General features: G+C 72.0%; 46 protein-coding genes and 2 pseudogenes (1 of these 48 running past the window's edge). 18 read left to right on the top strand and 30 right to left on the bottom strand.

Annotation, left to right across the window (positions count from 1 at the left end; translation table 11 throughout):
• The first annotated feature begins 146 nt into the window (after positions 1-146).
• A complete protein-coding gene (locus ACZ5NH_RS24700; RefSeq protein ID WP_468778184.1) occupies positions 147-1,211 on the top strand; it encodes a C40 family peptidase in 1,065 nt (354 codons plus the stop codon).
• A 17-nt stretch (positions 1,212-1,228) separates the two neighbouring features.
• Here the strand turns inward: ACZ5NH_RS24700 and ACZ5NH_RS24695 are convergent, their stop codons facing one another.
• Together ACZ5NH_RS24695 and ACZ5NH_RS24690 are read right to left on the bottom strand one after the other, a co-directional pair.
• Positions 1,229-1,972, bottom strand: a complete 744-nt coding sequence (locus ACZ5NH_RS24695) for a LuxR C-terminal-related transcriptional regulator (RefSeq protein ID WP_450984288.1) — start codon at positions 1,970-1,972, stop codon at positions 1,229-1,231.
• Positions 1,969-3,261 carry an ATP-binding protein gene (locus ACZ5NH_RS24690; protein ID WP_468778120.1) on the bottom strand — a complete coding sequence of 431 codons (1,293 nt, stop codon included), beginning with the start codon at positions 3,259-3,261 and terminating at the stop codon, positions 1,969-1,971. The genes ACZ5NH_RS24695 and ACZ5NH_RS24690 overlap by 4 nt, the downstream gene beginning before the upstream one ends.
• A gap of 211 nt (positions 3,262-3,472) precedes the next feature.
• Between ACZ5NH_RS24690 and ACZ5NH_RS24685 the strand changes: the two genes are divergently transcribed.
• Positions 3,473-4,933, top strand: a complete 1,461-nt coding sequence (locus ACZ5NH_RS24685) for a PspC domain-containing protein (RefSeq protein ID WP_468778118.1) — start codon at positions 3,473-3,475, stop codon at positions 4,931-4,933.
• Positions 4,920-5,129, top strand: a complete 210-nt coding sequence (locus ACZ5NH_RS24680; protein WP_388619778.1) for a hypothetical protein — start codon at positions 4,920-4,922, stop codon at positions 5,127-5,129. Before ACZ5NH_RS24685 ends, ACZ5NH_RS24680 begins: the two co-directional genes overlap by 14 nt.
• A gap of 314 nt (positions 5,130-5,443) precedes the next feature.
• Here ACZ5NH_RS24680 and ACZ5NH_RS24675 read toward each other — a convergent pair whose 3' ends face one another.
• The 3 genes from ACZ5NH_RS24675 to ACZ5NH_RS24665 are packed head-to-tail and all read right to left on the bottom strand — an operon-like array spanning position 5,444 to position 7,906.
• A complete protein-coding gene (locus ACZ5NH_RS24675; protein WP_468778116.1) occupies positions 5,444-5,974 on the bottom strand; it encodes a DoxX family membrane protein in 531 nt (176 codons plus the stop codon).
• Complete coding sequence (locus ACZ5NH_RS24670) at positions 5,971-6,606, bottom strand: hypothetical protein (protein ID WP_468778114.1); 636 nt, start codon at positions 6,604-6,606, stop codon at positions 5,971-5,973. The genes ACZ5NH_RS24675 and ACZ5NH_RS24670 overlap by 4 nt, the downstream gene beginning before the upstream one ends.
• Positions 6,607-6,628: 22 nt before the next feature.
• Positions 6,629-7,906 carry a hypothetical protein gene (locus tag ACZ5NH_RS24665; RefSeq protein ID WP_468778112.1) on the bottom strand — a complete coding sequence of 426 codons (1,278 nt, stop codon included), beginning with the start codon at positions 7,904-7,906 and terminating at the stop codon, positions 6,629-6,631.
• 190 nt (positions 7,907-8,096) lie between these two features.
• On the opposite strand from ACZ5NH_RS24665, the gene ACZ5NH_RS24660 reads away from it, so the two are divergent.
• Positions 8,097-8,984: a DUF4429 domain-containing protein gene (locus ACZ5NH_RS24660; protein WP_468778110.1), complete on the top strand. Its 888-nt coding sequence runs from the start codon at positions 8,097-8,099 to the stop codon at positions 8,982-8,984.
• A gap of 15 nt (positions 8,985-8,999) precedes the next feature.
• On the opposite strand, the gene ACZ5NH_RS24655 is transcribed toward ACZ5NH_RS24660, so the two are convergent.
• Entirely contained in the window at positions 9,000-9,794 is a 795-nt protein-coding gene (locus ACZ5NH_RS24655) for a class II aldolase/adducin family protein (RefSeq protein WP_388619767.1), read from the bottom strand.
• A 140-nt stretch (positions 9,795-9,934) separates the two neighbouring features.
• On the opposite strand from ACZ5NH_RS24655, the gene ACZ5NH_RS24650 reads away from it, so the two are divergent.
• Complete coding sequence (locus ACZ5NH_RS24650; protein WP_468778108.1) at positions 9,935-10,408, top strand: pyridoxamine 5'-phosphate oxidase family protein; 474 nt, start codon at positions 9,935-9,937, stop codon at positions 10,406-10,408.
• A 3-nt stretch (positions 10,409-10,411) separates the two neighbouring features.
• Here the strand turns inward: ACZ5NH_RS24650 and guaA are convergent, their stop codons facing one another.
• A complete protein-coding gene (gene guaA / locus ACZ5NH_RS24645) occupies positions 10,412-11,992 on the bottom strand; it encodes a glutamine-hydrolyzing GMP synthase (RefSeq protein ID WP_468778106.1) in 1,581 nt (526 codons plus the stop codon).
• Between the two features lie 285 nt (positions 11,993-12,277).
• Here guaA and ACZ5NH_RS24640 point away from each other — a divergent pair, with 285 nt between their 5' ends.
• Positions 12,278-12,556 carry a chorismate mutase gene (locus ACZ5NH_RS24640; protein ID WP_388619759.1) on the top strand — a complete coding sequence of 93 codons (279 nt, stop codon included), beginning with the start codon at positions 12,278-12,280 and terminating at the stop codon, positions 12,554-12,556.
• A gap of 698 nt (positions 12,557-13,254) precedes the next feature.
• Entirely contained in the window at positions 13,255-14,304 is a 1,050-nt protein-coding gene (locus ACZ5NH_RS24635; protein WP_468778104.1) for an LAETG motif-containing sortase-dependent surface protein, read from the top strand.
• A gap of 66 nt (positions 14,305-14,370) precedes the next feature.
• Here ACZ5NH_RS24635 and ACZ5NH_RS24630 read toward each other — a convergent pair whose 3' ends face one another.
• The 5 genes and pseudogenes from ACZ5NH_RS24630 to ACZ5NH_RS24610 all read right to left on the bottom strand — a co-directional run bounded on the left by ACZ5NH_RS24630 (position 14,371) and on the right by ACZ5NH_RS24610 (position 21,297).
• Entirely contained in the window at positions 14,371-16,176 is a 1,806-nt protein-coding gene (locus ACZ5NH_RS24630; protein WP_468778102.1) for a GMC family oxidoreductase N-terminal domain-containing protein, read from the bottom strand.
• 41 nt (positions 16,177-16,217) lie between these two features.
• Positions 16,218-17,831 (bottom strand): succinic semialdehyde dehydrogenase, encoded by a 1,614-nt coding sequence (locus ACZ5NH_RS24625; protein WP_468778100.1) that lies wholly within the window; start codon positions 17,829-17,831, stop codon positions 16,218-16,220.
• A 136-nt stretch (positions 17,832-17,967) separates the two neighbouring features.
• Entirely contained in the window at positions 17,968-18,837 is an 870-nt protein-coding gene (locus ACZ5NH_RS24620) for a serine/threonine-protein kinase (protein ID WP_468778098.1), read from the bottom strand.
• A gap of 137 nt (positions 18,838-18,974) precedes the next feature.
• A pseudogene (locus tag ACZ5NH_RS24615) lies at positions 18,975-19,532 on the bottom strand (protein kinase domain-containing protein); the annotation flags it as partial.
• Complete coding sequence (locus ACZ5NH_RS24610) at positions 19,519-21,297, bottom strand: serine/threonine-protein kinase (RefSeq protein ID WP_468778096.1); 1,779 nt, start codon at positions 21,295-21,297, stop codon at positions 19,519-19,521. The gene ACZ5NH_RS24610 and the pseudogene ACZ5NH_RS24615, both read right to left, overlap by 14 nt.
• Before the next feature lie 252 nt (positions 21,298-21,549).
• Here ACZ5NH_RS24610 and ACZ5NH_RS24605 point away from each other — a divergent pair, with 252 nt between their 5' ends.
• A complete protein-coding gene (locus tag ACZ5NH_RS24605) occupies positions 21,550-21,963 on the top strand; it encodes a hypothetical protein (protein ID WP_468778094.1) in 414 nt (137 codons plus the stop codon).
• Between the two features lie 80 nt (positions 21,964-22,043).
• Here the strand turns inward: ACZ5NH_RS24605 and ACZ5NH_RS24600 are convergent, their stop codons facing one another.
• The 4 genes from ACZ5NH_RS24600 to ACZ5NH_RS24585 form a co-directional block, all read right to left on the bottom strand.
• Positions 22,044-23,792, bottom strand: a complete 1,749-nt coding sequence (locus tag ACZ5NH_RS24600) for a serine/threonine-protein kinase (protein ID WP_468778092.1) — start codon at positions 23,790-23,792, stop codon at positions 22,044-22,046.
• Positions 23,793-23,941: 149 nt separating this feature from the next.
• Complete coding sequence (locus ACZ5NH_RS24595) at positions 23,942-26,785, bottom strand: protein kinase (RefSeq protein WP_468778090.1); 2,844 nt, start codon at positions 26,783-26,785, stop codon at positions 23,942-23,944.
• A 163-nt stretch (positions 26,786-26,948) separates the two neighbouring features.
• Complete coding sequence (locus tag ACZ5NH_RS24590) at positions 26,949-29,078, bottom strand: protein kinase domain-containing protein (protein WP_468778088.1); 2,130 nt, start codon at positions 29,076-29,078, stop codon at positions 26,949-26,951.
• 197 nt (positions 29,079-29,275) lie between these two features.
• The gene (locus ACZ5NH_RS24585; RefSeq protein ID WP_468778086.1) at positions 29,276-30,985 is read right to left on the bottom strand and encodes a glycerol-3-phosphate dehydrogenase/oxidase; all 1,710 of its coding nucleotides are present in this window, start codon (positions 30,983-30,985) and stop codon (positions 29,276-29,278) included.
• A gap of 284 nt (positions 30,986-31,269) precedes the next feature.
• Between ACZ5NH_RS24585 and ACZ5NH_RS24580 the strand changes: the two genes are divergently transcribed.
• On the top strand, positions 31,270-32,478 hold the full coding sequence (locus ACZ5NH_RS24580; RefSeq protein WP_468778084.1) for a nucleotide sugar dehydrogenase: 1,209 nt from the start codon (positions 31,270-31,272) through the stop codon (positions 32,476-32,478).
• 138 nt (positions 32,479-32,616) lie between these two features.
• Positions 32,617-33,180, top strand: coding sequence for a hypothetical protein (locus tag ACZ5NH_RS24575; RefSeq protein WP_468778082.1), 564 nt, complete (start codon positions 32,617-32,619; stop codon positions 33,178-33,180).
• A gap of 77 nt (positions 33,181-33,257) precedes the next feature.
• Here the strand turns inward: ACZ5NH_RS24575 and ACZ5NH_RS24570 are convergent, their stop codons facing one another.
• The 4 genes from ACZ5NH_RS24570 to ACZ5NH_RS24555 form a co-directional block, all read right to left on the bottom strand.
• Positions 33,258-34,382 carry a GuaB3 family IMP dehydrogenase-related protein gene (locus ACZ5NH_RS24570; RefSeq protein WP_388619735.1) on the bottom strand — a complete coding sequence of 375 codons (1,125 nt, stop codon included), beginning with the start codon at positions 34,380-34,382 and terminating at the stop codon, positions 33,258-33,260.
• Between the two features lie 160 nt (positions 34,383-34,542).
• Positions 34,543-36,051, bottom strand: a complete 1,509-nt coding sequence (gene guaB / locus ACZ5NH_RS24565; RefSeq protein WP_388619732.1) for an IMP dehydrogenase — start codon at positions 36,049-36,051, stop codon at positions 34,543-34,545.
• Between the two features lie 164 nt (positions 36,052-36,215).
• The gene (locus ACZ5NH_RS24560; RefSeq protein WP_030641278.1) at positions 36,216-36,803 is read right to left on the bottom strand and encodes a sigma-70 family RNA polymerase sigma factor; all 588 of its coding nucleotides are present in this window, start codon (positions 36,801-36,803) and stop codon (positions 36,216-36,218) included.
• Positions 36,804-37,807: 1,004 nt separating this feature from the next.
• Positions 37,808-38,419 (bottom strand): response regulator transcription factor, encoded by a 612-nt coding sequence (locus tag ACZ5NH_RS24555; RefSeq protein WP_003948568.1) that lies wholly within the window; start codon positions 38,417-38,419, stop codon positions 37,808-37,810.
• A gap of 380 nt (positions 38,420-38,799) precedes the next feature.
• Between ACZ5NH_RS24555 and ACZ5NH_RS24550 the strand changes: the two genes are divergently transcribed.
• Entirely contained in the window at positions 38,800-39,129 is a 330-nt protein-coding gene (locus tag ACZ5NH_RS24550) for a WhiB family transcriptional regulator (protein ID WP_388619730.1), read from the top strand.
• Positions 39,130-39,306: 177 nt separating this feature from the next.
• On the opposite strand, the gene ACZ5NH_RS24545 is transcribed toward ACZ5NH_RS24550, so the two are convergent.
• Positions 39,307-40,206 (bottom strand): LysR family transcriptional regulator, encoded by a 900-nt coding sequence (locus ACZ5NH_RS24545; protein ID WP_388619727.1) that lies wholly within the window; start codon positions 40,204-40,206, stop codon positions 39,307-39,309.
• An 80-nt stretch (positions 40,207-40,286) separates the two neighbouring features.
• Between ACZ5NH_RS24545 and ACZ5NH_RS24540 the strand changes: the two genes are divergently transcribed.
• The 3 genes from ACZ5NH_RS24540 (at position 40,287) to ACZ5NH_RS24530 (ending at position 43,387) form a co-directional block, all read left to right on the top strand.
• A complete protein-coding gene (locus tag ACZ5NH_RS24540) occupies positions 40,287-40,955 on the top strand; it encodes an MOSC domain-containing protein (RefSeq protein WP_468778079.1) in 669 nt (222 codons plus the stop codon).
• Positions 40,956-41,563: 608 nt separating this feature from the next.
• Positions 41,564-42,337 carry an SDR family NAD(P)-dependent oxidoreductase gene (locus tag ACZ5NH_RS24535; protein ID WP_388619723.1) on the top strand — a complete coding sequence of 258 codons (774 nt, stop codon included), beginning with the start codon at positions 41,564-41,566 and terminating at the stop codon, positions 42,335-42,337.
• A gap of 342 nt (positions 42,338-42,679) precedes the next feature.
• Entirely contained in the window at positions 42,680-43,387 is a 708-nt protein-coding gene (locus tag ACZ5NH_RS24530; protein WP_468778077.1) for an ester cyclase, read from the top strand.
• 225 nt (positions 43,388-43,612) lie between these two features.
• Here ACZ5NH_RS24530 and groL read toward each other — a convergent pair whose 3' ends face one another.
• The 4 genes from groL to ACZ5NH_RS24510 form a co-directional block, all read right to left on the bottom strand.
• Positions 43,613-45,238 carry a chaperonin GroEL gene (groL, locus tag ACZ5NH_RS24525; protein ID WP_468778076.1) on the bottom strand — a complete coding sequence of 542 codons (1,626 nt, stop codon included), beginning with the start codon at positions 45,236-45,238 and terminating at the stop codon, positions 43,613-43,615.
• Between the two features lie 124 nt (positions 45,239-45,362).
• Entirely contained in the window at positions 45,363-45,671 is a 309-nt protein-coding gene (gene groES, locus ACZ5NH_RS24520; RefSeq protein WP_039652762.1) for a co-chaperone GroES, read from the bottom strand.
• A gap of 342 nt (positions 45,672-46,013) precedes the next feature.
• Entirely contained in the window at positions 46,014-46,814 is an 801-nt protein-coding gene (locus ACZ5NH_RS24515; RefSeq protein WP_468778074.1) for a polysaccharide deacetylase family protein, read from the bottom strand.
• A 59-nt stretch (positions 46,815-46,873) separates the two neighbouring features.
• Positions 46,874-47,821 (bottom strand): polysaccharide deacetylase family protein, encoded by a 948-nt coding sequence (locus ACZ5NH_RS24510; protein WP_468778072.1) that lies wholly within the window; start codon positions 47,819-47,821, stop codon positions 46,874-46,876.
• A gap of 90 nt (positions 47,822-47,911) precedes the next feature.
• Between ACZ5NH_RS24510 and ACZ5NH_RS24505 the strand changes: the two genes are divergently transcribed.
• Positions 47,912-49,087 (top strand): THUMP-like domain-containing protein, encoded by a 1,176-nt coding sequence (locus ACZ5NH_RS24505; protein WP_468778070.1) that lies wholly within the window; start codon positions 47,912-47,914, stop codon positions 49,085-49,087.
• On the opposite strand, the gene ACZ5NH_RS24500 is transcribed toward ACZ5NH_RS24505, so the two are convergent.
• The 5 genes from ACZ5NH_RS24500 to ACZ5NH_RS24480 all read right to left on the bottom strand — a co-directional run bounded on the left by ACZ5NH_RS24500 (position 49,071) and on the right by ACZ5NH_RS24480 (position 55,260).
• Positions 49,071-51,071, bottom strand: coding sequence for a cell wall-binding repeat-containing protein (locus ACZ5NH_RS24500; RefSeq protein ID WP_468778069.1), 2,001 nt, complete (start codon positions 51,069-51,071; stop codon positions 49,071-49,073). The two genes, ACZ5NH_RS24505 and ACZ5NH_RS24500, sit on opposite strands and share 17 nt — an antisense overlap.
• 90 nt (positions 51,072-51,161) lie before the next feature.
• On the bottom strand, positions 51,162-52,436 hold the full coding sequence (locus tag ACZ5NH_RS24495; RefSeq protein ID WP_468778067.1) for an RNA polymerase sigma factor: 1,275 nt from the start codon (positions 52,434-52,436) through the stop codon (positions 51,162-51,164).
• Positions 52,437-52,478: 42 nt separating this feature from the next.
• Positions 52,479-52,835: a YciI family protein gene (locus ACZ5NH_RS24490; protein ID WP_388619698.1), complete on the bottom strand. Its 357-nt coding sequence runs from the start codon at positions 52,833-52,835 to the stop codon at positions 52,479-52,481.
• A 149-nt stretch (positions 52,836-52,984) separates the two neighbouring features.
• Complete coding sequence (locus ACZ5NH_RS24485) at positions 52,985-54,028, bottom strand: LCP family protein (protein WP_468778065.1); 1,044 nt, start codon at positions 54,026-54,028, stop codon at positions 52,985-52,987.
• 200 nt (positions 54,029-54,228) lie between these two features.
• On the bottom strand, positions 54,229-55,260 hold the full coding sequence (locus tag ACZ5NH_RS24480) for a LacI family DNA-binding transcriptional regulator (protein ID WP_468778064.1): 1,032 nt from the start codon (positions 55,258-55,260) through the stop codon (positions 54,229-54,231).
• 113 nt (positions 55,261-55,373) lie between these two features.
• On the opposite strand from ACZ5NH_RS24480, the pseudogene ACZ5NH_RS24475 reads away from it, so the two are divergent.
• The 3 genes and pseudogenes from ACZ5NH_RS24475 to ACZ5NH_RS24465 all read left to right on the top strand — a co-directional run.
• Positions 55,374-56,077, top strand: a pseudogene (locus ACZ5NH_RS24475) (glycoside hydrolase family 3 N-terminal domain-containing protein); the annotation flags it as partial.
• Positions 56,031-56,318 (top strand): fibronectin type III-like domain-contianing protein, encoded by a 288-nt coding sequence (locus ACZ5NH_RS24470; protein WP_468778063.1) that lies wholly within the window; start codon positions 56,031-56,033, stop codon positions 56,316-56,318. The pseudogene ACZ5NH_RS24475 and the gene ACZ5NH_RS24470, both read left to right, overlap by 47 nt.
• A gap of 157 nt (positions 56,319-56,475) precedes the next feature.
• Positions 56,476-56,818 carry the 5' end (the start) of a COG4705 family protein gene (locus tag ACZ5NH_RS24465; protein WP_468778061.1) on the top strand. 527 nt of this gene lie beyond the right edge of the window, so 343 of the gene's 870 nt are visible here — the first part of the coding sequence; the start codon lies at positions 56,476-56,478; the stop codon falls past the right edge of the window.

The following is a 56,818-nucleotide window of genomic DNA, read 5'->3' as shown; positions in this document are numbered from 1 at the left end:
CTCCCCACCGCCGCCCGGGCCAGGGGCGGCCGTCGGCCACCACCGCCGAGAAGGGTCCGGCGGTGGCCCGCTTCCCCTGTGCGGGCCGCCGCCGGGCACACGGACTCTCGGTCGTGCGAGTCGTACGGAAGGACGTGACGGTCCAGGTGGCAGCGCACCGCAAGGCCCGGCAACGCTCGATGGGCGGCCATACGGCCCGGACGGCCGCCACGCTCGCCCTGGCGGGCGCGGCCACCGCGACGGGGTTCGACGGGACCGGACACGCCGAGCCACAGCTGACCCCGGCGCAGGTGAAGGCCAAGGTGGACCAGCTCTACCAGGACGCCGAGGCCGCGACCGAGAAGTACGACGGCGCGAAGGAGAAGGCGGACACTGAGCAGCGGCGGCTGAACGCGCTGCGCGACGAGACCGCCCGCAAGCAGCAGAAGCTCAACACCGCCCGGGACGCGCTGGGTTCGTTCGCGGCGGCGCAGTACCGCGAGGGCGGCTTCGCACCGACCTGGCAGCTGGTCCTGTCCGGCGACCCCGACCGGTACCTGGACGACGCCGCGTTCGTGGAGCGGGCCGGTGACCGGCAGGCCGCCGCCGTGTCCGGGGTGCGCGAACAACTGCGGGAGATCGAGCAACTGCGGGGCGCGGCACGCATCGAGCTGCAGTCGCTGCGGTCCCGGCGGGCCGAGCTGCGGCGGCAGAAGAGGACCATCACCGGCAAGCTGGACGAGGCCCGGCGGCTGCTGGCGCGGCTCAGCCCACAGCAGCGGTCCGAGGTCGCCGGTGACGGCAGCGCGCTGGGACGCGCCTCCCGCTCGGCCTCGGATGCCCGGGACTCCCTGGAGCAGGCCGGTACGGCCGCGGCCCCGAACGCGCGCGCCGAGGCGGCCGTCGCGTACGCCTACGCCAAGCTCGGCAGCCCCTATGTGTGGGGCGCGGCAGGACCGAACGCCTTCGACTGCTCGGGCCTGGTCCAGGCCGCCTACCGCTCCGCCGGCATCTCCCTGCCCCGCACCACCTATGCCCAGATCGACGCGGGCCGCCGCGTCTCCCGCTCCGAACTACAGCCCGGGGACCTGGTGTTCTTCTACTCGGGGATCAGCCACGTCGGCATCTACGTGGGCAACGGGCAGATCATCCACGCCCCGAACCCCTCGGCACCGGTCCGGCTGGCCCCGGTCGACCTGATGCCGTTCGCCGGGGCGACCCGGGTGGCGTAGGGGCGAGCCCGCAGGGGTCAGACCAGTCGGCGGGCCGTAGCCCAGCGGGTCAGTTCATGGCGGTTGGACAGCTGGAGCTTGCGCAGGACCGCCGAGACATGGGACTCGACCGTCTTCACCGAGATGTACAGCTGCTTGGCGATCTCCTTGTAGGCGTAACCACGGGCGATCAGGCGCAGCACCTCGCGCTCGCGCTGGGTGAGGCGGTCCAGGTCCTCGTCCACGGGCGGGGCATCGGTGGAGGCGAAGGCGTCCAGGACGAACCCGGCCAGGCGCGGGGAGAAGACGGCGTCGCCCTCCTGGACGCGGAAGATCGAGTCGACCAGGTCGGTGCCGGTGATGGTCTTGGTGACATAGCCGCGGGCACCGCCGCGGATCACACCGATCACGTCCTCCGCCGCGTCCGAGACGGACAGCGCGAGGAAGCGCACGGGCCGCTCGGTGTCCGCCATCAAAGCCGCGCACCGGCGCAGCACTTCGACTCCGCCGCCGCCCGGGAGGTGGACGTCGAGGAGGACCACCTCGGGCCGGGTCGCGGTGATGACCGTGACCGCCTGGTCGACGTCCGCGGCCTCGCCGACCACCTCGACACCGGTCTCGGCGGTCTGCCCGATCTCGGCCTGGACGCCGGTGCGGAACATCCGGTGGTCGTCCACGAGCACCACCCGCACGTGCCGTCCGCCCGCGCCGCCGTCGGCGGCCCCGGACCCGGCCCCCTCGGGGGCGCCCGCCGTGCCGTTCGCCTCGGTCGCGTCGCTCATGACGTCCTCTCCGCCCTCTCCATCTCCAACTCGACCTCCGTGCCGCCGCCCGGCACCGACCGCAGCCGGGCCGTGCCGCCGTTGCGTTCCATGCGGCCGATGATCGATTCTCTAACGCCCATGCGGTCGGCGGGTATCGAGTCGAGGTCGAAGCCGGGACCGCGGTCGCGTACGGACACGAAGACGGTCCTGCCCTCGACTTCGGCGTAGACCTGTACGGCACCGCCCTCGCCACCGTACTTGGCCGCGTTCACCATCGCCTCGCGCGCGGCCTGCATCTGCGCGCCGGTCCTCTCGTCCAGTGGGCAGTCGCCGACGATGACGACCTCGATGGGCACACCGTGCTTGTCCTCCACCTCGGCGGCGTTGCGCCGCACCGCCTCGGCGACCGTGTCCGGCTCGTCGGCCTCGTCCTTGCCGGTGCCCTCCGGCTTGTACAGCCAGGTGCGCAGGTCGCGCTCCTGGGCGCGGGCGAGGCGGCGCACCTCGCCCGCGTTGTCGGCGTTGCGCTGGATCAGGGTGAGGGTGTGCAGCACGGAGTCATGGACGTGGGCGGCGACCTCCGCACGCTCCTGGGCGCGGATGCGCATCAGGCGTTCCTCGGACAGGTCCTGGGTCATGCGGACCAGATACGGACCGGCGAGGAGCGTGATGCCGACGAGGACGGCGAGGGCCGCCTGCAGGACCGCGCCGAGATGGGCGGCCGAGCCCTGCAGCCAGAAGATCGCGGACACACCGGCCGTGACGAGCAGGACACCGCCGGCCGCGCGCAGCAGGGTCAGGGTTCGGCGCCGGCGGCCGACCTCGACCCAGCGGGCCCGGCGGGCGTTGTCCGCCTGGCGCCAGACGAGGGCGACACCGGCCGCGACGAGGACGGCCGGCACCAGATACACCTTGGCGCCGCTGCCCAGATTGACGCTGCTGACGAACACCACGGACACGATGACCATGAGGAGCAGCGCGACGATCTGGCCGCGGTCCGGCTTGCGGCCCACAAGTCTGCGGCGGCCGTCCGGCGCGGTCTCCGTGGCGACGAGCGACGGCTGTCTCTGGTCGCCGACACCGCCGACGCCCAGCGGGACGAAGAACCAGAACGCCGCGTAGAGCAGCGCTCCGAAGCCGTGGGCCATGAACAGGCCGACGAAGGCGAGCCGCACCCAGACGACGGGCAGCCCGAGGTGCCCGGCGAGGCCCCGCGCCACTCCGCCGAGCCAGCGTCCGTCGCTGCTGCGGTAGAGCTTGCGCGGCGGCCGCGGGTCGTCGACTGGCAGGCTTGCGGCTTCCGGCATGCCAACGATGGTCACATGCCCGGCGGGCCCAGGCATCAGGGTCGGCCCCCGAGACGCCCCTGATCTTCCTCGGGGCCGGGTCGGGGAGCGCCGGGCAGGGGTGGTCGCGTGCGGCTCGAACGGTTCCCCGCCTCGTCTCAGGGCCGATTTCAGGGTTCGGCCAGGGTCGTCCCGACTGCCGCGGCGACGGCCGGGCCGTCACCATGGACACATGACGGATCACGAGCACGCCGCGACGGGTCCGGGACCCGGCACCGGCCCGCGCCCGGCCCCGGGCACCGGACCGACGGATGCCGCGCCCGCCGCGACGGAGAAGACGCAAGCGGCCGGCGCCGGCGCCGATACGCACGCCGACGCACAGCAGCAGGATCGGGAGCAGACCGCCGCCGGAGCCCCCGAGCAGCTCCGGCGCGACCGCGGGCACAAAATGATCGCGGGCGTGTGCGCGGGCCTCGGTCGGCACACCGACATGGACCCGGTGATCTTCCGCATCACTCTGGCCGTGCTGTCCGCGACCGGCGGCATCGGCCTCATCTTCTACGGCTTCGCCTGGCTGCTCGTGCCGTACGAGGACGAGGAGGAGAACGAGGTCCGCAAGCTGCTGACGGGCCGGGTAGACGGCCATGCGCTCGCCGCCGTGCTGTTCGCCCTGGTCGGCTGCGGGATCTTCCTGACCATGCTGAGAAACGGCGGGGTGCTGGCCTTCGCCGTGGTGCTCTCCCTGCTGCTGGCGGGCGCCGGGTACTGGTCGCGGCGTCGCGGCGCCCCTGACCCCGATCCGCTCGCCGCCCAGGCCGCCGCCGACGCGCCGCCGGAGGCCCAGGCCCCGCCGGTCGTCACGGTCTATCCGTCGTGGTGGCGGGACCCGATCGTCAAGGACGGCACCCATGTCGGCGGCACCGGCTATCTGTGGGGGCCCGGCGACGCCCGCGACCGGGACCTCACCTCGGTCGTCGACGTCGGTATCGCCACCCCCTGGACGCACCCCGGCCATCCCGGTTCCGTACGGCCGCAGCCCAGTGCGCCCCCGAGACCGCGCGGGCCGCGCTGGATCGGCGGCTGGGTGTTCCTGCTCGCGCTGGTGGCGGGCGGCCTCGGTACCGGGCTGACCTGGGACACGCATCCGCTGGGCACCAGTCTGCAGACCGGTCTGGCGTGCGCGCTGGCGGTCTTCGGTCTGGGTATCACGGTCAGCGCGTTCCTGGGCCGCACGGGAGCCGGGACGGTCTTCCTGGCGATCGTCACAGCGGCGCTGCTCGCCGGGGCGGCGGCCATGCCCAAGGACATCACCACCCACTGGAGAGACACCTCCTGGGCGCCTGCCGCGGCGGCGCAGGTACGGCCTGAGTACGACCTCGGCACCGGGCGCGGCACGCTGGACCTGAGCCGGGTGCATCCGGGCAAGGGGCGGACGGTCGCGACGGACGCCCATGTGGGTGCGGGACAGCTGAAGGTCATCGTGCCGGCGGACGCGACCGTGCGGATGACCATCGAGGTGGGCGTCGGCGACATCCGGTTGCCCGGCGAGAGCAGGAAGGACGTGGACGTGCAGCCACGCAGGCTCAAGAACGTGACGCTCACGCCGGCCAAGGGCGCCAAGGATTCCGGCACTCTGGACCTCTCGCTGAAGGTCGGGGCGGGACAGGTGGAGGTCGACCGTGCTGCGTCATGAGTTCCAGCCCGGGAGGCTGGTCGCGGGGCTCTTCCTCACTGCCACCGGCGTGGTCTTCGCGGGAGATGCGGGGGGACTGTGGGAGACGCCGTGGTTCGCGGTCGTGCCGCTGATCGTGGGCGGCCTGTTCCTCGCCGGTGCCACGGCAGCCGTGGCCCGGGGCATACGCAGACGGGGCGACACCGGCAGCAGCTGACGGCCCCGATCCCAGCGGGCAGGTGGGGCCCGGCCGCCGGTTGGGAGGGCCGCCGCCGGTGCGGTTCCGGCCGCCGGTGGTGGTCCGCCGGTTGGGGGCCCGCCGCCGGTGCGGTTCCGGCCGCCGGTGCGGTTCCAGCCGCCAGTTGGGGGTCCGCCGGTTGGGGGGCCGTCGTCGGTGGGGTTCCGGCCGTCGGCTGAGCGGCCTTGGGGAAGTCCGGTGCGGGAAACTGCGCGATCAGCACCCATCAGCCCCGACCGGCCCGCGGGATCATCCCGGCCCGCGGGTTCATCACCCCGCTTTCAGCGGAGCGCTCAGCGGTAGCCGCCCAGTCGCTGTCGGCGGCGGGCTCGCCAGGCCGAGTCGACGGACAGGTAGGGGGCGCCGGCCAGGATCAGGGGGATCCAGGCCATGAAGTAGGCGAGGTCGTTGCCGTAGTAGTAGGGGGTCGTCGACCAGCTCACCGTCATCCACAGGCTGAACGAGATCAGCGCGCCGCCGAGCGCGGCCAGCCGGGCGAGCAGACCGAGCAGGGTAGCGATGCCGACGGCCAGTTCACCGAGGGCGATGGCGTAGCCGAAGCCGACCGGGGACTTCAGGGCCATGTCGACCAGGGCCGGGATGGCGGCGGAGTCGCGGGCGGAGCGCATGGTGTCACCGACGGATCCGGCTCCGCCGGACTTCAGGAAGGAGCTGCTGGTGAGTTTGTCCAGGCTGGCGTAGATGAAGGTGACGCCGAGGAAGATACGCAGCGGCAGCAGCGCGTAGTGTGCGGCGGTCTCCCGCCAGCCGCCGAGGCCGTTGAGCCGGTTCATGTGCGTGTCCGTCCGAATGCCGTGAGTCATCGTCCCAAACCGCCCTCTCGCCCGCCGTCCCGCCCCTCACTTGACCATACGTATGACAGGGGGGCGCAGTTCAATCCCGACTCGGACGTTTTTCCGGATTTCGGCCCCTGTAGGGGGAGGCCGGAACGGGCCCGTCGGACCTCGTTCATGCGGGCCAGGATCTGTCGCACGGGGTGGCCGAGGACCTGGGCGACGGTGGTGAGTTCCTCGGCGGTGAGCAGGGAGCGCTGCGGGTTCCAGGCGGCGATCTCGAAGCGGGCGAACCCGCACGGCCAGTCGTAGTCCAGTCGATCCAGGGAGGTGGCGGTGGTGCAGCAGGGGGTGGTGATGTCGAGGGTGGGCAGTCCGTCGCCCTGCTCGTCGTACGCGTCGAGCAGGTCCCGGTACCACTCGGGGTCAATGGAGCGGTCGCAGTGCGGGCAGCGGATGCCGGCCAGGTTCGAGCCGCAGTCGACGGCGGTGATCGCCTCGTGCCAGTCGACGTCCAGTTCGACGGCGTCGGGGTCGGCGTGCGGGTCGTCGAGGGAGCCGGAGACCAGCTCCAGGACCAGGGCCGCGGCACGCTTCCCGGCGTCCGGTGCCGGCTGCCAGTGCGGGTCGGTCGGTGTCACCGACAGGACGCTCTCGCTCATCGATCGACCGATCCCCCGCCGCTCACTCGGTGATCTGGACGATACAGCGGTTGGTCGCCACCCCGGCCGCGGTGACCACCTGCACCTCCACCGCCCCGGGCTCGACGTCGGCCGGTACGGGCACGGTCAGGACGCCGTCGGTGGGGTTGCTGAAGCCGCCGGTGACGGGAACCAGCGGCACGTGCACGTCGACGGCGCCGATGCGGACCACCATGCGGGAGAGCCGGTCGGCACCCTGGGCACCGGGCGGCACGAAGCCGGCACCGCGGATCTCGATGTCGTCGCCGGTGCGGATCGGCCCGTCCAGGTCGCCGGGTTCACGGGCGCGGACCACGGAGAGGACGACCGGGCGGCCGCCCTCGGCGTACTTGCCGGCCAGGTAGGTCACGGCCGAGATCAGCACCACCACGCCCAGGCCCCAGGGCAGGTCGGGCAGCTGGTCGGGGCGGCGGGCCAGCCGTACGGCGGCGAACAGCAGGGCGACGGCGCTGATGGCGACGTACTGGATGTCGGTGAAGGCGCCCCGGCCGGAGTCGTCGGTGAGCAGGTCGGCGGCGCCCGGCCGGTGCGCCGGCACCTTCTGCAGCCGCTGCGCGAGGATGCGCAGGCCCACCACCCGGCGGACCAGGACGGCGATGCCGCACACCACGGCAAGGACGGTCACCACGCCCGCGCCGCGCGCGAGGTCGAGGCCCGAGATCAGCGCGTCGCGTTCGGCGTGGTCGGAGGCGCCGGCCAGGCGGGCGGCCAGCAGCAGGACGGCGTAGCCGACGAACAGCACCCAGCAGGCGGCGACCGTGCGGGAGGTGGACATCCGGTTGTCCTCGCCGATCACCGGGGCCAGCGCCCCGCCGCGCGCACGGTGCAGCCAGGAGGCGGCGCTGAGCACACCGGCGACGAGGAGCGCGGTGGCCAGGGCCGCGGTGCGGGCGCCGGTCCAGCCCGCGCCGACCGCGGTGAGCGCCTCGCCGAGCAGCAGCGCGACCACCGCACCCCACACGACGCACACGGTCCGCAGCCACAGCCGGGCGAGCCAGGCCTCGCCCTCGGCGCGACCGCGCGCGGCGACGGCCTCCGCCCACTGGGTCAGTTCCTCGGAGACCCACTGGCGGGAGGCCGAGGCCGAGTGCGCCACGGCCGTCGGCAGGCCCTGTCCGGCCGCGAACTCGTCACGCCGGCGAAGGAACGCGGCGACGGCCCGCCGGTGTCCCTCCCGGGCGCCGTGCGGGCAGTCTCCGCAGGTGCAGCCGCCCTCGTGGCCCTCTGCACCCGTGCCCTGTCTCGCCTCCTGCACCGCCACGACCGGCGCCCGCCTTCCCCACGACCTTCCGGCACGTCCGGCGGGCCCTCGATGGAAGGCCACGCCGCCGCGCAACTGCGCTGCGTCGACAGCGAATTGTGCCCTACGCCGGGCCGTCCGGGGCCCTCGGGCCGCGTCACGGCGGGTGAAGTACGGGCCGCCGTGTTGACCCGGCTGCGAGAATTTGCGTATGGCCGAGATCATCCAGCGGGACGGGACCTGGGCCTTCGACGGCAGCACGATCCGGATCACCCCGGGGCTGCACCGCTGCGTGCCGCTGTTCCGCCAGACGTACGGGGAGGTCTCCGTGCCGCTGGAGGCCGTCTCGGACGTGGTCTGGGAACCCGAGCGCAAGCGTGGCCGGCTGCGAATGCGGCTGCGCGAGGGCGCCGACCCGCTGCTGCAGGCGACGGGCGGACGGCTGCCGGATGCGGCCGACCCCTACCGGCTGACGGTGGACGCGGACCGCGGCGGGGTCGCGGAGTACGTCGCCGAGGAGATCCGGCACGCCCTGCTCCTGGACCGGATCCCCAAGGAGCCCACGAGCGCCTATCTGCTGCCGGGCCCGCCGGTGCCGGTGTCCGTGCGGTCCTCCGACGGCACGGTCTCCTTCGACGGCACGCAGGTGCGCATCGACTGGGCCGACACCGCCGACCGGGTCAAACGCGCGACCGGCCCGCGGATCATCGCCCTCGGGGACCTGGTGCAGGTGGAGTGGCTGCCCAACTCGGGGTACGAGGACGGCTTTCTGCGGTTCGTGACCCCGGAGACGGTGTTCTCCAAACTGCCGCCCGAGCGGGACCCCTACACCCTGGACCTGTGGGGCAGCGTGCGGCGCGATCTGCTGACCGCGCTGGTCGCGACGGCCGTCACCGCCCGGCTGCCGCATCCCTCCACCCGCACGGGCGCCGGGTACGACGGCCGGGACCGGCGGCGGACGGCCGTACCGGGGCGGGTCGACCACCATGACGTACTGCTGCGCCGGCTGCGGGAGTTGGGGGAGCTGCACCGGGACGGGGTGCTCACGGACGAGGAGTTCGCGATGACCAAGGCGGCGGTGCTCAGGGAGTTCGGCTGAGCATGCCCGGCGGGTTCAGCTCAGCAGGTCGGGCTCGCTGCGGCTGATGTCCTGCCACAGGGGCTGGTAGTTGATCCAGGCCACCAGGTCGCCGCCGAGCTGTTCACGGGTGGCGACGGCCAGCTTGTGGTCGATGAGGACCGGGCGGCCGGCCGCCTTCGCCGTCAGCTGCACCTGGCAGGACCGTTCCATGGACAGGAACCACCAGGCGGCGGCGTCCACCGAGTCGCCGACGGTGAGCAGTCCGTGGTTGCGCAGCACGAGCGCCTTGCGGGAGCCGAGGGCCCCGGCGATCCGGCGGCCTTCCTCGATGTCGACGGTGACGCCGCTGTAGGCGTCGTAGAGGGCCACGTCCTCGTAGAAGGCGCAGCTCTCCTGGGTGATGGGGTCGATCAGCTCGCCGAGCGCGGCGAGGGCGCGGCCGTGCACGGAGTGGCAGTGGGCGACGGCGACGACGTCCGGCCGGGCGGCGTGGACCTGGGCGTGCACGGTGAACGCGGCCTGGTTGACGTGGTAGCGACCCTCGACGACCTGCCCGTCCTGGTTGGCGAGGACGAGGTCGCCGACCGTGACGTGCTTGAACGGCATCCCGAAGGGGTTGACCCAGAAGCAGTCGGTGAACTCCGGGTCGCGGGCGGTGATGTGCCCGGAGACCCCGTCCTCCAGCCCGGCCCGCCCGAAGATCCGCAGGGCACCGGCGAGCCGCTCCTTGCGGTGCCGGCGCTCGTCCTCGACCGAGTCGAACATCGGCGGCATGGCGAACTGCAGCTGGTCGGTGGGCAGCGGCAGCGGCGGGGTGGGCCCGTGCATAGGTCCTCCAGCGCTGGGATTGCGGTACGCGCCGGAAGTTACCCCCGGTCAGCGCAAAAGGGCAGAGCTGTTTTGTAAAGATGACGTACGCGGCGGAAACACGACAGAGGATGTCCGGTTTGCCGGTGAGACTGCCGTGCATGACCCGTGTGAACTGGGCGGCCTTCGCCGCCGCCGAACCCGAGCTGGCGACGACCGTCGAGCAGCGCTTCCGTGCCTTCCGTCACCATGTCCTCGCCACCCTCCGCAAGGACGGCGCGCCGCGCACCTCCGGCCTGGAGGCCGACTTCCGCGACGGTGAGCTGTGGCTCGGCATGATGGCGGGCTCGCTGAAGGCCCTCGACCTGCGCCGCGATCCGCGCTTCGCGCTCCAGGCGAACCCGGGCGAGGGCACGGGGATGGGCGGCGGGGACGTACGGATCGCGGGGCGGGCGTACGAGGTCGGGGGTGAGCGGAAGTCCGGGTACGCGAAAGAGGTGGAACCGCCGGAGCCGTTCCACCTCTTCCGCACCGAGCTGACGGAGGTCGTGCGGACCTACGTCGAGGACGAGAAGCATCTCGTCGTCCAGGTCTGGAAGCCCGGTACGCCCTTGCGCACGCTCAAGCGCACCTAGGGCCTACTCCCACTCGATGGTGCCCGGCGGCTTGGAGGTGACGTCGAGGACGACCCGGTTGACGTCGCGGACCTCGTTGGTGATCCGGGTCGAGATGCGGGCCAGGACGTCGTACGGCAGCCGGGACCAGTCGGCGGTCATGGCGTCCTCGGAGGACACCGGGCGCAGCACGATCGGGTGGCCGTAGGTGCGGCCGTCGCCCTGGACGCCCACGCTACGGACGTCGGCGAGCAGGACCACCGGGCACTGCCAGATGTCCCGGTCGAGGCCGGCCGCGGTGAGCTCCTCGCGGGCGATCGCGTCGGCGTCGCGCAGCAGGTCCAGGCGCTCCTTGGTGACCTCGCCGACGATGCGGATGCCGAGGCCGGGGCCCGGGAACGGCTGGCGCTGGACGATCTCCTCCGGCAGGCCGAGCTCCTGGCCGACCATGCGGACCTCGTCCTTGAACAGCTTGCGCAGCGGCTCGATGAGCTTGAACTCGAGGTCCTCGGGCAGGCCGCCGACGTTGTGGTGCGACTTGATGTTGGCGGTGCCGGTGCCGCCGCCGGACTCGACGACGTCCGGGTACAGGGTGCCCTGGACCAGGAACTCCACGGCCGGGCCCTCGTCGGCGATGATGTCGGCCTGCGCCTGCTCGAAGACGCGGATGAACTCGCGGCCGATGATCTTGCGCTTCTCCTCGGGGTCCGAGACGCCCTTGAGCGCGGTCAGGAAGCGCTCCTCGGCGTCCACGACGACCAGCTTGACGCCGGTCGCGGCCACGAAGTCCTTCTCGACCTGCTCGGTCTCGCCCTTGCGCATCAGGCCGTGGTCGACGTACACGCAGGTCAGCTGGTCGCCGATGGCCCGCGCGACGAGGGCGGCGGCGACGGCGGAGTCCACGCCGCCGGACAGACCGCAGATGGCGCGCTTGTCGCCGACCTGCTCGCGGATCGCCGCGACCTGCTCCTCGATCACATTGCCGGTGGTCCAGTTCGGCTGCAGACCCGCGCCGCGGTAGAGGAAGTGCTCCAGCACCTGCTGGCCGTGCGTGGAGTGCATGACCTCGGGGTGGTACTGGACGCCGTAGAGCTTCTTCTCGTCGTTCTCGAAGGCGGCGACCGGGACGACGTCCGTGGACGCGGTCACGGTGAAGCCCTCGGGGGCGGCGGAGCAGGCGTCGCCGTGCGACATCCACACGTGCTGCTCGTCCGGGGTGCCCTCGAAGAGGGTGGAGGACGTCCTGGAGACATGCAGGTCGGTACGGCCGTACTCGCGGGCGCCGGAGTTGTCGACGGTGCCGCCGAGGGCCTGCGCCATCAACTGGAAGCCGTAGCACATGCCGAAGACGGGGACGCCGGCCTCGAAGATCTCGCGGTCCAGGCGGGGGGCGCCTTCCTCGTACACCGACGAGGGGCCGCCGGAGAGGACGATCGCCGCGGGGTTCTTGGCGAGCATCTCCTTCACCGGCATGGTGCTCGGCACGATCTCGCTGTAGACCCGGGCCTCGCGGACGCGACGGGCGATGAGCTGGGCGTACTGCGCGCCGAAGTCGACGACCAGGACGGTGTCCGGGGTGGCGGCAGTGGAAGTCGCTGGTGACACGGGGTGCCTTCTGGTGGTCGGGCGGGGTCTGTGCTAACGAGTCTAACGGTGTGGACGTGGAGGCTTCCCCTGGACGCAGCCGTGGCATACTGACCCCATGCGCAAGCACTCGACCTTCGTCTTTACCTATGGCATCCGGCCCGCCGGCTGCCATGGTCGTGCTGCTTGAGCGAACCGCCAAGCGACTTCCCAGGCGCCCCGGGCCGACAAGGCCCGGGGCGCCTGTCGTTTTCCGGGTCCTGCCGTTCCGGGGCGTCCCAGCCACCTTCACCAGGAGCCCCCGACATGACCACCACCACCCCGGAAGAGACCGTCTCGACCCCGGAGCAGACCATCGCCGACGCCCGTGAGCGCATCGACGTGCTCGACGACCGGATCATCGGTCTCATCCAGGAGCGGATGGCCGTCTCCGCCGTCGTCCAGCAGACCCGCATCGCCTCCGGCGGACGCCGGGTGCACCTCTCCCGCGAGATGGAGATCCTCGGCCGCTACCGCGAGGCCCTCGGCAAGCCGGGCACCGGCCTCGCCATGACCCTGCTGGAGCTGTGCCGGGGCCGCGTCTGAGCGACGCACGCGGAGTGCCGTACGTGAGTGCGAACGCCGCCTCACCCGTACGGCGCGTGACCGGCTCGCGCGGCGCTTCGTTGAGTGAGGTGTCCGTGCCAGCCAGGGGCGGGCCCGACAGAACCACGCGTGGCTCGCTGGAGCGATGAGGCGTACGGGTCGTGCCGTGCGCCGTGGGACCTCGCTCCAGGGAAGTGACCGGACGGCAGGGGACAGCAGCCCGGTCACCCAAGGGAACGGCCGGCTCCGGGGACGCCCGGGGCCGGCCGGCGGAAAACTGCACATGCGCACCAGTGCCGGGGCATCCGCCACGTCCCCTCACCGACCACGGCATTGCTGCACACCGTCCGCCTCTCGGAGGCAGGACCAAGGAACCAGCGGCGCAACCCCCCGGCGCCGCCCCGGGCACCGGCGCCGCCCTGACGTCGGTGCTGACCGGAAGAAGGGCCCCGCGGTCTCTCCGTCCCGCGGGGCCCTTCGCCATGCGCCGTCGGACACCCCGGCTGAACGCCAAGGCCGAACGCCCAGGCTGAGCGTGACTCGCATCACACGACCTCCGCCCGACCGGCGCACAACCCTTCCCACAGGTCACGGGTCTCACCCCCTGCAACCAACGGCCATGCCCGTGCCCCACACACGGAGGCCTCCGAGACACGTGCTGCCGCGCGGCAGCACGGGAGCCCCACAAGAGGTCCTCAATGAAGCTTCGCCGCGCCATGATGACCGCGACCGCGACGGCTGCCCTCGCGCCGCTCGCCCTGGTCTGTGCCCCTGCCGCGTTCGCCGACGAGTCCCCGAGCACCTCGGTCAGCAGCTCGGCCTCGACCGAGACGACCCCCTCGGCAGACGCGAGCACCAGCCCGGCCGCCGACCAGAACTCGCCCGCCGGCCAGACGTCGGACAGCCCGTCCGCCTCCGACTCGGCGAGCACGAGCACGAGCACGAGCACGTCGGCGTCGCCGTCCGCCTCCGCGTCCGAGTCGGCCTCCGCCTCCGCGTCCGCGTCCACCTCGCCCAGCGAGAGCGCCGAGCCCAGCGACGGGCCGACGACGCCGTCCGGGATCTGCGAGGAGGACGACGCCCACTACAAGTCCAAGATCCACACCTCGCTCAGCGGTCTGCCCGGCGAGATCGCCGTGGGCAGCGGCTGGCACCCCTTCACGCTCGGCGTCAAGAACCCGACGTCGGCCGACCTCAAGGACGTCATCTTCTACGCGGGCGTCGGCCCGAGCGACCCGAACGCCCAGTTCGCGTTCAAGACCAGCCAGGTCCAGCTCCAGGTGAAGTACGACGGAGCCTGGTACGACGTCGAGGACGGCGCCGGCCACTCCGACGGCTACCTCGACCTCGCCGACATCAAGGCCGGCCAGACGGTGAACTACCAGCTCCGGCTGAACGTGAAGGCCAACGCGCCGGTCGGCGAGGGCCTGACCATCGGTGGCGGGATGTACTTCGACGACGAGGAGAACTGCATCGGCTCGGACCAGGCCAGCTACCTGATCAAGATAGTCAAGGCCGGCACCGACACGGGCGGGACGAAGCCCCAGGAGGGTGGCCAGGTCCCGGTTCCCACCCAGAAGCCGAGCAAGAGCAACACCCAGGACGTAACCGGCTCGCTCGCCGAGACCGGTTCCAGCTCCATGCTGCCGACCATCGGTCTGGTCGGCGGTGTCGCCGTCGTCGCCGGCGCCGGCGCGGTGTTCGCCGTCCGCCGCCGCAAGGGCGCCGGTTCGGACGCAGCCGCGTAAGCGCGGTCGCACAGCCGAAGGGGCCTGCGCCAGGAGGGGGGTGCAGGCCCCTTCGGCATACCCGCGCTACCGCTTCGGCGGCACCGCCGGCATCCCCAGGAAGGGCAGGCGCAGCGCGCCGAACGCCTCCGCGGGCACCGCCGGAGTCTGCGGCTCCACCGGCTTCAGCCGCTCGTACGCCGCACCCTGCGCCGGACGCGGATCCTCCGCGCCCTTGTTCGGCCAGAAGGACATCGCGCGCTCGGCCTGCGCGGTGATCGTCAGTGACGGGTTCACGCCCAGGTTCGCGGAGACCGCGGCGCCGTCCACGACGGAGATGCCGGGGTGGCCGTAGAGGCGGTGGTAGGGGTCGATCACGCCGGTCTCGGCGGAGTCGCCGATCGGGCAGCCGCCGAGGAAGTGCGCGGTGAGCGGGGTGCCCATCAGCTCGCCGACGTTGCTGCCGGCGAAGCCGTTGATCTCGGCGGCGAGCGCTGAGGCGGCCTCCGTGGCGGCCTTGATCTGCTTGGGGTTGGGGGCGCCGTGGCCCTGCCTGGCGGTGAGCAGGCCCTTTCCGACACCGTCCGGTTTCAGGTACGTCGTCAGGGAGTTGTCCAGCGACTGCATGACCAGGCCGATGATGGTCCGTTCCGACCAGCGCCGGTTGGAGAGGGAGCGCAGGAACAGCAGCGGGTGCCGGGCCGCGTTCGCCAGCCAGGCAAGCGCGCGGGAGGAGCCCTCGGCGTAGGGCACCTGGAGGATGGACAGGCCGCCCATCGAGTTGGAGCCCTTGCCGTAGCGAACCGGCTCGATGTGGGTGTTCTCGTCGGGGTGGATGGAGGACGTGATGGCGACGCCCCGCGTGAAGTCGGCCCTCGGCTCTCCGGTCGCCTTGCGGTAGCGGCGGTTGTCGGTCTGCGCGCCCACCAGCGCCTCGGAGTTGGTGCGGGTCAGGTCGCCGAGCCGGGCGGACAGATACGGCAGCTGGCCGCCGGCCTTCATCCGGTGCAGCAGGGTCTGGGTGCCGTAGGTGCCGGCCGCGAGGACGACCCTGCGCGCGGTGAAGAGCCGGCCCTCGCCCTTCTTCTTCCGGTCCGTCGGCAGGGTCGCCACCGCGTAGCCGCCGCGCGAGTCGTCCGTCACGGACATGACCGTCGTCATGGGGTGGACCACCGCGCCCGCCTTCTCGGCGAGGTAGAGGTAGTTCTCGTTCAGGGTGTTCTTCGCGCCGTGCCGGCAGCCGGTCATGCACTCGCCGCACTCGGTGCAGGCGTTGCGGGACGGACCGGCGCCGCCGAAGTACGGGTCGTTCACCTGCTCGCCCGGCCGGACCTTCGCCTCGCCGTCGGCGTCCTTGCCGTCGCCGAAGAACACGCCGACCGGCGCGAGGTGGAAGGTGTCGCCGACGCCCATCCGCTGCGCCGCCGCCTTCAGATGCACGTCGGAGGGGGTCATCGTCGGGTTGAGCCGTACGCCGAGCATGCGCTGGGCCTGGTCGTAGTACGGCTTCAACTCCTCCTGCCAGTCGGTGATGTCCCGCCACTGGGGGTCGTCGAAGAAGGCCTTCGGCGGTACGTAGAGGGTGTTGGCGTAGTTGAGCGAGCCGCCGCCCACACCGGCGCCCGCCAGCACCATGACGTTGCCCAGCAGGTGGATGCGCTGGATGCCGAACATGCCGAGTTTCGGGGCCCAGAGGTAGTTCCTGAGGTCCCAGGAGTTCTTCGGCAGGGAGTCCCGGGTGAAGCGGCGGCCGGCTTCCAGGACGCCCACCTTGTAGCCCTTTTCGGTGAGCCGGAGGGCGGACACCGAACCGCCGAACCCCGATCCGACCACGATGACGTCGTAGTCGTACCCGTCCTCGTCCCGGGTCTGGACAGACTTCTCCTGCGACACGTGCTCTCCTCGTCGGGAACGGGTGTTGACGAACGGTGCTGCTAGCGGAACCGGAATGCCTTCATCAGCCGGAGACTCGTGCTCATGAACTTGGCGTACGCCTCGTCCGTCATGCCCAGCGACGGCGCCATCGGCAGCAGCCGCTGCTGGGCCACCGTCTGGGCCTCCGTGTACTTGAGGATGCCCTCGGAGCCGTGGCGCCGGCCGAGGCCGGAGTCCTTCATGCCGCCCATCGGGGACTGGACGCTGCCGTAGGCGGGGGCGTAGCCCTCGTTGACGTTGACCGTGCCGGTGCGCAGGCGGGCGGCCACCTCGCGGCCGCGCCCGGCGCTCTTCGTCCACACAGAGGAGTTCAGGCCGTACGGCGTGGCGTTGGCGTGCTCGATCGCCTCGTCGTCGCTCTTGAACCGGTAGATGGAGACGACCGGGCCGAAGGTCTCCTCCTCGCACACGGCCATGGAGTCCTCGACGCCGTCGAGGATGGTCGGCTCGAAGAAGTACGGGCCGATGTCCGGACGGGCGGCCCCGCCCGCGATCACCTTGGCGCCCTTCGCCACGGCCTCCTCGACATGCCGCTGAACGGTCTTGAGCTGGCGCTCGCCGACCAGCGAGCCCATGTCGGCGCCGTAGGCCAGGGAGTTGCCGAGCCGCATGGCCTTGGTGCGGGTGGCGAAGCGCTCCAGGAAGGCGTCGGCGACCGACTCGTGGACGTACAGGCGCTCGATGGAGATGCAGAGCTGCCCGGCGGAGGAGAAACAGGCGCGTACGGCGCCGGCGGCGGCCTTCTCGATGTCGGCGTCGTCCAGCACGAGCATGGCGTTCTTGCCGCCCAGTTCGAGGGAGACGCCGACCAGGCGGGCGGCGGCCCCCTGGGCCACCTCGCGGCCGGTGCGGGTGGAGCCGGTGAAGGAGACGTAGTCGGCGTGCCGGACGAGCTCCGGGCCGACGACCGGTCCCTCGCCGAGCACGACCTGGAAGACGCCCTCGGGCAGCCCGGCCTCGATGAGCAGGTCGCGCGCCCACAGGGCGGTGAGGCAGGTCTCGGTGTCCGGCTTCATCACGACCGCGTTGCCGGCGACGAAGGCGGGCAGCGCGTCGCCGACGGACAGCTCCAGGGGGTAGTTCCAGGGGGCGATCTGGCCGACGACACCGCGCGGGTGGCGCAGTTCGGTGACCTTGGTGAGCGTGGGGACGGCGCCGGTGTGCCGCTTGGGCCGCAGATAGGCGGGGGCCTTGCGGCCGTAGTGGCGGGCCGCGACCGCGACGGCCTGCACCTCCTCGTGCGCGTGCAGCCGGGCCTTGCCGGTCTCCAGCTGGATCAGGTCGAGCACCTCGGCCTGCCGCTCCAGCACCAGGTCGTGGAAACGCAGGAGGACGGCGGCCCGCTGCCGTACCGGGGTCTTCTCCCACACCGCCTGCGCGGCGCGGGCGGCATCGAAGGCCTTCCGGACGTCCTCGGGAGTGGACTCGGGCAGGTCGGCCAGCTTCTCGCCGGTGAACGGGGTGTGGTTGGCGGTACGGCCGGAGCCGACGATGCCCTTGGTGAGCTGGGCCACCAGTTCCGGGGTGACCACGTCGACGGCGGTGCGCGCGCCCTCGGGGGCGGGCGCGAGGGGGTTGGTGCCGGTGCTGTCCGGGGCCTGCGTGTCCGTCATGACGCGCAGGGTATGCCGGAGCACAGGCTTTGTGTACCCGTCGGTAATGGGGATTCACCGAGTGCTCACACACTGCCAGTGATCACTGGCAGGGAATGTGCTGATCAGCGCGTTGGCACGGTGGCGCGCGGAAGGATCATTCGAGTCCGGCTTTTTTCGCGAGGAGCAGGCCGAGTGCGGTGCGCGGGGTGCGGCGTGGGGGGTCCGGGGGCCGGGGCGAGGGGGGCTCGGGTGCGGCTTCGGGTGCCGGTTCCGGTACGGGCGTGAGGCCGAGGTAGTCCCGCAGGGCCGCCGTGACCTCCTCCGCGCCGGGGCGCGCCTCGGGCTCGTCGGCGTGCAGCCTGTCCAGCACGGGGCCCAGCGGGCCGGGGTCCGTGTCCGCGAGGGCGGTGCGGAGCAGGGCACCGAGGGACCACAGGTCGGAGGCCGGGCCGGCGCCGGGGCCCGCGGCGCGCTCGGGGGCGACGAAACCGGCGGGCGCCTCCCCCGGATGCCCGTCGCCGGTCCCGAAGTCGGTGACGACCACCCGCCCGGTGCCGGACTCCAGCAGGACGTTGGCCGGTTTGACGTCCCGGTGCACGATGCCGACGGCATGGGCGGCGCGCAGGGCGCCGAGGACGGCGAGCCCGATCCGGGCGGCCTCGGCGGGTGGCAGGGGGGCGCGCCACAGGACCTCCTGCAGCGACTCGCCCGCCACCAACTCCATCACGATCCAGGGGACATGGTCCTCGGTCACGACGTCGTACACCGTCACGGCGGAGGGATGGCGCACCCGGGCCGCGGCGCGGGCCTCCCGGTAGAGCCGGTGGGCGATACGGCGGCTCTCCTCGTCCTCGGCCGGATCGCCGGGCAGCAGCGACTCCTTGACGGCGACCTCGCGGTCCGGCTCCTGTTCGTCCAGGGCCCGCCACACGGTCCCGGTGGGCCCTGCCCCGAGCCTTGCGGCCAGCCGGTAGCGGCCGCCGATCAGACGTGCGTCGGGCGGGAGTTCACCGTCTCCACTCATGTCACATGAGTACCGCGAGCACCAGGCCCTTGTCGAAGCGGGGGACCAAAAGCCGGACGTTCAGAGCTCCTTGATGTCCAGGTTCGCGAACGCCGACTCGGCCACCTCCCGGCCGCACGCCGTGAAGTCCCCCTTGTTCGGGCGTCCCGGTGCAGCACGCCCGCCGCGTGCGCCGCCTCCAGCGCGCCGAGCACCTGCAGGCCGATCCGGGCGGCCTCGCGGGCGTCCAGTGTGCCCTCGCGCAGGCCGTCGCCGAGGGTGCGGCCGCGCACCAGCTCCATGACGATCCAGGGCCGGCCCTCGACGACCGCGACATCGTGGACGTTCACCACCGCCGGGTGGTCGAGACGGGCGGCCGCGCGGGCCTCGCGGCGCATGCGCTCGAAGGCGTTGGCACGTTCCCGTTCGGGAAGGTGGTCCGGTACGCGTGGCTCCTTGACGGCGACCTCCCGGTCCACCGTCTCGTCCTGGGCCCGCCACACGGTTCCCATCCCGCCGTGGCCCAGCTTGTCGAGCAGCCGGTACCGGCCGGCGACGATCCGCCCGGCGCCGGGATCCTGCTGCTGAGCCGGGACGGGGCGCGGCCGTGCGTGCGGCTGTGCCGTCGGCGGCGGTTGCGGCGGTTGCGGCGGTTGCAGAACAAAACTCGTCGTGTCGTCGGCCCCGTGACCGAGCGGCAGTTCAGGACCCCGCACGGAAGGTGTCGACCGCCACGTCGAAGTACTCCCGCGCCTCCCGCACCTTGCCGACCGGCGCCGACACCCACACGTCGTACGTGCGCCCGGCCTCCTCCCAGCACAGGTCGTAGGTGTGGCGCGGCCCCTCCGCCGCGCTGAAGCCGTTCCAGGTGAACTCCCAGAGCGCCGCCGGATGTCCGTCGTGCGTGGCCCGGGTGACCCGGCCGTCGCGGTAACCGGGGTTGCTGACGGGGCCGTTGGCGGCCGACCGGTCCATCACCACCTTCGGCCCGCCCGGTTGGGGATCGGCGATCTTGATGCCGAGGCGGAAGGTGTCACCGGGTGAGAGGTAGAAGACGCGCTCGCCCTGCGGACTGCGGACGAAGTCCTCCGGTACGGCGAGGGAGAAGCCGGCCGCGTCCCGGGCCGTGCGGTAACCGGAGGGCGCGGTGCCCGGGCCGGCCGAGCCCGGGTGGGTGGCCGACGGGCGGGTCGCGGTGGACGCCGGGCCGGAGGTGGTGGGTGTCGGGGGTGTCCGCGACGAGGCCGGGCCCGTGGCGGTCCCGGTCGCCGGGGAGGTCGCCGTACCGCCGGGGCTGCCGCCGCCCCCGCCCGCGTCCCGGTGCAGCAGCAGTGCCGCCGCCGACACACCGGCCCCGGCCAGCGCGGCGACCAGCAGGGCCGCGACCAGCACCCCGCGTGTGGACGTCTGCCGGGCCTGGGGCTCCGCGGCCGGCCCGGCCGTGGCGGGCGGCTGCGGCCCGTCGTGCGGAAGGTCCCGCTGGGTCGGCGGGTACGGCGCGGCGGCTTCCGGCGCACGGCTCCCCGCGGCCCCGGACCTCGCCGTACGTCCCTCGGCCGCCCCGGACCGTGGGCCCCAGCCCCCGCCGATCCGGTGCGCGCGGCCGGTGACGGTGGGGCCGGACGAGGTGTCCGGCGCCTCCGGGGTCCGGCCCGTCTCCAGGTACGTCCGCAGCATCCGCTCGGCCTCGGCCGCGCCGAGCCGCCGGTCCGGGTCGCGGTCCAGCAGCCCCCGTACGACCGGCAGCAGCGGCTCGGCCTCGGCGGGGGGCCGGATGTCGGCGGCGACCACGGCGTGCAGGATGCCGCCGAGCGAGTCGCGCCGGAACGGCGACTCGCCGCTGAGCACCGTGCACAGCAGCGCGCCCAGCGACCACAGGTCGGACTCCGGGCCGGTGCGCAGCCCCGACATCCGTTCCGGCGCGGTGTATTCGGGCGAGCCGACGAAGGACCCGGTCTCGGTGAGCGTGGTGGCGCCCGCGACCTGCGCGATACCGAAGTCGGTCAGCACGACCCGGCCGGTGCCGGACTCGATCAGCACGTTCGCGGGCTTGATGTCCCGGTGCAGCACCCCTGCCTCGTGCGCGGTGCGCACCGCGCTGAGCAGGGCGATGCCGATCCGCGCGGCCTCGGCGGCGTCGACCGGGCCCTGCCGGGAGATGAGGTCGGCGAGCGAGCAGCCGTCGACCAACTCCATGACGAGGTAGGGGCGTTCGTCCTGCTCCACCACGTCGTGCACGACGATGATGTGCGAATGCCGCAGCTGGGCGACCGCCCGTGCCTCACGGAACGTACGGTCCCGGCGGCGCCGCGCGTCGCCCTCGGACAGGGAGTCGTCCGGGAGGAGTTCCTTGACCGCGACACGCCGGCCCAGCACCTGGTCCACGGCCCGCCATACGACGCCCATGCCGCCGCGACCGATGCGCGCCTCCAGACGGTAACGGCCCGCGATCACACGGAAGACGTCCCCCTCGGTCCCCATGCGCCCCATCATGCCGCATCGGACGGACGCCTTCCGGGACGGCGATCGGCCAAGTATGCCGCCGCTTCGGCCAGTTCGTCGCGCGTGTGACCGGGTCGGGCCGGACGGCCGGGGGTGATTGTTTTCGGCCACAACATGCTTTAGAAAATACATGAAGCATGACAAACCGTGCAGGAATATAGGCCATGCAGGGTAAATCGGATGGCTTGAATCATGCTGTTATGTGGATCATGAGACCCTTACGTTTTCCTTATGAAAAACACATTGAAGCGGCTTTCCGTCACGGGCTTCGCGGCGGTGGCGATATTCGCCACGACCACGGTGACCAATGCCAGCGCGGCGAGCGGCGGAGCGGCGTGCTCGGTGACCGGCGCCTCGGGGAGTCTGACGTTCACCAACTGGACTGCCAGACATGTGGACATCAGCGGTTGGGTCAAGGACACCGCTGCCGATGGTCGCCATGTGGCCATTCGATTCGTTTCCATAGACAGTGGCACCGGCTGGGTGACGGAGTGGCCCTGGCATTCCAACTACAACGGAAACGGATCGACCATCTCCTTCACCACTTACGCGTCACCCCCCGGCGATACTCTCGACTACATCGGCGCGCAGGTGGCGGTCATGGACGGGAGTACGATTGTCCGTTCCTGCACGGACTATGCCTGAGCCCCCGCACCTTCACTCTCGTTGACATATCGGCCCATGCGATTTTCGGATGGGCCGATATGCGACCGCGTTATGAGAGATCAACCCTCCTGGAAGCCCCGCAGGATCCAGTCGAACTGCTTGCTGGTGGTGGCCCAGTCGTCGGCCGGCGAGGCCGCGTAGATGGCGTACTCGGTGCCGTCACTCTCCATGTACGCGACGTCGATGGCATGGTAGGGCCCCGGGAAGTAGTGCGGCGGGTCCTTGGCCAGCGCGTTCCACGTGTATTCCCAGCGGACGCCCGGCTGGTCGCGGAAGAGCTCGTCCTTGAGGCTCAGCTTCTTGTAGTCCTGCAGCCGCCGTGAGACCCGCTGATCCAGGTTGCTCATGTGCTCGTACGAGGTGCGGAAGTCCGGCGCGGTGTCGACGGCGACCCGCACGAGGTGCTTGCCCTTGTCGGGTGAGTAGTCGACCTGCCGGAGGCCGTCCTGGTCGATGGAGACGGACCGCTTCCACCCCTTGGGCAGGGAGATGCTGAAGCCCACCGGGTCGTGGTGCTGCTCCCAGCCGGCGGGCAGGGTCCCGGCACCGCCCGGCGTGGCGCTGCCGCTCGCGGAGGGCGAGTCCGTGGCCGGACCCGCACCGGTGCTCGACCCGGTGTTCTGCTCCATGCCGCCCCACTCCTGGAAGGCGACCGCCGCACCACCGCCGAGCACCGCCGCGGCGGCGACGACGAGGGCGAGGGTGCGCAGCCGGCGGCGGGGCCGGGGCCGCACCGGCGCCGGACCCCGCGGCGTGGGCGCCGCAGCCGTCGGCCCGGTCCTGGAACGGCCCGGGCCCCCCGGTGCTCCGGGACCGTGGACGGTCCCCATGGAGCCGGAGCCGGAGGTGGGGCCGTAGCCGGAGGTGGGGCCGTAGCCGGAGGTGGGGCCGTAGCCGGAAGTGGGTCCCGTGGGGCTGTAACCCGAGGTGCTCGGCCCACCGGTGTGCAGGCCCGAGCCCTGGGTCGGGATGAACGCCTGGGCCGCGTGCGGGCGGCGCCCCTCCGCCGCCTCGGCGAGCATCTGCTCCGCCTCCTCCGCGCCCGGCCGGCGTTCCGGTTCCTTGTGCAGCAGGGCGGCTATGACGGGGCCGAGCGCACCGGCGTGGCGCGGCGCGTCGGCCTCCTCCTCCACGACCGCCTGCATGGTGCTCAGCGGTGAGGTACGGCGGAACGGCGAACGGCCCTCGACCGCCGTGTACAGCGTGGCGCCGAGCGCCCACAGGTCCGAGGCCGGGCCGGGATCGTTGCCGCGCACCCGCTCGGGCGCGAGGTAGTCGACCGAGCCGACGACCTCGCCGGTGCGGGTGATGGTGGAGTCGCCCTCGATCTGGGCGATGCCGAAGTCGGTGAGCAGCACCCGGCCGTCCCGGCCGAGCAGGACGTTGCCGGGCTTGACGTCCCGGTGCAGCACACCGGCGGAGTGCGCGGCGCGCAGCGCCCGCAGCACCCACAGCCCGATACGGGCGGCCTCCGCGGGCTCCACCCGCCCCCGCTCCTTGACCGCGTCGGCCAGCGAGTTGCCCTCGACCAGCTCCATGACGATCCAGGGACGGCCGTCGTGTTCGAGGACGTCGTGCACGGTGACGACGGCGGAGTGGTTGATGCGCGCGGCGGCGCGGGCCTCGGCCCGGGTCCGGGCGAGCAGCACCGCCCGGTCGCTGTCGGAGACGTAGAGCGCCGCGGTCAACTCCTTGACGGCGACCGTCCGGTGCAACACCTCGTCGTGGGCGCGCCACACCCGGCCCATGCCGCCGCTGCCGATCGAATCGGCGAGCCGGTAGCGGCCCGCTATGAGCAGGCCCTGCATCTGATTCACGTTGCCCCGCAATGCTCTTGACAGGGTCAGACTAAGGACCGGTCAACCAACTGGGAACCAGCGGGGTACCAAGGTGACAGCACTGTGACGCTTGTCGCCGCCCGAACCGTCCAGTACCGGCCACTCGGTATACGGGGCGCTCAACCCGTGTAGCGGTACGTCGCCGTGGCCTGCTCGTACAGCCGGGTCACCGCGTCCCGCTGGGCCTCCGGACCGCGCACCTGGATGAGGTGGTAGCGGCCGTTCAGGAGGATCGCCATGTTCCGCACGAACAGGTCGCGGCCCTGGCCGTCGGTCCAGGTGAACTGGCCCTCGGCCATGGTCCGCCCGCCCACCTCGATGGTTCTCAGACCGGTGGCCGTGGCCCAGCTGGAGTCGCGGTACGGCTGGAGCTCGCTCTCCTTGTCCCGCTGGTAGGCCATCGGGTCACTGCCGTACGTCGACGCGCTGTCCCTGCCCGGTACGACGATCAGCTCGAAGGCGTCGTGCGCGTACACCACCTGGCCGCTGCCGTTCTTCGGGGTGCGGTTCCAGCCCTTGGCGACGGCGATCTGGAACCCCTCCGGATCCTTGCGCAGGGTGAAGCCGTCGGCGACGGCCGGGTCGCCGCCGGTCTGCGGCTCGGTGGCGGGTGCGGACGCGGAGGGGCTGCCGCCCTGCTCGGAGGGGGGCTGCCGGGTGGCCGAGGACGCGGAACCGACGTCCCCCGCGCTGCGGGTCCGGTCGCTGCCCGCGGCCCCGCTCGCCCCCTGCTTGGGCATGAACAGCAGCGCGTACGCGATCGCGCCGGCCAGCAGGAGCAGGATGAGCAGAAGCAGGGTCCGGCCGAGACTGCGCGGCGAACGCGTCTCCTCCCGGCCCCGTTCGCGCTTGTGCCGGCCGTGCGGATGGGTGTCGGGCAGCGCGGCGCGCCGCCGCCGCATCCGCACCAGCTCGCCGCGCCGCCGGACGATCGGCAGCCGGCTCGGGTCGGCGGGCGGCACGGGTACGACATGGGTGCCGGCGTCCGGCTCGGGCGCGGAGCGCACCAGCGAGCGCAGCCAGCCGTTCAGCTCCTCGAAGTCCAGGCGCTCGGTGGGGTCCTGGCGCAGCAGCGACTCCACGACCGGCCGGAGGGGGCCGCACTCCTCGGCGAAGGCGGGGGGCTCGGCGCACACCAGCTGCACCAGCTCGGCCGTCGACTCCTCCGGATACGGCGCGTGCCCCTGCACGGCCCGGAACAACAACGCGCCCAGCGCCCACAGATCGGTAGCCGGTCCGATCGGCGCCGCCAGCTGCCAGTTCTCGTGCACGGGCCCGGCCTGCTCCGGCGCCCACCGCTCCGTCACCGGCCCCACCACGGTCATCCGCACCTGCCGCGCCCGCTCGGCCTCCAGCGCACTCGCGGGCCCACGCCGCCCACCGTCCGCTCCGGGGGCGTTCCAGTGGGGGTGGGCGGGGGCGGCGGCACCGGTGGCGTGGGGGTGCGGGCCTTGGCGGGCCGGACCGGTGCCGTAAGGGGGCGGGCCGGAAGCTTGGCGGGTGGGGTCGGCGGGGGTCCGGGGGGTGGTGGCGGGGTCCGGGGCCGGGGTCTGGCCCGGGACGGACGGGCGGGGGTTCGCCGAGGGGAGGCCGGGGCGTTGCGGGCCGCCGCCCAGGGCCGAGGAGGGGCCGGCGGCAGCGGGGCGCGGTGCGGCGCCGTGCCAGGGGGCGCCCTGCACTCCGTAGGGATCGGCGATCCGTTGGGGCGGGGTCGTGGTGCCCGGAGCGCCGGAGTACGGCGGCTGGGATGTGCCGTCGGCCCGGGTGGCGCCGGTGTCGCCCTCGGCGGGCGGGCGGGCGCCGGGCAGGGCGGCGCGCCCGTTCTGCCGGGCCTCCTGCACCCGGGCGGCGGCACGGGCACCCGCGCGGTACGCGGCGATGGCCCCGGCGCGGGCGGCACGGACGTCCGCGCCGTTCTCCAGGGGCCGTTGCCCCGCCGGGCCGGGCACAGCGGCCCCGCCGGACACCCCGTTCGCCCCCGGCACCGGCAGCCCGCCGGCCGCCCTTGCCTGGATCGCGGCCCGTCGCGCTGCCTCGGGGTCGACGTCCGCGGACGGCACTCCGCCCGCTCCGGCCGCCCCGTCGGCCACCCCCTTCGCCCCGTCTGCGGAACCGGTGGCATCCTCACGGCCCCCGGTGAGGGGAGTCGCACCCGGACCCCGGCCTGCTCCCGGCTCACCGAACCCCGTAGACCCATCCAGGCCACCGACCGGCCCAGGAGCAGCGCCCAGGCCGCCGGCAGCCCGAACTGCGGCCCCCGGACCAGCCCCAGGACCGGCCGTCTCCGGCTCCGTCCCCGCTCCCCCGACGGCACCCTCTGCCGGCCCGTCCTGGGCCGGTACCGGGTCGTACCCGCACAACGCCTCCTCCGCGGCGCCGACGGCGAGGCCGGTCAGCATCACGCGGCCGTCGTCGCAGACGAGCACCGTGCGGGCGGTGATGTTGCGGTGCACCCAGCCATGGCCGTGCAGCACCCGGAGCGCCATGAGTACGTCGGCCGCGACCTCGGCCGCCCGGTACGGCGACAGCGGCTGCTCGGCGAGCAGCGCGGCCAGCGGGCGCGCGGTCACCAACTCGCTGACGATCCACAGCGACCCGCCCTCGGCGAACACGTCGAAGACCTGGTCGAGGCGCGGATGGTCGGGGATGCGGGCCGCGGCCTGCGCGGCCTCGACGGCTCGCCGTACGGCCGGGTCGGCGGGCCGCCGGGTTGCCGTCCGGGCGTCCGGCGTCCGCCGGGCCCCGGCCCCGGCCCCGCGCTCACGCGCGGTGAAGCCCTCGGGCAGCCCCTCCGCGTCCAGCACCTCGGCCTCGACGACCTCCGGCAACGGCACCTGCCGGACGAGCACTTCCTGACCGCTGTACGTGTCGAAGGCGCGGGTTTCGGTGAGTTCGTACTCGTCGGAGGGCGGCAACGGCAGGCGGTAGCGGTCGGCGAGCACCCGACCCGCGTAGTCGTCCACATTGCCTCCCCCGGCAGCCCGGTCGGTCACATCCGTTCGCCTCGCGACCCGTTTCGCACACACTTCCGGCTGCGTACGGTCCGCAACCATTCACGATACGTGCCGGAGGCAATCCGCATTAAGCGGATGACGGATTCTCACGCCCCAAACCGTCGTCAGGAGCCTACGACTTGGGCTCGAAGGAGGTCGTGAACGTCTTCCACGTGTCCTTGCGCAGCGCGCTGTCCCAGTTCGCGTCCTTCGCGGTGTACATCAGGCCGTATCCGAGATGGCCGTTGACCACGAACCCGCGGTCGATGACGCGGTACTTGGTGCCGTTGACATAGGTGAACTCCCAGTCGGCGGTGTTCCAGTCGCGGTAGTCCGCCTTCTCGATGCGGATGCGCTGGTACTGGGAAAGCACCATCCTGTGTTCCTGGTTCTCCCAGTCCGCCACCGGGTCGTCCTTGGGGGTGCCGGTCCAGCCGATGAGCAGCCTCTGCCCGTCGGGACCGGTGTAGCGATCGCCCGCACCGTCGGTCGACTTGTACGACCAGCCCTTGGGCAGCCCGATCGAGTAGCCCTGACCGCCCTTGCGGGTCGTCACCACCGGCGCGGTCCCGCCGCCCTTGGCACCGGACTTGCCGGACGAGCCGGAGTCGTCGGTGGACGCGCTCGCGTCGACGGCATTGCCCGACGTGGAACCGGTACCGCCCGACGACGGGCTCGCCCCGCTGCCGGTACTCCTGTCGCTCTTGTCCTGCTTCGTGGACGCACTGGCGCTCGCCGCCGCCTTGGCCCCGCTGCCCTTGCCGCCCTTGTCGTCGCCGTTCAGGGCGAAGGCCAGGATGGTGCCGAGCACGGCGAGGAGGACGATCACCGCGATGATCACCAGCGTGCGCTTGGGCACCACGTCGGTCAGCGGCGCCCTCGGCACCGATCGCGTCGGCAGGTCCAGGTCCGGCGGCGGCACCACGGGCCAGCCCGAACTCGGCTTGTTCGCGCTGGAGTTCGGTACACCGGCGGCACCGGAGGCAGAACCGGCCTGTCTGCCGGTGGATCCGGCACCGACCCCGCTGGAGGAGGCCGGCCGCACCCCGCCGGGGGAGGCCGGTCGCACCCCGCTGGAGGAGGCCGGTCGCACCCCGCCCTGCCCGGCAGGACGTGCCCCGCCCTGGGTGCCTGTGCGTACCCGGCCCTGGGTGGCAGGACGTCCCCCGCCCGCGGTGGCGCCGTCCGCACCCGCGGCTTCACCGGTGTCCGGCGCGGCCGGGTCGCCGCCGCTCTTCGCCCGGGTGGACGCGGCCGCCGTGGCCGCCCCGGCCGCCTTGCGGACCGAACGCAGCGCGCCGCGCAGCTTCTCCCCGGCCTCCTCGCCCCGCCTGCCCTCGGCAGGGCCCGGCGGCGGCAGCGGCACCACGCGCGTGGCGTCCATCGGCTCCGGCTCGGGTGCGTGGATCACGGCGTTGAGCATGGCCCGGGCGCCCGCGTCGTCGAGCCGCTCGGCCGGGTCCTTGGTGAGCAGGCCGTAGATGACGTCCTTGAGCGGGCCCGCGTTCTTGGGCTCCTCCATGGGCTCGGTCATCACCGCGGTGAGCGTGGCGATCGCCGAACCCTTGTCGTACGGGGGCACGCCCTCGACCGCCGCGTACAGCAGGCCGCCGAGCGACCACAGGTCGGCCGCCGGGCCCGGCTTGTGGCCGCGGGCGCGCTCGGGGGAGATGTAGGAGGGGGCACCGACGAGCATGCCGGTGGAGGTGATGGACGGGTCGCCCTCGACCTGCGCGATACCGAAGTCGGTGAGCACGACCCGGCCGTCCTCGGCGATGAGCACGTTCGACGGCTTCACGTCCCGGTGCAGGATGCCCTGGCGGTGCGCGGAGCGCAGCACGTCGAGGACGGCGAGTCCCACCTCGGCGGCGCGCTTCGGCTCCAGCAGGCCGTCCTCGCGGATGACCTCGGCGAGGGACTTGCCCTCCACCAACTCCATGACGATCCACGGCCGGTCGTCCTCGTCGACCACGTCGAAGACCGTGACCGCGCTGTTGTTGCGGATCCGGGCGATCGCCTTGGCCTCGCGCAGGGTGCGCGTGATCAGGCGCCGCTTCTCCTCCTCGTCGATGTTCGACGGGAACCGCAGCTCCTTGACGGCGACCGTCCGGCCCAGGGTCTCGTCCTCGGCGCGCCAGACCGTGCCCATGCCGCCCCGGCCCAGCACGTCTCCCAGCCGGTACCGCCCGGCGAGGAGACGACGCTCGCTCTTGTCCTGACGAGTCCCCTGACGAGATGTTCCCGCCCGCTCCGCCTCCGACATGCGTCCCCTCATACAACCCGCCCTGACAGAGCCTCCATTGTCTCTCACCCCACAAGTGGCCGACGCCCAGGGGGCCCTTCGCCTCAGGCGGGATCCGGTGCACCGGTTTCGGGGAAATGCGCCTGGTTTCGGCGGGGGTGACGGGCGTTCGGCTCCCCCGGGGCTCCCGGCTCATGGACGGCCACGGCCGCGCTCCCTCAGGTGAACGGCACTATGTCCGGCGCTCCCAGTCTCGCCGCGTCCGCCGTCAGGTCGTCGGGCTGGCGCTGGGACTCGCGCTCGGCCTCCACCCGCTTCTCGTAGTGCTCGACCTCGCGCTCGATCTGGTCCTTGTCCCAGCCGAGGACCGGTGCCATCAGCTCGGCCGCCTCCCGGGCGCTGCGAGTGCCCCGGTCGAAGGTCTCGATGGAGATCCGGGTGCGGCGGGTGAGGACGTCGTCCAGGTGCCGGGCGCCCTCGTGCGAGGCGGCGTACACCACCTCGGCGCGCAGATAGTCGTCGGCCGCCTGCAGGGGCGCGCCCAGGGCGGGGTCGGCGGTGATGAGGTCCAGGACTTCCTCGGCCAGGGAGCCGTACCGGTTCAGCAGGTGCTCCACGCGGGCCACGTGGAGCCCGGTGCGGGCTGCGGTGCGGGCGCGCGCGTTCCACAGCGCCTGGTAGCCCTCCGCGCCCAGCAGCGGGATCTCCTCCGTCACGCTGTCGGCGACCCGCGTGTCCAGGCCGTGCACCGCCTCGTCGACCGCGTCCTTCGCCATCACGCGGTAGGTGGTGTACTTGCCGCCCGCCACGACCACGAGCCCCGGCACCGGATGGGCGACCGTGTGCTCGCGGGACAGCTTGCTGGTGGCGTCGGACTCGCCGGCGAGCAGCGGGCGCAGACCCGCGTACACCCCCTGCACGTCGTCGCGGGCGAGCGGCACCGCGAGCACCGAGTTGACGTGCTCCAGCAGGTAGTCGATATCGGCGCTGGACGCGGCCGGATGGGCCTTGTCGAGGTTCCAGTCGGTGTCGGTGGTGCCGACGATCCAGTGCCGGCCCCAGGGGATGACGAAGAGGACGGACTTCTCGGTGCGCAGGATCAGGCCGGTGGTGGAGTGGATGCGGTCCTTGGGCACGACCAGGTGGATTCCCTTGGAGGCGCGGACGTGGAACTGGCCCCGCTCCCCCACCATGGCCTGTGTGTCGTCGGTCCACACCCCGGTCGCGTTGACGATCTGTTTGGCGCGGATTTCGTACTCCCCGCCGCCCTCCACGTCCTGCACCCGGGCGCCGACCACGCGCTCGCCCTCGCGCAGGAACCCGGTCACCCGCGCGCGGTTGGCCGCCTTCGCGCCATAGGACGCAGCCGTGCGCACCAGCGTGGCCACGAAGCGGGCGTCGTCCATCTGGGCGTCGTAGTACTGCAGGGCGCCGACCAGGGTGTCCTTCTTCAGGCAGGGGGCTACGCGCAGGGCGTGACGGTGGCTCAGATGACGGTGCAGGGGCAGGCCCCGGCCGTGGCCGCGGGCCATGGACATCGCGTCGTAGAGCGCGACGCCCGAGCCGGCGTATAGCCGCTCCCAGCCCTTGTGCTGCAGCGGGTAGAGGAACGGCACCGGCTTGACCAGGTGCGGGGCGAGCCGCTCCAGCAGCAGTCCGCGCTCCTTCAGGGCCTCGCGAACCAGGGCGAAGTCGAGCATCTCCAGATAGCGCAGACCGCCGTGGATGAGCTTGCTGGACCGGCTTGAAGTGCCGGACGCCCAGTCGCGGGCCTCGACCAGACCGGTGGACAGGCCGCGCGTGACGGCGTCCAGCGCGGTGCCCGCGCCGACGACCCCGCCGCCGATCACCAGCACGTCCAGCTCCCGCTCCGCCATCGCGGCCAGCGCCTCGGCGCGCTGCGTCGGCCCCAGAGTCGCTGTCCTCACGCTGCCTCCCGCTGTCGCAGACTCACTCGCGTCGGCCGCACCCGGTGGGCGAAGCCCCGGTTCGTTCATCCCCTGCTCATGCCCAAATTCTGACCGGCTTGCCCGACTTCAGCCACCACGCGTTCCCAACCTGTGGACAACTCGCCCACAACCCTCGGAAGACACACGAACAGAATCACGCATAACAGTCATATGTGTACCTAGTCTGACATTGCACGCGCTCATCCTGTCCACAGCGGTTGCGCGCCTGTCCCGCTTCGGCTATGGGAAGGACCGCCCACGCCATGCCCGCAGACCTCGCCGTCATCGGACTCGGCCCCTACGGCTTGCCGCTCGCTCAGGCCGCGGTCGCCGCAGGCATCCCCACCGTCGGTTACGCCACCGGCCCCGAGGCGGGCTCCCTCAGTCCCGCCGAACTGCGCCGGATGCACGCCGCGGGCTTCCGGCCCGGTACCGACCCGGCCCAGCTCGGCCGCGTGCGCACCGCGGTCATCTGCGCGCCGACCCCGCGCGGCGCCGACGGCGGACTCGACCTCGGCCAGGTGGAGGCGGCCGCCCGTACCCTCGCCAAGCGGCTGCGCCCGCACACCACTGTCATCCTGGAGTCGCCGGTGCTCCCCGGCACGACCGAGGAGTTCCTGCGCCCCCTGCTGGAGGAGGGCTCGGGGCTGCGTGCCGGCCGCGACTTCCACCTCGCCTACTCTCCGAGCCGGGTCGATCCCGGCAACCGCGACCACTCCCCCGCCAACACCCCCAAGGTCATCGGCGGCCTCACCCCCGCCTGCACCGAGTCGGCCGCCACCTTCTACGGCCGGCTCACCGACAAGGTGGTACGCGCGCGTGGGCTGCGCGAGGCGGAGACCGTACAGCTGCTGGAGACCAACTTCCGCCACGTCAACATCGCCCTCGTCAACGAGATGGCCGTGCTGTGCCACGAGCTGGGTGTCGATCTCTGGGACGTCATCCGGTGCGCGGAGACCAAGCCCTTCGGCTTCCAGGCGTTCCGGCCCGGCCCGGGCGTCGGCGGCCACGGTGTCGCGCAGGACCTGACCGGGCACGCCACCCGCACCCTGCGCATGGTGGAGCTGGCCCAGCAGGTCAACAGCCGGATGCCCCGGTACGTCGTCCAGCGCGCCGCCACCCTCCTCAACGAGCACGGCAAGTCCGCCCGTGGCGCGCGGGTGCTGCTGCTCGGCGTCACCTACAAGCCCGATCTCGCCGATCTGCAGGGCACACCGGCGCAGGAGATCGCGATCCGGCTGATGGAGCTGGGCGCCTCGGTGAGCTTCCACGACCCCCTGGTGGCCTCCTGGAACGTGCTGGACCGCCCGGTCCCGCGCGCGGACTCGCTCTACGAGACCGCCGCCGACGCCGACCTGACGATCCTGCTCCAGCAGCACCGCACGTACGACCTGCAGGGGCTGTCGGTGAAGGCGCAGTTGCTGCTGGACACGCGCGGGGCCACGCCCACGGGGGCGGCGCACCGGCTCTGAGCCCGGTCACGAACGGAAAACAGCCGGGGCGTTGTCGGCCCCGGCTGTTAATCTCCCCCGGACTCGCCGCACACGCGTGTGCCGGGGGTTTTCCGTTTCCGTCCTTCAGTCGTGCTCCATATCGGGGGGATTTCTGTCATGAGCCAGTCAGCTCCACCGCCGCAGTCGCCGCAGCCCGGTCCGGTCGACGGCAACCCGTACGCGCAGCAGGCCCCGGCCGGCGCGCCGTACCCGCCGCAGCCGGGCGCCCCCGTCGCCCCGGCGGGCGCTTTCGCCCCGCCTGCGCCGATCGCTCCGGCCCAGAACAACGTCGTCCTCGGCATCGTCGCCGCGGTCGTCGCCGCCGTGGTCGCGGCCGCGCTCTACGGCCTCGTCATCGGCGCCACCAAGCACGAGATCGGCTACGCGGCCGTCGGCGTCGGCTTCGTCGTCGGTCTCGCGGCCGGCAAGGCGGGCGGCCGCAACCCGGCGCTCCCCGTGGTGAGCGCGATCCTCGCGCTCGGCTCGGTGTACCTCGGCCAGCTGGTGGGCGAGGCCATGATCGGCGCCGACCAGTTGCACGTCGGCTTCAACGAGCTGTTCTTCCAGCACTTCGACGTGGTCCAGAAGGTCTGGAAGGACGACGCCGACCCGCTGACCTTCCTCTTCTTCGCCATCGCCGCGTTCGCCGCGTTCTCCGGCGCCAAGAAGGCCGCCGCGTAAGCCCTCCCGCAAGCGGCAGGGCCCGGCCACCTCGTCGGTGGCCGGGCCCTGTGCGTCGCACTGCTCCCGTGGGCGCGTCAGCGGCGGTGCTGGCTGTCCGCGACCGTCACCTCGACCCGCTGGAACTCCTTCAGCTCGCTGTAGCCGGTCGTGGCCATCGCGCGGCGCAGGGCACCGAAGAAGTTCATCGAGCCGTCGGGGGTGTGGGACGGGCCGGTGAGGATCTCCTCGATGGTGCCGACCGTGCCGAGGCCGACCTTCTTGCCGCGGGGCAGCTCGTCGTTGACCGCCTCCATGCCCCAGTGGTGGCCCTTGCCGGGCGCGTCCGTGGCGCGGGCCAGCGGGGAGCCCATCATCACCGCGTCGGCGCCGCAGGCGATCGCCTTGGGCAGGTCGCCGGACCAGCCGACGCCGCCGTCCGCGATCACGTGCACATACCGGCCGCCGGACTCGTCCATGTAGTCACGGCGGGCCGCGGCCACGTCGGCGACGGCCGTGGCCATCGGGACCTGGATGCCCAGCACATTCCGGGTGGTGTGGGCGGCGCCGCCGCCGAATCCGACCAGCACGCCGGCCGCGCCGGTGCGCATCAGGTGCAGGGCCGCCGTGTACGTGGCGCAGCCGCCGACGATCACCGGGACGTCCAGTTCGTAGATGAACTGCTTCAGGTTCAGCGGCTCGTGCGAGGACGACACGTGCTCCGCCGAGACCGTCGTACCTCGGATGACGAAGATGTCCACGCCCGCGTCCACGACCGCCTTGGAGAACTGGGCGGTGCGCTGCGGGGAGAGCGCCGCGGCCGTGACCACGCCGGAGTCCCGCACCTCCTTGATGCGCGCGCCGATCAGCTCCTCCTTGATGGGCGCCGCGTAGATCTCCTGGAGGCGGCGGGTCGCCTGGTCGGCGGGCAGCTCGGCGATCTCGTCCAGCAGCGGCTGCGGGTCCTCGTACCGCGTCCACAGGCCTTCGAGGTTGAGCACGCCGAGGCCGCCGAGCTCGCCGATGCGGATCGCGGTGGCCGGGGAGACCACGGAGTCCATGGGGGCGGCCAGGAACGGCAGCTCGAAGCGGTAGGCGTCGATCTGCCAGGCGATCGAGACCTCCTTCGGGTCCCGCGTACGGCGGCTGGGGACGACGGCGATGTCGTCGAAGGCGTACGCCCGGCGGCCGCGCTTGCCGCGCCCGATCTCGATCTCAGTCACGTCTCTAGGCCTTTCCCTATGCGTTGCAGCGCCTTCCAGTATCGCCGACGGGCACGGCACAAGCCCTCCGCGGGGACGAGAACGGCGGCCCCGGATGCTCCGGGACCGCCGCTGGACAGCCTTCACGCGCGCGTGGATGCGCGGTCGTGCTACCTGAGAGCTACCTCTTGCTGCTGTAGTTCGGCGCCTCGACCGTCATCTGGATGTCGTGCGGGTGGCTCTCCTTCAGGCCCGCCGAGGTGATCCGCACGAACCGGCCGTTCGCCTGCAGCTCGGGCACGGTCTTGCCGCCGACGTAGAACATCGACTGGCGCAGACCGCCGATCAGCTGGTGGACGACGGAGGACAGCGGGCCGCGGTAGGGCACCTGGCCCTCGATGCCCTCGGGGATCAGCTGCTCGTCGGAGGCGACGCCCTCCTGGAAGTAGCGGTCCTTGGAGAACGACTTGCGCTCGCCGCGGGACTGCATGGCGCCCAGCGAGCCCATGCCGCGGTACGACTTGAACTGCTTGCCGTTGATGAACAGCAGCTCGCCCGGGGACTCCTCACAGCCCGCGAGCAGCGAGCCCAGCATGACGGTGTCGGCACCCGCGACCAGGGCCTTGGCGATGTCGCCGGAGTACTGCAGACCGCCGTCGCCGATGACCGGGACCCCGGCCTCCTTGGCGGCGAGCGCGGCCTCGTAGATCGCGGTGACCTGCGGGACGCCGACGCCGGCGACCACGCGCGTGGTGCAGATCGAGCCGGGGCCCACGCCGACCTTGATGCCGTCGGCGCCCGCGTCGACCAGGGACTGGGCGCCGTCGCGCGTGGCGACGTTGCCGCCGATGACGTCGACGCCGGAGGAGTTCGACTTGATCTTGGCGATCATGTCGCCGACCAGCCTGGAGTGGCCGTGCGCGGTGTCCACGACGATGAAGTCGACACCGGCCTCGATCAGGGCCTGGGCGCGCTCGAAGGCGTCACCGGCGACACCGACCGCGGCACCGACCAGCAGGCGGCCCTCGGCGTCCTTGGCGGCGTTCGGGTACTGCTCGGCCTTGACGAAGTCCTTGACGGTGATCAGGCCCTTGAGGACGCCCTCGTCGTCGACCAGCGGCAGCTTCTCGATCTTGTGCTTGCGCAGCAGCTCCATGGCCTCCGGGCCGGAGATGCCGACCTTGCCGGTGACCAGCGGCATCGGGGTCATGACCTCGTGCACCCGGCGGCCGCGGTCGCTCTCGAAGGCCATGTCACGGTTGGTGACGATGCCGAGGAGCCGCTTGTCGCCGTCGGTCACCGGGACGCCGCTGATGCGGAACCGGGCGCACAGCGCGTCGGCCTCGGCGAGCGTGGCGTCCGGGTGGATGGTGATGGGGTCGGTGACCATGCCGGACTCGGAGCGCTTCACCAGGTCGACCTGGTTGGCCTGGTCCTCGATGGAGAGGTTGCGGTGCAGCACGCCGACCCCGCCCTGGCGGGCCATCGCGATCGCCATGCGGGACTCGGTCACCTTGTCCATGGCGGCGGACAGCAGCGGGATGTTGACCCGCACGTTCTTGGAGACGTACGAGGCGGTGTCGATCTCATCGGGTGCCATGTCCGACGGGCCCGGCAGCAGCAGCACGTCGTCGTAGGTCAGCCCGAGTGTCGCGAATTTTCCGGGCACTCCGTCGACGTTGGCAGTCATGACACCTTCCCCAAATGGCCTTGATCGGTGCGGATGTCCATGCTAACGGGAAGCATCGCTAGCAAATTCCACGGTACGGGGTGACTTCAGGCTTCGTATGTTCGTACGGAAGCCGAAGCATGCCTGTTCAACAAGGGGAGCTGCAGGGGCTCCGCACAAGGGTGTTACTGCTCGGCGAGCGCCCGCAGGCGGCTCAGCGCCCGGTGCTGGGCGACCCGGACCGCGCCGGGTGACATTCCCAACATCTGCCCGGTCTCCTCCGCGGTCAAGCCCACGGCGATGCGCAGCAGGAGCAGCTCGCGCTGGTTCTCCGGCAGGTTGGCGAGCAGCTTCTTGGCCCACTCGGCGTCGCTGCTGAGCAGGGCGCGCTCCTCGGGGCCGAGGGAGTCGTCCGGCCGCTCGGGCATTTCGTCGGACGGCACCGCGGTCGACCCCGGGTGGCGCATCGCGGCGCGCTGCAGGTCGGCGACCTTGTGGGAGGCGATGGCGAAGACGAACGCCTCGAAGGGGCGGCCGGTGTCGCGATAGCGGGGCAGCGCGAGCAGGACGGCGACGCAGACCTCCTGGGCGAGGTCCTCGACGAAGTGACGCGCGTCGCCGGGCAGCCGGGACAGCCGGGTTCGGCAGTAGCGCAGCGCCAGGGGGTGGACATGGGCGAGCAGATCGTGCGTGGCCTGCTCGTCCCCGTCGACGGCGCGATGGACGAGCGCACCGATCGCCCCATGGGCCGTGCCCGCCTCGTCGTCGCGCATCGGTCCATGGTGCCTTGTGGCCGTCCGGTCCGTCGCATTGTGCTCGTGGTTGTGCACCGAAGCGTTATGAGCAGGTGCGCCGGCACTCATCTCCTGCGCCCTCCCCTTCCGCTCGACCGACTCGTCCCCGAGAGACTCCACACCTCAAGGATGCGGCATCCGCGCCGAAACGAGCAGCGCTCGTCCGGCGGGCCGGCTTGCGCAACGTCCGCCGCGGCGGCCTGCGCAGTCGTGCGCCGGGGCGCCTGGTGCCTCGTCGGGTGGCGTGGACCACGGGTGTTGACGGAGTGGATCTCCGTACGCGCGCGTGGCCGACCCCCCGGCCGGCCGGCCGCCGCGCGGCTCCTCCCGTGTGACGGGCTCCACCCCGCGAGCGCCCCTCACGGCCGCGCCCACGGGCAACCGGAACACCCGTCATGGCACTTCACCGGCACCCACCTCCGCGTTGCGCTGGTACGGCGGGGGTGCCGAAGGGTGCGACCGTCCGCGTGGCGCGTGGGCGCCGCACGGAGGCTGGCCGGCCGTCCGGACGTCGCGCCCGCGGGGCTGGGCAGAACCCGCCCCACGGCAACGAAGCCGCAGGGCGATTCCACGCACGCGTGCGTGCCGCGCCCCGCAGGACGCCCCCCACACCAGGCACCACACGGCTGGGACGACGCACCGGCACGGCAGCTGAACCGAAGAGCGCCATCACCCGCGCCACGCACCGCACGACTGGGCAGAACCCGCCCCACGGCAACGAAGCCGCAGGGCGATTCCACGCACGCGTGCGTGCCGCCAGGGCGCGTCCCCGACGAGCGGGGTCGTCCAGCCCCGCGCAGGGCCAGGGCATGGTGCTCCGGTGCCCGAGCCCGGCGCGGTGCCGTACGTGCGTCGCGTTCCGGTCGACGGTCGGCCCGGGACTCCCCGAAAGGGCCGGTGAGACATCCCGCTGCTGCCCGGGGAGGCGGGTACGTGCCCTGCGCCGGGCACGTACCCGCCTGCCCCGCAGGGCTGGGCACTGCCTACCGGACCAGTCCCCAGCGGAAGCCGAGCGCCACCGCGTGGGCCCGGTCCGAGGCGCCGAGCTTCTTGAACAGGCGCCGCGCGTGCGTCTTGACGGTGTCCTCGGAGAGGAAGAGCTCGCGGCCGATCTCGGCGTTGGAGCGGCCGTGACTCATGCCCTCCAGGACCTGGATCTCACGCGCGGTGAGCGTGGGCGCGGCGCCCATCTCGGCCGAGCGGAGCCGGCGGGGGGCCAGCCGCCAGGTGGGGTCGGCGAGGGCCTGCGTCACCGTGGCGCGCAGCTCCGCGCGCGAGGCGTCCTTGTGCAGGTAGCCCCGGGCGCCGGCGGCGACCGCGAGGGCCACGCCGTCCAGGTCCTCGGCGACCGTGAGCATGATGATGCGCGCGCCGGGGTCGGCGGACAGCAGGCGGCGCACGGTCTCCACGCCGCCCAGGCCCGGCATGCGCACGTCCATAAGGATGAGATCGGAGCGGTCGGCGCCCCAGCGGCGGAGGACTTCCTCGCCGTTGGCCGCCGTCGTCACACGCTCGACACCGGGCACGGTCGCGACCGCGCGGCGGAGCGCTTCTCGGGCAAGCGGGGAGTCGTCGCAGACGAGGACGGATGTCATGACCGCCCTCCGCAGCTGATGCGCGTCACCTTGAGCCTCCAGGCTGGTACGGAATCGTCACCTGTGCGGTCGACCGTCTCGGACGCCTGCCCGAGCGCTTCTGTTTTCAACCGCCTCCGCACTCTCAACGACGGTCACTCGAAAGAGTTACGGGGCTACGTGCCGTCTTCGGCACTCTACGTGAGGGTCTCGTCACGGCGCAGACCTGGACATCAGACCCTCAACTTTTCATCACAACTATGCCCCGTTTGGCCGCTTTTCTTCCCGTTTTGAGGTGTCTGAGGCTAGATTCGCAATGAGTCATATTTTCATCTCCTTAGACCGGAGATGTACGGTCGTTGGCACCGTATCCGCTCAGAACGGCTACAAGGGGTCACGTAATGGCAGATTTCTCCCGCCTTCCCGGACCGAACGCGGACCTGTGGGACTGGCAGCTGCTGGCTGCCTGCCGCGGCGTGGACAGCTCGCTCTTCTTCCACCCCGAGGGCGAGCGCGGGGCGGCTCGGAGCGCTCGCGAGAACTCGGCCAAGGAGGTCTGCATGAGGTGCCCGGTCCGCGCGGAGTGCGCGGCGCACGCACTGGCGGTGCGCGAGCCGTACGGCGTGTGGGGCGGCCTGACCGAGGACGAGCGTGAGGAGTTGATGGGGCGCGCGCGCAACCGCCTGGTGACGGCTTCGACCGCCGGCGCGGACACCGCCCCGAACCACTGAAGGAACGTTTCAGCACCTACAGCCCGCTGGGTGCGCTCATTTCCACCACCCCAGGGCACGCTGCGTCACCACGTGCGTGCCCTTGACCCTGCCGAAGCCCCCTGCGGGGGCGTGTCTCCGGTCGCACCGCCGGACGGGATGGCCCGCCTCGCACGGACGGGATGCCCGCCTCGCCGGTCAGCCGCGCCCCGTCGCCCGGGCCAGTTGTTCCAGCGTCGCCGCCACGGCCGGCACCTGTGCCAGGTCGGGCAGGGTGAGGGCGACGATCTCCCGCCGTACCGCCGGTTCCAGCCGTACCGTGCGCACGCCCCTCGGCCGTACCGACTCCACCGCCAGCTGGGGCAGTACGGCGACGCCCAGGCCCGCGCCGACCAGGCCGACCACCGCGGGATAGTCGTCGGTGGCGAAGTCGATGCGCGGGGTGAAACCGGCCCCCTCGCACACCTCGACCAGCTGGCCGCGGCAGCGCGGGCAGCCCGCGATCCAGGGCTCCTGGGCCAGCTCTCCGATGGCGACGCTCTCCGCGCGCGCGAGGCGATGCCGCTCGGGCACCAGCGCTACCAGGCGGTCCATCAGCAGGGTCCGTACGACCAGGTCGTCCCAGTCCTCGGCGACGGCCGCGCCCTCGTAACGGAAGGCCAGGGCCAGGTCGCAGTCGCCCTCGCGCAGCAGCTCGACGGACCTCGGGGGCTCGGCCTCCTCCAGGGAGACACGGGTGCCGGGGTGGGCGGCGCGGAGGGCGGCCAGGGCGGTGGGGACCAGGGTGGAGCTGCCGCTGGGGAAGGAGACCAGCCGGACCCGGCCGGCCCGCAGCCCCGCGATCGCGGCGACCTCCTCCTCGGCCGCGGTGAGCCCCGCGAGGATGCCGGACGCGTGCCTGACGAGGGCTTCGCCGGCCTGGGTCAGGCGCATCTCGCGGCCGGTGCGGACCAGCAGCGGGGTCCCGACCGAGGTCTCCAGGGCCTTCATCTGCTGGCTGACGGCAGGCTGGGTGCAGCCGAGCTCACGCCCCGCCGCGGAGAAGGAACCGGTGGCGGCGACGGCGCGCAGGACACGGAGATGACGGGCCTCGATCACCGTTCGAGCATAAGGGCATCTTGGGGGTGGCGCGCAATATTCGCTCGACGCTTTGAGGTGTGGCCCCGTACCGTGCGGTCATGAAGCTTCTCTCGGTCAATCTGGGCCGCCCGCAGCCGGTGCCGTACACGGACCAGGCGGAGGGTGTGACAGGCATCGACAAGAAGCCGGCCGACGGGCCGGTGCGGGTGGCGGCGCCGGGCCCCAAGGGCGTCGGCGCGAGCGGGCTGGCCGGGGACGCGGTGTGCGAGCTGCGGCACCACGGCGGGGACGACCAGGCGGTGTACGCCTACGCGCGCGAGGACCTCGACGACTGGGAGCGCGAACTCGGCCGGTCGCTGGCCAACGGTTGCTTCGGCGAGAACCTGACGACGGACGGTCTAGACGTCTCCGGGGCGCTGGTCGGCGAGCGCTGGCGGATCGGTTCCGGGGTGGTGCTGGAGGTGACCTCGGGCCGGATCCCGTGCCGTACGTTCCAGGGCCATCTGGGCGAGCGCGGCTGGGTCAAGAGGTTCACACGGAAGGGCGCAACGGGTGCCTACCTCCGGGTGATCGAACCGGGTGAGATACGGGCGGGCGACCCGATCGAGATCGTGCACCGGCCGGACCACGGGGTGACGGCCGCGCTGCAGTTCCGAGCGGTCACCACCGAGCGGGAGCTGCTGCCGCGGCTGCTCGCGGCGGGCGAGGCACTGCACCCGGAGTCATTGGAGAAGGCCCGCAAGTACATGGCGGAGCAGCGGCGCTGAGCAGCCGTCAGCGATGCCCCGACGGTCCGCGCCGCCGACCGGGCCGACCGGGCCGACCAAGCCGACTGGCCGTTGAGTCCGTCCGGGAGGCCCGGCACGGCGGCCGTCAGCCGCGGACACGGCGGACCGAGCGGGGTTCGACCAGACCGGCCTGAAGGCCCCGCACAGCGCGAGCCGTCCGGCAACCGGAAGGCCCGACGCAGGGCATCCGCCAACCGGGCGGCCCGTCACAGACCAGGGCGCACCCGCCGACCCAGAGACCCGCACAGACCGAGGCCCGCCCGCCGACCGAGAAGCCCCGCGCAGGGCAGAGCATCCGGCAACCGGAAGGCCCGACGCAGAGCGCCCACCAACCGGGCGGCCCGTCACAGACCAGGGCGCACCCGCCGACCCAGAGACCCGCACAGACCGAGGCCCGCCCGCCGACCGAGAAGCCCCGCAGAGCGCAAGGCCCCCGTCATACCGGCGCAAAGCAGGCGCCCCGCATCGGCCCCGCCCTGCCAGGGCCCCGCACACACTGTCGTACGGGCGGTCACCGAACCCATACCGTCCAACTCCCCTGTCCGAGGGGAGCGGACGCGCTCGCTCCGGGTCAATACCCTTGGGCCATGACAACGGCTCTGATTACGGGATCGACCGCGGGGATCGGTGCCGCGTTCGCGCGGCGGCTGGCGGCAGACGGGCACGACCTCGTCCTGGTGGCCCGGGACACCAAGAGGCTGCACGAACAGGCGACCGAACTGCACGACCGGCACGGCATCGAGGTGGAGGTGCTGACCGCCGACCTGTCCGAGGACAAGGGCATCGAGACGGTGGCCGGCCGCCTCGGCGACCGGAAGAACCCGGTCGACCTGCTGGTCAACAACGCCGGCTTCGGCAACAAGGGCCGCTATCTCGAGGTGCCCATGGCCGACGAGCTCAAGATGCTCAAGGTGCACTGCGAGGCGGTGCTCCGGCTGACGTCGGCGGCGACCGAGGCGATGCGCGAGCGGGGCCGGGGCGGAGTCGTCAACGTCGCCTCCGTGGCCGCCTTCGTGCCCCGGGGCACCTACGGCGCCTCCAAGGCCTGGGTCGTGCAGTTCACGCAGGGCGCGGCGAAGGACCTGGCCGGCAGCGGCGTCCGCCTGATGGCCCTGTGCCCCGGCTTCGTGCGCACCGAGTTCCACCAGCGGGCCGGGATGGGCACGGACAACATCCCCGGCTGGATGTGGCTGGACGCCGACAAACTGGTCGCGGCGGCCCTGTCCGACCTGGCCCGCGGCAAGACCCTGTCGATCCCCGACCCCCGCTACAAGGCACTGATGGGCCTGGTGAAGGTCACCCCGCGGGGGCTGCTGGGCGGGATCACGTCGAAGACGGGGCGGAAGTACGGGCCGCAGTAGCCACGGCCCTGGCCTCGACAGGCGCCGCCCGTCCGGCCACCAGCCATGCTGCAGAGCCAGAGCCAGGTGCACCCTCGCCCGGGGCCCCGTCACGGTCCGGGCGAGGGTCAGATGTGCCCTGGCCGCCTCTGCCGAGCCAGGTGTTCCGCCTGGGCCGTGGCCTGCCGGACAAGCCCGGGACTCTCTCCGAGCGCCTCCCCCGAGCATGCATGACGTCATAGTGGCAAAGGACGGCATGCGGTCGGCCCGGATATGCGCATCACAGAGCGCTAAGCGACAAAAACCTGCAAGTGGGACAATTGTGCCGTCCTATCCAAGCGAAGGGAGCCGGGAGGCGGCGTCATGACCTTCGTACAGCTCATCGAGTGCAGGACAAGCCGGCTGGACGAGATGAACCGGCTCATGGACGACTGGGTCGCGCAGACCAAGGGGAAACGGACGGCGACGCACGCGCTGGTCGGGAAGGACCGTTCGGACGCGTCGCACATCGTCGAAGTGGTGGAGTTCCCGTCGTACGAGGACGCGATGCGGAACTCGAAGCTGCCGGAGACCGACAAGATCTTCCAGGGGATGGTCGCCCTGTGCGACGAGGTGCCGACGTTCATCGATCTGGACGTCGTACGGGACGAGCGGCTGGCCGAGGACACGGTACGGCGGTTCTACGCGGCGCTGCAGTCCTCCGGCGAACTACTGCCGCTCAACGACCTGCTGGACGAGGACATCCACAGCCACGATCCGGTGAACCCGCAGGACACCATCGGGCTGGACAACGCCCGCAGCGAATTCCGGATGTGGCGCGGGGGCTTCGACTTCACGTTCACGGTCGAGGACGTGTTCACCCAGGGCGACCGGGCCTGCGCCCGGTGGACCTGGAACGCCACGCACAACGGCGACTTCCTCGGCATCCCGCCCACCGGCAGGCAGGTCACCATGACCGGGATGACACTGTTCCGCCTCACGGACGACGGCAAGATCGCCGAGATATGGTGGCAGCACGACCAGCTGGGGCTGATGCAACAGCTGGGGGCACTGGACGAGTTGGAGCAATAGAAGGCACCCACCCAGATGCCCCGACTGTCCACGTGACCGAGCCGCGCGCCGACGACGCGACGGAGCAACGTCGATCGCCCCTCGCCCCGCCTCAGCTCCTCGGCGATGCTCGCCGTGTCTCCAGTAGCGGGCATTCGCCAGTCCGTCTCGATCCCCGCCTCCGGGGCAAACGCACGGTGCCCAGCCCCCCGTAGGGAACTGGGCACCGTCGGCTCAGCGCAGCGCTCAGTGGGCGTGGCCGTGGCCGTGGCCCGCGGCGGCCGGCTCTTCCTCTTCCTTCTTCTCGACGACCAGGGTCTCGGTCGTGAGCAGCAGGGAGGCGATGGAGGCGGCGTTCTCCAGGGCGGAGCGGGTGACCTTGACCGGGTCGATGACGCCGGCCTTGATCAGGTCGCCGTACTCGCCGGTGGCGGCGTTGTAGCCCTGACCCTTCTCCAGGTCCTTGACCTTGGAGACGATGACGTAGCCCTCCTGGCCGGCGTTCTCGCCGATCCAGCGCAGCGGCTCGACCACGGCGTTGCGGACGACCGCGACACCGGTGGCCTCGTCGCCGGCCATGCCGAGGTTGCCCTCGAGGACCTTGGCGGCGTGCACCAGAGCGGAGCCACCACCGGAGACGATGCCCTCCTCGACCGCGGCGCGGGTCGCGGAGATGGCGTCCTCCAGACGGTGCTTCTTCTCCTTCAGCTCCACCTCGGTGGCGGCGCCGACCTTGATCACGCACACGCCGCCGGCCAGCTTGGCGAGGCGCTCCTGGAGCTTCTCGCGGTCCCAGTCGGAGTCGGTGTTCTCGATCTCGGCCTTGATCTGGGCGACGCGGCCGTGGATGTCCTCGGACTTGCCGGCGCCGTCGACGATCGTGGTGTCGTCCTTGGTGACGGTGACACGGCGGGCGGAGCCCAGCACGTCCAGGCCGACCTGGTCGAGCTTGAGGCCGACCTCCTCGGAGATGACGGTGGCGCCGGTGAGGATCGCCATGTCCTGCAGCATCGCCTTGCGGCGGTCACCGAAGCCGGGAGCCTTCACCGCGACGGCGTTGAAGGTGCCGCGGATCTTGTTGACGACCAGGGTCGACAGGGCCTCGCCCTCGACGTCCTCGGCGATGATCAGCAGCGGCTTGGAGGCGCCGGCCTGGATGACCTTCTCCAGCAGCGGCAGCAGGTCCTGGATGGAGCTGATCTTGCCCTGGTTGATGAGGATGTACGGGTCGTCGAGGACGGCCTCCATGCGCTCCTGGTCCGTCACGAAGTACGGCGACAGGTAGCCCTTGTCGAAGGCCATGCCCTCGGTGAAGTCCAGCTCCAGACCGAAGGTGTTGGACTCCTCGACGGTGATGACACCGTCCTTGCCGACCTTGTCCATCGCCTCGGCGATGAGCTCGCCGACCTGCTGGTCCTGGGCGGACAGCGCGGCGACGGCGGCGATGTCGGACTTCTCGTCGATCGGGCGGGCCGAAGCGAGCAGGTCCTCGGAGACGGCGGCGACGGCCGCGTCGATGCCCTTCTTCAGGGCGGCCGGGGAGGCGCCGGCGGCAACGTTCTTCAGACCCTCGCGCACCAGCGCCTGGGCCAGCACGGTGGCGGTGGTGGTGCCGTCACCAGCGATGTCGTTGGTCTTGGTCGCCACCTCCTTCACCAGCTGCGCGCCGAGGTTCTCGTACGGGTCCTCGATCTCGATCTCACGGGCGATCGTGACACCGTCGTTGGTGATGGTGGGGGCGCCGAACTTCTTGTCGATCACGACGTTGCGGCCCTTCGGGCCGATCGTCACCTTCACCGTGTCGGCCAGCTTGTTGACGCCGCGCTCGAGGGCGCGACGGGCGTCCTCGTCGAACTTCAGGATCTTCGCCATGACAGCGGGAGCCCTCTCGGAAATCTGTGGGTGAAAGACGAACTGCGCCCCGGGCGCCCGGCTTCGTTATCGGTCGCGGGGGCCAGGGGCGCAGCTCGAAAGCAATGGATTGCTTAGAGGTGGACTACTTCTCGATGATCGCGAGCACGTCGCGAGCCGAGAGGACGAGGTACTCCTCGCCGTTGTACTTCACCTCGGTGCCGCCGTACTTGCTGTACAGGACGACGTCGCCGACCTTGACGTCGAGCGGAAGGCGCTCGCCGTTCTCGAACCGGCCCGGGCCCACGGCGAGGACGGCGCCCTCCTGGGGCTTCTCCTTCGCGGTGTCCGGGATGACCAGGCCAGAGGCCGTGGTCTGCTCGGCGTCCAGCGGCTGGACCACGATGCGGTCCTCGAGCGGCTTGATGGCAACCTTGGAGCTGGCGGTCGTCACGATCCGACCTCCCCCTTCGGAGATCTCACGGGGTTAACTGTCTGAGGTGGCGACCAGGTCGATCCGTCGTCGCGGGTGCCGGACCTGCCCGTCGCTTTGTTGGCACTCTCACCTGCGGAGTGCCAGAGCCGAGACTATGACCGGGGTTAGCACTCGGTCAAGCGGAGTGCCAATGCCGTGCGGCGCGTCGGCCGGATCTTTGTCAGCGCCGGGGTTGTTCGGTGGGCCGGTGTTGTCCTGCCGTCCTGGGGGCTGCCGCCCCCAGGACGGCCACTGTCGGGCCTGCCGGGCGGTCCTCGTCCTCAAACGCCGGACGGGCTGATTGATCCCGGCCGGCGCCTATCAGTCCAGGTAGTCCTCCAGCCGCCCCACCGTCAGCCCCCTCTGCTGCACCCTGCGCAGCACCCGCGCCGTGCGCTCCCGCAGGCTCGGCCCCGTCGTCTCGTCCGGGCCGACCAGGATGATGTCGCCGGGGCGCAGGTGGTGTTCACCGTGGATGTAGACGAGGTCGGTCGGGGTCATCGCGGCGCGCCACAGGACGACCGTGGAGATGCCGCAGCCGGCCGCCGCACGCAGGGTGGTGGTGTCGTACGCGCCGTACGGCGGGCGGAACAGGCGGGGGCGCAGGCCGAGGCGGGATCTGAGCCGGTCCTGCTGGCCGCAGATCTCGGCGCGCTGTCCGGCGTACGGCAGTCCGGCGAGCGCGCGGTGGTCGAGGGTGTGGTTCTGGATGCCGGCGCCGAGCCGGTGCAGACGGGCGAAGTGGCCGTAGGCGGGGCCGGCGATGCTGTCGGTGAGGAACATGCTGACCGGCAGTCGCAGTTCGCGGACCATGTCGACGAAGCGGGGGTCCTTCTCGGCGCCGTCGTCGTAGGTGAGGAACACGACCCGGTCGTGGGTGGGGACGTGGTCCACGACGCCGGGCAGGGCGCGGCCACCGCGCTGCGGGGTGAGGACGAGGGCGCGGGCGGCGGGCCGCGGCGGGCGGGCGAGGGGCTCGGTCAGGCCCCAGCGGCGGTAGGTCCGGTCGGGGCCCGGCCCGGGCGGGTGCACTCCTTCGGCGGCCTTCCTGCCCAGGCGTTCGATGGGGTCGACGGACTGGGCGCAGCCGGTGAGGAGGAGGGCCGCGGCGAGGAGCGCCACGGCGTACCGGCCCGGGCGGCACCGCCGGGGGCCCGCTCCCCGGTACCCCGCCCCCGGCCTCACAGGTAGTCCTCCAGGCGGGCCACGGCGTAGCCCTCGCGGGTGACCTTGTTCAGGAAGCGGCGCATGTCGTCGACCATCGTGCCGTTCCAGTCGGAGCGGCCGCGGAAGTGGGTGAGGACGATGTCGCCGCGGCGCATCTTCTGGTCGTCCTCGCGGTACTCCCAGTGGTCGACGTAGACCTCCTCGTTCCAGATCGGCGCGTATCTGATGCCGCAGGCCTTGGCGGCGCGCAGGGTGTCCTGGTTGTAGTTGCCGTAGGGGGGCCGGAAGACCGTCGGGCGGCTGCCGAACCGCTTCTTCATGATGTCCTGCATGCCGCAGATCTCGGCCTTCTGCTCCTCGTAGGACAGACCTGGCAGATAGCGGTGGTGCAGGGTGTGGTTGTCGAGGGTGTGGCCGTAGGACTGCATCCTGCGGAAGTAGCCGTAGTCGTCCTTGATCAGGTAGTCGCTGAGGAAGGCGGTGTACGGGACCTTCAGCTCCTGCATCATCCGCAGGAAGCCGGGGTCCTTCTCGGAGCCGTCGTCGATGGTGAGGAAGACGATCTTCTGCCTGGTGGGGATCGTGGTGAAGACGGGGGGCAGGTCCCAGTCGTCCTGGTGGCTCACCTCGAAACCGGCCCGCGCGGTGATCTCCGGTTTCGTCCTGGGCGGCGGCGGTGGCGTCAGCGGGGCCTCCGCCAGCCCCCAGCGTCTGGCCGCCGCGACCAGGCGGGCGTGTTCGACGGCCTGGCGGGCCTGGGGGCTCAGGGCCTGTGCGGGGCCGCCCCGGCCGGACGCGGGGCGGGTCACGCCGGGGCCGGCCTGGCTGGACGGGGGGCGGGTCGTGTCGGGCCCGGCACAGCTGGACAGAACGGCGGAACAGGCCAGCGCGGCGGCTCCGCAACCGAGGAGCAGACATCCGCGGCGAGCCCGGTTCTTATCGTTTTGTACGACAGCGCGCATGACGCCGGATCCTCCCAGGACGGCGCCCGGAGCCCGGGCCGACACCGCCGCCGGAGGCGCACGATCCATCGACTGGCCCACAATGACCCGGTGAACGACCTCGCTCTTCTCCTCACCCCCGAAGGCCGTGCGCTCCTCGACGAGGTCCGCGACACCGCCCCGGCCGACGAACTCGCCGTCGCCACCCGGCTGCGCCGCGAGCACCCCGCCGAGCTGGTGTCGGCCGCGCTCGGCCAGGCCCGGCTGCGGCAGCGGGCGGCGGCGAAGTTCGGTGCGGCGGACGCGGGGCGGATGTTCTTCACACCGAACGGGGTCGAGCAGTCGACGCGGGCGGGTGTCGCCGCCTACCGGGCCGAGCGGTTCACGAAGCTCGGCGTGACCTCGGTCGCCGACCTGTGCTGCGGGATCGGCGGGGACGCGATCGCGTTCGCCCGGGCGGGGATCCGGGTGCTGGCCGTGGACCGGGATCCGGTGACCGCCGCCGTGGCGCGGGCGAACGCGGAGGCGCTGGGGCTGGCCGAGCTGATCGAGGTCCGCGAGGCGGACGTCACCGAGGTGGACACGGGCGGCTACGACGCCGTGTTCGTCGACCCCGCACGGCGGGGCGGGCGCGGAAGGATCTTCGACCCGGAGGCCTACTCCCCGCCCCTGTCCTGGGCGATCGGGGCCGCCCGCACCGCACCCCGCGCGGCGCTGAAGGTGGCGCCCGGCATTCCGCACGAGGCGGTGCCCGCCGACGCCGAGGCCGAGTGGATCTCGGACGGCGGGGACGTCAAGGAGGCGGTGGTGTGGTTCGGCACCGAGCCGGGCGCGGTGCGCGCCACCCTGCTGCCCGGCCCGCGCACGCTGGTCGGCAAGGGGCTGCCCGACCCGGAGGTCCGGCCGGTGGGGCGCTATCTGTACGAGCCCGACGGCGCCGTCATCCGCGCCCATCTGGTCGCCGAGGTGGCCGAACACCTGGACGGCGGGCTGATCGACCCCACCATCGCCTATGTCACCGCCGACGAACTGCGCCCCACGGAGTACGCCTCCGCCTACCAGATCAGCGACCAACTTCCGTTCAATGTCAAGAAGTTGAAGGCTCTGCTGCGCGAGCGCGAGGTCGGCACGCTGACCGTGAAGAAGCGCGGGTCGGCCGTCGAGCCGGAGGAACTGCGCAGAAAGGTCAAGCCGCAGGGGCCGAACGCGGCGACGGTGTTCCTCACTCGGGTCGCGGGGGCGCCGACCATGCTGGTCGGGGCCCCCGCGACTACTGCGCTGCCGTAGCGCGCAGCGCGCCGAGGTCGGGCGAGACCGTGGCCGCCCGCTGCGGGGTGGCCGGTGAGCTCGTCGTCGGCTCCAGGCCGTTGTAGTACGGCGTGTACGTCCACTGGCTGCTGCTCGCGCTGATCGCGGTGCCCGCGGAGTTCAGCGCCGCGGTGGACACCGAGCCGGTGCCGCCGAAGGCCGCCACGCCGTTGATGTTCGCGGCGCCCTTGACCAGGTAGGACTTGGTGTCGGCGGACAGCGGGTCGACGGATGTCCACAGCAGCGGGCCGAAGACGTTCATCGCCGCGGCGGCCGTCGTGCCATCGCGCCAGCTGCCGGTGGAGACGAGGGCCGCGTTGCTGGGGCCGGACCACCAGAACCGGGCGAGCGCGGCGGCGGTGCCCTCGTGGGTGCTCGCCGTGACCGGGTAGTAGGTGTACGTCGACGGCCAGTTGGCGAAGGACGTGTGCGTGAGCGCGTACTTCGCCGAGGCGCCGACCGGGATCATGTAGGTTTTCCGCGGGTCCAGGCCGTTGAGGTACGACTTCACGGACGAGGTCAGCGAGTTGTCGTCGTTGAGCACGACGACCGCCTTGCTGCTCGTGCCGTCCGCGCCGGCGGCCGCCGCGGCGGCGAGCGCCGAATGGTAGTCGGTGCCAGTGGCGATGAAGACGTAGTCCGGGGCGCTGGTGACCGACTTGGCTACCGCGACCGACGTCGAGTAGCGGGAGGTGCCCGCCAGCCGCTTCGGGGTGAAGCCGAGCGAGCTGACCTTGGAGGCGACGCCGCTGCCCAGGATCGAGGTGCCGCCGATCAGATAGACGCTCGCGCCCGGCTTGAGGATCCGCTTGAGCTCGGTCTGCACCGACGAGTCCAGCGCACTTCCGGAGGTCATCAGGACCGGGCCGTGCTTCTTGCCCGCGAGGGCGGGCGCGGTCAGCGCGTACGCCTGGCTGTCCTTGGAGACCAGGACGGCGGAGGAGGCGTTCATCAGGCCCGGCTCGCTCTTGCCGAGGGTGTTCCAGGTCCAGCGGGATCCGGCGATGTTGGTGCCCTGGACATCGGCGCCCCAGACCCGGCCGAGCGCGTTCTTGCGCAGCGGCTGCCAGGCGAGGTCCGACTTGGTGGTGGTCGGCGAGTCGTAGAGGACCTTGGTGGTGCCCGTGGACAGGTCGAGGACCTGGTCCTGGTGATCGCCGGAGGCCGTGGTCAGCTCGTACGCCAGCCGGGTGCCGTCGGGCGACCAGGCGGGCCGCGCGATGGTGCCGGTCTCCTCGGGCAGCCGCGGAGTGACCGTGCCGGTGGCCACGTCGACCGTGTACAGCTTGCCGCCGACGGTGTAGGCGACCATGGTGCCGTCCGGGGAGATGGCCGGGGCGTTCGCCTTTCCGGTGACCAGCTGCCTGAGGCCGCCGGTCGCGCCGTCGTACAGCCACACGGCGCCGTAGCGGGTGTCGCCGCTGCACGTGCTGCCCGAGCGGATGAACGCCAGCTTGCCGCCGACGGCGCCGCTGGGCTGGCTGTCGCAGCCCTCCTGCGCGGTGGCGAACAGGTGCCGCTGGATGCGGCTGCCGTCGGACGGCGCGACCCGCAGCCGCCCGCTGAGCGTGAAGACGACCTGGCTGCCGCCCCACAGGAAGGTCGGGTCGTCGGCGAGGATCGAGTTGGTCGTGTTGACCGGAAGCTCCACCGGCCCCGCGAAGTCGTGACCGACGACGTTGACGCGGCCGGTCGACTGGTTGACGTACGCCATGCGGCTGCCGTCGGGCGACCAGGCGGGCTTCATGGCGTTCTTCACCCGGACCACGGGCGCGGTGCCGTCCTCGTACAGCTGCGAGACGGTGCCGTCCAGGTCGGCGGTCAGGATGCCGTCGGTCGCGGTCCAGCCGGAGGCGCCGGCCGACGCGCCCGGGGCCAGCGCCACGCCGGTGCCGGCGGCCAGGGCCGTGGCGACGGAGAGCGCGACGGCCCGGCGCCGCGCGGAGGATCTGAGATACGACAAAGGGTGTACCCCCCACAGGTAGCGATTGATACTGCCCAGCCTGCGGAAGGTGACACGCAGGTTGCGTGGCAGCCGCGCAACTGTAAAACCTCAATGATCAGTAAGGGAATGCGCTTTCGCGAGCAACAGCTGCCGCTCGCGTTCGTTGCGGGTGAGGGCCGCCGCCCGCTCGAACTCCGTCCGGGCCTCCGCCGTACGGCCGAGGCGGGCCAGCAGGTCACCGCGGACGCTGGGCAGCAGGTGGTAGTCGCGCAGGGCGGGTTCGGCGGTCAGGGCGTCCACCAGTTTCAGGCCCTCGGCCGGGCCGTCGGCCATCGACACGGCGACCGCGCGGTTCAGCTCGACCACCGGGGACGGGGCGCGGGCGGCCAGCAGGCCGTACAGGGTGGCGATGGCACGCCAGTCGGTCTCCTCGTAGTGGTAGGCGTGCGCGTGGCACGCGGCGATGGCCGCCTGGAGGGCGTACGGCCCCGGGGCCCCGGTGGAGGTGGCGCCGGCCCGGTCCAGGGCGCGGATGCCACGGGCGATGAGCATGCGGTTCCAGCGGCGGCGGTTCTGGTCCTTGAGCAGGACGGGTGCGCCGTCGGGGCCGGTACGGGCGGCCGTGCGGGACGCCTGGAACTCCAGCAGCGCGGTCAGCCCGTGCACCTCCGGCTCCTTGGGCATCAGTGCGGACAGCACGCGGGCCAGGCGCAGCGCGTCCTCGCACAGGCCGGGGCGGAGCAGGTCGTCACCGGCGGTGGCCGCGTACCCCTCGTTGAAGATCAGGTAGATGACGTCAAGGACGGAGCCGAGGCGGGCCTCGCGGTCGGGGCCGTAGGGCACCTCGAAGGCGACGTTCCTCTTCGCCAGGGTGCGCTTGGCGCGGACGATGCGCTGGGCGATCGTCGGCTCCGGGACGAGGTAGGCGCGGGCGATCTCGGCCGTGCTCAGGCCGCCGAGCAGGCGCAGGGTGAGGGCGATGCGGGCCTCCGGCGACAGCGCCGGGTGGCAGGCGGTGAAGACGAGCCGGAGCAGGTCGTCGTCGATGTCGTCCGGGTCGCCAGGAACCTCCGGTGGGGCCGTCGTCTCCAGGTCCCGGCCGATCTCGGCGAGCTTGCGGGCGTAGGTCTCGCGGCGCCGGACCAGGTCGACCGCGCGGTGCCGGGCGGTCGCCATGAGCCAGGCGCCGGGGTTGTCGGGCACACCGTCGCGGGGCCATTGCTCCAGGGCGGCGACCAGCGCGTCCTGTGCCAGGTCCTCGGCGATGCCGACGTCCCGGACGATCCGGGCGACACCGGCGATGACGCGGGGCGACTCCAGACGGAAGACGGTCTCGATGGCATGGACGGTGCCGGGCTGTGCCGGGGTGGGCTGTGGTTCCACAGCCCACCATGCAACACCGCCGTACGACACGACGCCAGGCACTCAGCCCTCGGCGATCTCCCGCACCTCACAGGTCACGGTCCAGAAGTCCTCGTGGACCTGCAGGAAGCGCTTGGTCCACTCCAGGGCCTCGGCCTTGTCCTTGCACTGCATGATCGCGTAGCCGCCGACGGCCTCCTTGGTCTCGGTGAACGGCCCGTCGGTGACGGAGATCTTGCCGCCCTCCCAGCGCACCCGGGTGCCCTGGGTGGACGGGGTGAGCCCGGCGGTGTCGAGCATGACGCCGGCCTTGGTGACCTCCTCGATCAGCTCGCCCATCCGCTGCATCAGCTCGGGGCTGGGGCCCTCGGCGGGGGCGGCGGACTCGTCGATGCGCACGAGCGACAGATAGCGGGGCATGGTGGCTCCTTCGGTCGGGCGGCGGGGCCTGTCCCCGCCGCTCACCCATGCGTCGAACGGCAGACACCCGGATCGACACACTCCCCGAAGATTTTTCCGGCGGATTTCTCCGCTCTTCGTTCTCGGCTCTTCGTCGGGGCCGTACCGGCTCAGCGCAGGGACGCCCACAGCCTGGTCGCCGCCGGCTCGTTCGCGATCACCCGGTTGTGGTCGGAGGGGGCGGTGACGACCGGCATCATCACCGTCTTCACATGGCCGGCGGTCAGGCCCTTGAGGCTCTGGCCGAGCCGCGTCAGCTCGCCCAGGGAGTCCAGGCCGGTGTCCGTGGTGAGGCTCGCGGTCACCGCATCGGCGACCCGGTACAGCTTGGCCGGGTCGGTGAGCAGGTTCGTGGCGGCCATCTGCTCCAACAGGGCCTTGACCAGCATCTGCTGCAGCCCTATGCGGCCGAGGTCGCTGCCGTCGCCTATGCCGTGCCGGGTGCGGGCGAGCGCGAGGGCCTGCTTGCCGTCGAGGTGGTGGGAGCCGGCCTTCAGGTGCAGATGGCTCTGGTCGTCGTCGATGGTCTGCGTGGTGGTCACGTCGACCCCGCCGAGCGCGTCGACCAGCTTGGCGAAGCCGGAGAAGTCGATCTCGATGTAGTGGTCCATGCGGACTTTCGTGATCGACTCGACGGTCTTCACCGCGCACACCGGCCCGCCCACCGCGTAGGCGCTGTTGAACATCGCACCGTAGGCCACCGCCGTCGAGCCGCCGGAGGCGAGCGGACAGGACGGGCGGGTGACGAGGGTGTCGCGCGGGATGCTGACCACGGTGGCCCTCGTACGGCCCGCGTCGAGGTGCACGACCATCACCGTGTCCGAGCGGGCGCCGGAGCTGTCGCCGCCGCCGAGCTCCTGGTTGGCCTTGCCGCTGCGCGAATCCGAGCCGAGGACCAGGATGTTCAGTGAGCCGGTCGGCAGCGGGGCGGCGGCGGTCGCCGGGGCGATCACCGCCTTCGCCGGGCGGTCGTCGCCGAGCGCGCTGTTGATGTCGACGCTCTTGATGTTGTGGCTGAGATGCCAATACGCATAGCCGGCCGCGGCCGTGCCCAGCACCAGGAATCCCGTCAGAGTGAGGCCGACGGCCTTCAGCGCTCCCCGCCGTCGGCCCACTCGTCTGCCCGCGTCGCCTTGCTCCTCTTGTCGCGTCACGGGCAGGAACGTAAGTCCGAATTATTAGGGGACTGTTAGCGGAAGCTGCGAGAACCCGTTTTCTTGGGAAATTCCCATCCCAACGCCACCGTTGGGACCTTCGAAAATTTCGGTCCAACTGCCGATTGGCTTCGGAGGAGTGTGGGGGTGGGGGGTGCCCACCCCCCACCCGTCAATACGTCACCTTCCGGCCAACGGCGTCACACGGCCACGGGCGCCGCCGTACTGCTGCGGACGACGAGGCTGGTCGCCAGCTCCACCCGGGTCGCCGCCCGCTCCTCCGGCGCGCGCCCCAGCTCCAGCACCAGCCGGGCGGCGGCCTCGGCCATCTCGGTCAGCGGCTGCCGTACGGTCGTCAGCGGCGGGCCGACCCAGCGGGCCACCGGCAGATCGTCGAAGCCGACCACGCTGAGGTCCTCCGGGATGCGCAGGCCCAGCTCACGGGCGGCCTCGTACAGGCCGAGCGCCTGCAGGTCGTTGCCCGCGAACACGGCCGTCGGCCGGTCGGGGCGGCGCAGCAGCTGCAGGCCCAGGCGGTAGCCGGCGTCGTGGTGGAAGTCGCCGGCCACGATCAGCGAGGGGTCGACGGGCAGGTCGGCCGTCTCCAGGGCGGCGCGGTAGCCGTCGACGCGGGCCCGGCTGCACATCATCCTCGACGGGCCGCTGATCGCGCCGATCCGGGTGTGGCCGAGCTCGACCAGATGGCGGGTGGCGGCGAGCCCGCCCTGCCAGTTGGTGGCGCCGATGGACGGCACGTCCGGGCCCGGGTCGCCCGCCGGGTCCATCACCACGAACGGGATGGACCGGCTGGCCAGCAGTGCCCGCTGGGACTCGTCGAGCCCGGACAGCACCAGCACCACCCCGTGCGGGCGGCGCGCGGCGACCTGGTCGGCCCAGGTGCGGCCCGGGGTGAGCCGGCCGGCCGACTCGGACAGCACGACGCTCAGCCCGGCGCCCCGGGCCACGTTCTCCACACCCCGGATCACCTCCAGCGCCCAGGCACTCTCCAGCTCGTGGAAGACCAGGTCGATGAGCGGGGAGCGGGACGCCTCGGCGCGGCGGCGCCGGTAGCCGTGGGCGCGCAGCAGTTCCTCGACCCGGGTGCGGGTCGCCGGGGCGACATCGACGCGGCCGTTGAGCACCTTCGAAACAGTCGGAGCCGACACCCCTGCCTCACGGGCGATCTCGGCGAGGGTCGCCGTCTGCGTTTCTGTGGGCTTCGAAGGCTTCATGCCCGCGATCGTATCGCCGCGGGCCGCTTGACGAAGGCCTGCGCGCGCCATAGGTCCCCGGAACATTCGACATCTCCTTCGAAACACTCTGGACCATTCGTGAGCGATGACCCCTGGAGGAGAAGGCCGCCCAGCTGTACGGCGTGTGGTGGGCACCGCCACGGACGGCGACGGAGTCGCCCCCCTGCAGCGCGAGATGACCGCCGACTTCGACTGGGACGGGCTGATCGCCCACGGCCTCGGCCGGCTGACCCGCTCCTTCGGCACCGCCCCCGTGGACCCGGCGCTCGGTGCGCAGGCCCTGGCCCGCGCCCAGCGCCGGATCGCCGCCGCCGGCCGCTTCGGCATCCCGGCCGTCGCCCACGAGGAGTGCCTGGCCGGTTTCACGGCCTGGCGTGCCACGGCGTATCCGGTGCCGCTCGCCTGGGGCGCGGCCTTCGACCCGGCGCTGGTGGCGGAGATGGGCCGGCGCATCGGCCAGGACCTGCGCGCCTGCGGCGTCCACCAGGGCCTCGCCCCCGTCCTGGACGTGGTCCGCGACCCCCGCTGGGGGCGGGTCGAGGAGACGATCGGCGAGGACCCGTACCTGGTCGGCACGATCGGCACGGCCTATGTACGGGGCCTGGAGTCGGCCGGGGTCGTCGCCACGCTCAAACACTTCGCCGGGTACGCGTCCTCGGCGGGAGCCCGCGATCTGGCACCGGTGCGGGCGGGCGTCCGGGAGTTCGCGGACATCACCCTGCCCCCCTTCGAGATATCTGCACGACCCGGTGGCGAGCGTGACCCGGCCCGACGTACGGCTGATCGGGTACCGGCGGGCGGAGCTGCCGCCGGGCGCGTCCCGCCGGCTGACCTTCCGCTTCCATGCCGACCTGTCCTCGTTCACGGACCGCACGGGGGCACGGGTGGTGGAGCCGGGCGCGCTGGAGCTGCGGCTGGCCGCGTCGAGCACGGACGTACGGCACCGGGTGCGGCTGCGGCTGACGGGGCCGGTCCGGGAGGTAGGGCCCGACCGGCGACTTCGCTGCGATGTGGCGGTGCCGCGGGGAACTGATTGAACCTCTGGGGCCGGGTGGAACGTATGAAGTCACGGCGGGAGCACAACGAACGCGCTTTCGCAAGACCTCTGACACGGGCGTTCAGGATGCGTTCAGGTTGCCCCTGACAGGGTCGTTGATCACCTGACACCCCCTCACAGGAGCAACCTTGACGCCCATGACGACCACGAAATCCGTCATGAAGAAACTGCCCGAGGTCACCCTCGCGTTCTGGATCATGAAGATCGCGGCGACGACCCTGGGCGAGACCGCGGGCGACCTGTTCGCCCAGACGCTCAAGCTCGGCTACTTCCTCACCACCACCGCCCTGTTCCTGGTCTTCGTGGTGACGCTGGTGGTCCAGCTGCGCTCCCGGCGCTACAACCCGTTCTTCTACTGGACCGTGATCCTGTCGACCTCCATGGCCGGCACCACCATGTCCGACTTCATGAACCGGGACGCCAGCGAGAAGTACCTCTCGAACGGCGCGACGAAGCTGGGCTGGGGCCCGCAGGGGCTGG

This window comes from Streptomyces sp. NPDC031426, assembly GCF_055581585.1.
Note: the sequence above shows the minus strand (reverse complement) of the source record. Positions and strands in the feature narration are given on the sequence as shown.

Bases quoted from the DNA above. Each gene is read 5' to 3' on its own strand.
- ACZ5NH_RS24575 (WP_468778082.1), top strand. From the start codon at position 32,617: ATGAGCCAGTCAGCTCCACCGCCGCAGTCGCCGCAGCCCGGTCCGGTC.
- ACZ5NH_RS24610 (WP_468778096.1), bottom strand. From the start codon at position 21,297: ATGGGGACCGAGGGGGACGTCTTCCGTGTGATCGCGGGCCGTTACCGT.
- ACZ5NH_RS24675 (WP_468778116.1), bottom strand. From the start codon at position 5,974: ATGACTCACGGCATTCGGACGGACACGCACATGAACCGGCTCAACGGC.
- ACZ5NH_RS24535 (WP_388619723.1), top strand. From the start codon at position 41,564: ATGACAACGGCTCTGATTACGGGATCGACCGCGGGGATCGGTGCCGCG.
- ACZ5NH_RS24670 (WP_468778114.1), bottom strand. From the start codon at position 6,606: ATGAGCGAGAGCGTCCTGTCGGTGACACCGACCGACCCGCACTGGCAG.
- ACZ5NH_RS24650 (WP_468778108.1), top strand. From the start codon at position 9,935: ATGACCCGTGTGAACTGGGCGGCCTTCGCCGCCGCCGAACCCGAGCTG.
- ACZ5NH_RS24590 (WP_468778088.1), bottom strand. From the start codon at position 29,078: ATGTCGGAGGCGGAGCGGGCGGGAACATCTCGTCAGGGGACTCGTCAG.
- ACZ5NH_RS24600 (WP_468778092.1), bottom strand. From the start codon at position 23,792: ATGCAGGGCCTGCTCATAGCGGGCCGCTACCGGCTCGCCGATTCGATC.
- guaB (WP_388619732.1), bottom strand. From the start codon at position 36,051: ATGACTGCCAACGTCGACGGAGTGCCCGGAAAATTCGCGACACTCGGG.
- ACZ5NH_RS24690 (WP_468778120.1), bottom strand. From the start codon at position 3,261: ATGCCGGAAGCCGCAAGCCTGCCAGTCGACGACCCGCGGCCGCCGCGC.
- ACZ5NH_RS24655 (WP_388619767.1), bottom strand. From the start codon at position 9,794: ATGCACGGGCCCACCCCGCCGCTGCCGCTGCCCACCGACCAGCTGCAG.
- ACZ5NH_RS24530 (WP_468778077.1), top strand. From the start codon at position 42,680: ATGACCTTCGTACAGCTCATCGAGTGCAGGACAAGCCGGCTGGACGAG.
- ACZ5NH_RS24695 (WP_450984288.1), bottom strand. From the start codon at position 1,972: ATGAGCGACGCGACCGAGGCGAACGGCACGGCGGGCGCCCCCGAGGGG.
- ACZ5NH_RS24550 (WP_388619730.1), top strand. From the start codon at position 38,800: ATGGCAGATTTCTCCCGCCTTCCCGGACCGAACGCGGACCTGTGGGAC.
- ACZ5NH_RS24490 (WP_388619698.1), bottom strand. From the start codon at position 52,835: ATGCCCCGCTATCTGTCGCTCGTGCGCATCGACGAGTCCGCCGCCCCC.
- ACZ5NH_RS24480 (WP_468778064.1), bottom strand. From the start codon at position 55,260: ATGAAGCCTTCGAAGCCCACAGAAACGCAGACGGCGACCCTCGCCGAG.
- ACZ5NH_RS24540 (WP_468778079.1), top strand. From the start codon at position 40,287: ATGAAGCTTCTCTCGGTCAATCTGGGCCGCCCGCAGCCGGTGCCGTAC.
- ACZ5NH_RS24555 (WP_003948568.1), bottom strand. From the start codon at position 38,419: ATGACATCCGTCCTCGTCTGCGACGACTCCCCGCTTGCCCGAGAAGCG.
- ACZ5NH_RS24640 (WP_388619759.1), top strand. From the start codon at position 12,278: ATGACCACCACCACCCCGGAAGAGACCGTCTCGACCCCGGAGCAGACC.
- ACZ5NH_RS24605 (WP_468778094.1), top strand. From the start codon at position 21,550: ATGAAAAACACATTGAAGCGGCTTTCCGTCACGGGCTTCGCGGCGGTG.
- ACZ5NH_RS24625 (WP_468778100.1), bottom strand. From the start codon at position 17,831: ATGACGGACACGCAGGCCCCGGACAGCACCGGCACCAACCCCCTCGCG.
- ACZ5NH_RS24510 (WP_468778072.1), bottom strand. From the start codon at position 47,821: ATGCGCGCTGTCGTACAAAACGATAAGAACCGGGCTCGCCGCGGATGT.
- ACZ5NH_RS24635 (WP_468778104.1), top strand. From the start codon at position 13,255: ATGAAGCTTCGCCGCGCCATGATGACCGCGACCGCGACGGCTGCCCTC.
- ACZ5NH_RS24660 (WP_468778110.1), top strand. From the start codon at position 8,097: ATGGCCGAGATCATCCAGCGGGACGGGACCTGGGCCTTCGACGGCAGC.
- ACZ5NH_RS24560 (WP_030641278.1), bottom strand. From the start codon at position 36,803: ATGCGCGACGACGAGGCGGGCACGGCCCATGGGGCGATCGGTGCGCTC.
- groL (WP_468778076.1), bottom strand. From the start codon at position 45,238: ATGGCGAAGATCCTGAAGTTCGACGAGGACGCCCGTCGCGCCCTCGAG.
- ACZ5NH_RS24580 (WP_468778084.1), top strand. From the start codon at position 31,270: ATGCCCGCAGACCTCGCCGTCATCGGACTCGGCCCCTACGGCTTGCCG.
- ACZ5NH_RS24620 (WP_468778098.1), bottom strand. From the start codon at position 18,837: ATGAGTGGAGACGGTGAACTCCCGCCCGACGCACGTCTGATCGGCGGC.
- ACZ5NH_RS24685 (WP_468778118.1), top strand. From the start codon at position 3,473: ATGACGGATCACGAGCACGCCGCGACGGGTCCGGGACCCGGCACCGGC.